The sequence below is a fragment of the Kitasatospora sp. NPDC091276 genome (assembly GCF_040684355.1).
GTDB lineage: Bacteria > Actinomycetota > Actinomycetes > Streptomycetales > Streptomycetaceae > Kitasatospora.
The window spans coordinates 112,243-169,368 of the sequence record NZ_JBFBFU010000003.1; the positions used below are offsets into that span (position 1 = coordinate 112,243).

General features: G+C 73.2%; 48 protein-coding genes and 1 pseudogene (1 of these 49 only partly in view). 23 read left to right on the forward strand and 26 right to left on the reverse strand.

The window, feature by feature from the left end; translation table 11 throughout:
• Both AB0O19_RS04460 and AB0O19_RS04465 read right to left on the reverse strand, forming a co-directional pair.
• A protein-coding gene (locus tag AB0O19_RS04460; protein WP_363617762.1) for a trypsin-like peptidase domain-containing protein crosses the window boundary here: on the reverse strand, window positions 1-69 show its 5' end (the start). 3,066 nt of this gene lie to the left of the window's left edge; 69 of the gene's 3,135 nt are visible here — the first part of the coding sequence; the start codon lies at window positions 67-69; the stop codon falls past the left edge of the window.
• Complete coding sequence (locus tag AB0O19_RS04465; protein WP_363617764.1) at window positions 66-938, reverse strand: hypothetical protein; 873 nt, start codon at window positions 936-938, stop codon at window positions 66-68. Before AB0O19_RS04465 ends, AB0O19_RS04460 begins: the two co-directional genes overlap by 4 nt.
• A gap of 202 nt (window positions 939-1,140) precedes the next feature.
• Between AB0O19_RS04465 and AB0O19_RS04470 the strand changes: the two genes are divergently transcribed.
• The 3 genes from AB0O19_RS04470 (at window position 1,141) to AB0O19_RS04480 (ending at window position 3,622) form a co-directional block, all read left to right on the forward strand.
• The gene (locus AB0O19_RS04470; RefSeq protein ID WP_363617766.1) at window positions 1,141-2,469 is read left to right on the forward strand and encodes an MFS transporter; all 1,329 of its coding nucleotides are present in this window, start codon (window positions 1,141-1,143) and stop codon (window positions 2,467-2,469) included.
• A 211-nt stretch (window positions 2,470-2,680) separates the two neighbouring features.
• Entirely contained in the window at window positions 2,681-2,914 is a 234-nt protein-coding gene (locus AB0O19_RS04475) for a hypothetical protein (protein WP_363582182.1), read from the forward strand.
• A 162-nt stretch (window positions 2,915-3,076) separates the two neighbouring features.
• Window positions 3,077-3,622: a methylated-DNA--[protein]-cysteine S-methyltransferase gene (locus AB0O19_RS04480; RefSeq protein ID WP_363617768.1), complete on the forward strand. Its 546-nt coding sequence runs from the start codon at window positions 3,077-3,079 to the stop codon at window positions 3,620-3,622.
• 83 nt (window positions 3,623-3,705) lie between these two features.
• Here the strand turns inward: AB0O19_RS04480 and AB0O19_RS04485 are convergent, their stop codons facing one another.
• Window positions 3,706-4,794, reverse strand: coding sequence for an ATP-grasp domain-containing protein (locus tag AB0O19_RS04485; protein WP_363617770.1), 1,089 nt, complete (start codon window positions 4,792-4,794; stop codon window positions 3,706-3,708).
• A 378-nt stretch (window positions 4,795-5,172) separates the two neighbouring features.
• On the opposite strand from AB0O19_RS04485, the gene AB0O19_RS04490 reads away from it, so the two are divergent.
• The 4 genes from AB0O19_RS04490 to AB0O19_RS04505 all read left to right on the forward strand — a co-directional run bounded on the left by AB0O19_RS04490 (window position 5,173) and on the right by AB0O19_RS04505 (window position 10,991).
• The gene (locus AB0O19_RS04490) at window positions 5,173-6,594 is read left to right on the forward strand and encodes a family 2B encapsulin nanocompartment shell protein (RefSeq protein WP_363617772.1); all 1,422 of its coding nucleotides are present in this window, start codon (window positions 5,173-5,175) and stop codon (window positions 6,592-6,594) included.
• Between the two features lie 287 nt (window positions 6,595-6,881).
• A complete protein-coding gene (locus AB0O19_RS04495; protein WP_363617774.1) occupies window positions 6,882-7,931 on the forward strand; it encodes a family 2 encapsulin nanocompartment cargo protein polyprenyl transferase in 1,050 nt (349 codons plus the stop codon).
• A 292-nt stretch (window positions 7,932-8,223) separates the two neighbouring features.
• The gene (locus tag AB0O19_RS04500; RefSeq protein WP_363617776.1) at window positions 8,224-9,573 is read left to right on the forward strand and encodes a DUF1254 domain-containing protein; all 1,350 of its coding nucleotides are present in this window, start codon (window positions 8,224-8,226) and stop codon (window positions 9,571-9,573) included.
• An 83-nt stretch (window positions 9,574-9,656) separates the two neighbouring features.
• Window positions 9,657-10,991: a DUF1254 domain-containing protein gene (locus AB0O19_RS04505; RefSeq protein WP_363582171.1), complete on the forward strand. Its 1,335-nt coding sequence runs from the start codon at window positions 9,657-9,659 to the stop codon at window positions 10,989-10,991.
• 45 nt (window positions 10,992-11,036) lie between these two features.
• On the opposite strand, the gene AB0O19_RS04510 is transcribed toward AB0O19_RS04505, so the two are convergent.
• A complete protein-coding gene (locus AB0O19_RS04510) occupies window positions 11,037-12,908 on the reverse strand; it encodes a hypothetical protein (protein ID WP_363617778.1) in 1,872 nt (623 codons plus the stop codon).
• A 150-nt stretch (window positions 12,909-13,058) separates the two neighbouring features.
• Between AB0O19_RS04510 and radA the strand changes: the two genes are divergently transcribed.
• Both radA and disA read left to right on the forward strand, forming a co-directional pair.
• Window positions 13,059-14,558 (forward strand): DNA repair protein RadA, encoded by a 1,500-nt coding sequence (radA, locus tag AB0O19_RS04515; RefSeq protein ID WP_363617780.1) that lies wholly within the window; start codon window positions 13,059-13,061, stop codon window positions 14,556-14,558.
• 201 nt (window positions 14,559-14,759) lie between these two features.
• Window positions 14,760-15,818 (forward strand): DNA integrity scanning diadenylate cyclase DisA, encoded by a 1,059-nt coding sequence (gene disA / locus AB0O19_RS04520; protein ID WP_063351299.1) that lies wholly within the window; start codon window positions 14,760-14,762, stop codon window positions 15,816-15,818.
• A gap of 186 nt (window positions 15,819-16,004) precedes the next feature.
• On the opposite strand, the gene AB0O19_RS04525 is transcribed toward disA, so the two are convergent.
• The gene (locus tag AB0O19_RS04525; protein ID WP_363617782.1) at window positions 16,005-16,892 is read right to left on the reverse strand and encodes a hypothetical protein; all 888 of its coding nucleotides are present in this window, start codon (window positions 16,890-16,892) and stop codon (window positions 16,005-16,007) included.
• Between the two features lie 266 nt (window positions 16,893-17,158).
• Between AB0O19_RS04525 and AB0O19_RS04530 the strand changes: the two genes are divergently transcribed.
• Window positions 17,159-18,034 carry an A/G-specific adenine glycosylase gene (locus AB0O19_RS04530; RefSeq protein ID WP_363618037.1) on the forward strand — a complete coding sequence of 292 codons (876 nt, stop codon included), beginning with the start codon at window positions 17,159-17,161 and terminating at the stop codon, window positions 18,032-18,034.
• A gap of 71 nt (window positions 18,035-18,105) precedes the next feature.
• On the opposite strand, the gene AB0O19_RS04535 is transcribed toward AB0O19_RS04530, so the two are convergent.
• Window positions 18,106-19,707 carry an MDR family MFS transporter gene (locus AB0O19_RS04535; protein WP_363617784.1) on the reverse strand — a complete coding sequence of 534 codons (1,602 nt, stop codon included), beginning with the start codon at window positions 19,705-19,707 and terminating at the stop codon, window positions 18,106-18,108.
• A gap of 219 nt (window positions 19,708-19,926) precedes the next feature.
• Between AB0O19_RS04535 and AB0O19_RS04540 the strand changes: the two genes are divergently transcribed.
• Window positions 19,927-20,562, forward strand: a complete 636-nt coding sequence (locus AB0O19_RS04540) for a helix-turn-helix domain-containing protein (protein ID WP_363589019.1) — start codon at window positions 19,927-19,929, stop codon at window positions 20,560-20,562.
• A 36-nt stretch (window positions 20,563-20,598) separates the two neighbouring features.
• On the opposite strand, the gene AB0O19_RS04545 is transcribed toward AB0O19_RS04540, so the two are convergent.
• Complete coding sequence (locus AB0O19_RS04545; RefSeq protein ID WP_363617786.1) at window positions 20,599-21,531, reverse strand: M23 family metallopeptidase; 933 nt, start codon at window positions 21,529-21,531, stop codon at window positions 20,599-20,601.
• Window positions 21,532-21,904: 373 nt separating this feature from the next.
• Between AB0O19_RS04545 and AB0O19_RS04550 the strand changes: the two genes are divergently transcribed.
• On the forward strand, window positions 21,905-23,098 hold the full coding sequence (locus AB0O19_RS04550) for a beta-eliminating lyase-related protein (protein ID WP_363617788.1): 1,194 nt from the start codon (window positions 21,905-21,907) through the stop codon (window positions 23,096-23,098).
• Window positions 23,099-23,197: 99 nt separating this feature from the next.
• On the opposite strand, the gene AB0O19_RS04555 is transcribed toward AB0O19_RS04550, so the two are convergent.
• From AB0O19_RS04555 to AB0O19_RS04625, 15 genes and pseudogenes are all read right to left on the reverse strand, one after another.
• On the reverse strand, window positions 23,198-25,555 hold the full coding sequence (locus tag AB0O19_RS04555) for an immune inhibitor A domain-containing protein (protein ID WP_363617790.1): 2,358 nt from the start codon (window positions 25,553-25,555) through the stop codon (window positions 23,198-23,200).
• A 341-nt stretch (window positions 25,556-25,896) separates the two neighbouring features.
• Window positions 25,897-28,416, reverse strand: a complete 2,520-nt coding sequence (locus tag AB0O19_RS04560) for an ATP-dependent Clp protease ATP-binding subunit (RefSeq protein WP_350878400.1) — start codon at window positions 28,414-28,416, stop codon at window positions 25,897-25,899.
• A 650-nt stretch (window positions 28,417-29,066) separates the two neighbouring features.
• Entirely contained in the window at window positions 29,067-29,417 is a 351-nt protein-coding gene (locus AB0O19_RS04565; RefSeq protein ID WP_350878401.1) for an Lsr2 family protein, read from the reverse strand.
• A 91-nt stretch (window positions 29,418-29,508) separates the two neighbouring features.
• Window positions 29,509-30,045, reverse strand: coding sequence for an amino-acid N-acetyltransferase (locus AB0O19_RS04570; protein WP_350878402.1), 537 nt, complete (start codon window positions 30,043-30,045; stop codon window positions 29,509-29,511).
• A gap of 10 nt (window positions 30,046-30,055) precedes the next feature.
• Entirely contained in the window at window positions 30,056-30,493 is a 438-nt protein-coding gene (locus AB0O19_RS04575) for a BlaI/MecI/CopY family transcriptional regulator (RefSeq protein WP_363589010.1), read from the reverse strand.
• Window positions 30,494-30,755: 262 nt separating this feature from the next.
• Window positions 30,756-32,291, reverse strand: a pseudogene (gene lysX / locus AB0O19_RS04580) (bifunctional lysylphosphatidylglycerol synthetase/lysine--tRNA ligase LysX); the annotation flags it as partial.
• Between the two features lie 115 nt (window positions 32,292-32,406).
• Window positions 32,407-33,147 (reverse strand): hypothetical protein, encoded by a 741-nt coding sequence (locus tag AB0O19_RS04585; RefSeq protein ID WP_363589008.1) that lies wholly within the window; start codon window positions 33,145-33,147, stop codon window positions 32,407-32,409.
• Between the two features lie 155 nt (window positions 33,148-33,302).
• On the reverse strand, window positions 33,303-34,088 hold the full coding sequence (locus tag AB0O19_RS04590; RefSeq protein ID WP_350878407.1) for a type III pantothenate kinase: 786 nt from the start codon (window positions 34,086-34,088) through the stop codon (window positions 33,303-33,305).
• A 30-nt stretch (window positions 34,089-34,118) separates the two neighbouring features.
• Entirely contained in the window at window positions 34,119-35,090 is a 972-nt protein-coding gene (nadC, locus tag AB0O19_RS04595; protein WP_063348830.1) for a carboxylating nicotinate-nucleotide diphosphorylase, read from the reverse strand.
• 4 nt (window positions 35,091-35,094) lie between these two features.
• Window positions 35,095-36,768 (reverse strand): L-aspartate oxidase, encoded by a 1,674-nt coding sequence (locus tag AB0O19_RS04600; protein ID WP_363617793.1) that lies wholly within the window; start codon window positions 36,766-36,768, stop codon window positions 35,095-35,097.
• A 16-nt stretch (window positions 36,769-36,784) separates the two neighbouring features.
• Window positions 36,785-37,234: an aspartate 1-decarboxylase gene (gene panD / locus AB0O19_RS04605; RefSeq protein WP_363587738.1), complete on the reverse strand. Its 450-nt coding sequence runs from the start codon at window positions 37,232-37,234 to the stop codon at window positions 36,785-36,787.
• Window positions 37,235-37,312: 78 nt separating this feature from the next.
• Complete coding sequence (panC, locus tag AB0O19_RS04610) at window positions 37,313-38,218, reverse strand: pantoate--beta-alanine ligase (protein ID WP_363587740.1); 906 nt, start codon at window positions 38,216-38,218, stop codon at window positions 37,313-37,315.
• Window positions 38,218-39,147 (reverse strand): DUF2520 domain-containing protein, encoded by a 930-nt coding sequence (locus AB0O19_RS04615; RefSeq protein WP_363618039.1) that lies wholly within the window; start codon window positions 39,145-39,147, stop codon window positions 38,218-38,220. Before AB0O19_RS04615 ends, panC begins: the two co-directional genes overlap by 1 nt.
• A 221-nt stretch (window positions 39,148-39,368) precedes the next feature.
• On the reverse strand, window positions 39,369-40,058 hold the full coding sequence (locus AB0O19_RS04620) for a response regulator transcription factor (protein WP_350878413.1): 690 nt from the start codon (window positions 40,056-40,058) through the stop codon (window positions 39,369-39,371).
• A gap of 37 nt (window positions 40,059-40,095) precedes the next feature.
• Window positions 40,096-41,322, reverse strand: coding sequence for a sensor histidine kinase (locus tag AB0O19_RS04625; protein WP_363587743.1), 1,227 nt, complete (start codon window positions 41,320-41,322; stop codon window positions 40,096-40,098).
• A gap of 128 nt (window positions 41,323-41,450) precedes the next feature.
• Here AB0O19_RS04625 and AB0O19_RS04630 point away from each other — a divergent pair, with 128 nt between their 5' ends.
• The gene (locus AB0O19_RS04630; protein WP_363617795.1) at window positions 41,451-42,467 is read left to right on the forward strand and encodes an SAM-dependent methyltransferase; all 1,017 of its coding nucleotides are present in this window, start codon (window positions 41,451-41,453) and stop codon (window positions 42,465-42,467) included.
• Window positions 42,464-43,633, forward strand: coding sequence for an NADH-quinone oxidoreductase subunit D (locus tag AB0O19_RS04635; RefSeq protein ID WP_363587747.1), 1,170 nt, complete (start codon window positions 42,464-42,466; stop codon window positions 43,631-43,633). Before AB0O19_RS04630 ends, AB0O19_RS04635 begins: the two co-directional genes overlap by 4 nt.
• Window positions 43,634-43,698: 65 nt before the next feature.
• Here AB0O19_RS04635 and AB0O19_RS04640 read toward each other — a convergent pair whose 3' ends face one another.
• Window positions 43,699-44,535, reverse strand: a complete 837-nt coding sequence (locus tag AB0O19_RS04640; RefSeq protein WP_363618041.1) for a hypothetical protein — start codon at window positions 44,533-44,535, stop codon at window positions 43,699-43,701.
• Between the two features lie 267 nt (window positions 44,536-44,802).
• On the opposite strand from AB0O19_RS04640, the gene AB0O19_RS04645 reads away from it, so the two are divergent.
• From AB0O19_RS04645 to AB0O19_RS04670, 6 genes are all read left to right on the forward strand, one after another.
• Complete coding sequence (locus AB0O19_RS04645; RefSeq protein ID WP_363587749.1) at window positions 44,803-45,654, forward strand: glycerophosphodiester phosphodiesterase; 852 nt, start codon at window positions 44,803-44,805, stop codon at window positions 45,652-45,654.
• A gap of 96 nt (window positions 45,655-45,750) precedes the next feature.
• Complete coding sequence (locus AB0O19_RS04650) at window positions 45,751-46,713, forward strand: Ppx/GppA phosphatase family protein (RefSeq protein WP_363617797.1); 963 nt, start codon at window positions 45,751-45,753, stop codon at window positions 46,711-46,713.
• 608 nt (window positions 46,714-47,321) lie between these two features.
• Window positions 47,322-48,149 (forward strand): sugar phosphate isomerase/epimerase, encoded by an 828-nt coding sequence (locus tag AB0O19_RS04655; protein ID WP_363587799.1) that lies wholly within the window; start codon window positions 47,322-47,324, stop codon window positions 48,147-48,149.
• Window positions 48,150-48,195: 46 nt separating this feature from the next.
• Window positions 48,196-48,963, forward strand: a complete 768-nt coding sequence (locus tag AB0O19_RS04660) for a class I SAM-dependent methyltransferase (protein WP_363617799.1) — start codon at window positions 48,196-48,198, stop codon at window positions 48,961-48,963.
• A gap of 164 nt (window positions 48,964-49,127) precedes the next feature.
• Window positions 49,128-50,972, forward strand: coding sequence for a dihydroxy-acid dehydratase (ilvD, locus tag AB0O19_RS04665; RefSeq protein WP_363617801.1), 1,845 nt, complete (start codon window positions 49,128-49,130; stop codon window positions 50,970-50,972).
• Between the two features lie 71 nt (window positions 50,973-51,043).
• Entirely contained in the window at window positions 51,044-51,574 is a 531-nt protein-coding gene (locus AB0O19_RS04670) for a hypothetical protein (protein WP_363587757.1), read from the forward strand.
• Between the two features lie 3 nt (window positions 51,575-51,577).
• Here AB0O19_RS04670 and AB0O19_RS04675 read toward each other — a convergent pair whose 3' ends face one another.
• Entirely contained in the window at window positions 51,578-52,942 is a 1,365-nt protein-coding gene (locus AB0O19_RS04675) for a hypothetical protein (RefSeq protein WP_363617803.1), read from the reverse strand.
• 132 nt (window positions 52,943-53,074) lie between these two features.
• The gene (locus tag AB0O19_RS04680) at window positions 53,075-53,524 is read right to left on the reverse strand and encodes a hypothetical protein (RefSeq protein ID WP_159398487.1); all 450 of its coding nucleotides are present in this window, start codon (window positions 53,522-53,524) and stop codon (window positions 53,075-53,077) included.
• Window positions 53,525-53,689: 165 nt separating this feature from the next.
• Here AB0O19_RS04680 and proC point away from each other — a divergent pair, with 165 nt between their 5' ends.
• The 3 genes from proC to AB0O19_RS04695 all read left to right on the forward strand — a co-directional run bounded on the left by proC (window position 53,690) and on the right by AB0O19_RS04695 (window position 56,523).
• A complete protein-coding gene (gene proC / locus AB0O19_RS04685; RefSeq protein ID WP_063348845.1) occupies window positions 53,690-54,517 on the forward strand; it encodes a pyrroline-5-carboxylate reductase in 828 nt (275 codons plus the stop codon).
• Between the two features lie 22 nt (window positions 54,518-54,539).
• Entirely contained in the window at window positions 54,540-55,190 is a 651-nt protein-coding gene (locus AB0O19_RS04690) for an HAD family hydrolase (RefSeq protein WP_363587761.1), read from the forward strand.
• Between the two features lie 136 nt (window positions 55,191-55,326).
• On the forward strand, window positions 55,327-56,523 hold the full coding sequence (locus AB0O19_RS04695) for an MFS transporter (RefSeq protein ID WP_363617805.1): 1,197 nt from the start codon (window positions 55,327-55,329) through the stop codon (window positions 56,521-56,523).
• Between the two features lie 24 nt (window positions 56,524-56,547).
• Here AB0O19_RS04695 and AB0O19_RS04700 read toward each other — a convergent pair whose 3' ends face one another.
• Window positions 56,548-57,063: a hypothetical protein gene (locus tag AB0O19_RS04700; protein WP_363587765.1), complete on the reverse strand. Its 516-nt coding sequence runs from the start codon at window positions 57,061-57,063 to the stop codon at window positions 56,548-56,550.
• Between the last annotated feature and the right edge of the window lie 63 nt (window positions 57,064-57,126).

The following is a 57,126-nucleotide window of genomic DNA, read 5'->3' on the forward strand; positions in this document are numbered from 1 at the left end:
CACCGCTTGTTCCGTGGCGAGTCGGCTGACGGCCTCCCGGCGCCGCCGGGTCTCGTTGTCGGGGATCACTCGGGGTCCCTTCGATCGGGGGTGCCAGGGTGTCGTGCCCGGCCGTCGGAATCCAGTGACGGAGGTGCGCCGGACCGTAGTTGACGCAGGGTCCAGCCGTGGGCGCCGGGGGTCAAGGGGGTGGTGTGGGCGGTGAGGAGTTCGGCGGCGCGGCGGTAGGAGAGGCGGGCGCGGCCGGTGTGGGGGCAGCGGTCGGGGGCGGGGGTGCCGGCGGGGGCGCGGCGGTCGGTGAGGAAGAGCGGGCCGGCGGTGCGGCCGGCGACGAGGAGGGGGAGCAGCCGGGCGGTGCCGCTCCGCCAGTGGACGGGGGTGCGGCCGGGCCGGTGGAGGGTGCGGTGCCGGGGCAGGTCGAGGTCGTCGGTGTCGAGGGCGAGGACGGTGTCGATGGCGGCGCCGGACTCGTGGAGCAGGTGCCAGAGCGACTGTTCGCGCAGGGGCGCGCGGAGGGTGAAGAGGGCACGCAGGTCGTCGGGTGCCAGGGGAGTGACGGTCGGTCCGGGCCGCGGGCCGGGGTGCAGGTCGGTGGTGGGGTCGTCGTCGAGCCAGCGCTGGGCCCGCCACCAGGCCACGGCGGCGCGCAGGGTGGAGAGTTCGCGGTTGAGCGTGCGCGGGTCGGTGTCGGCGCGGCGGCGGTCGGCGGCGGTGCGCAGGCGGCGGGCGGCGTCCGGGTGGTCGAGCAGGGCGAGCGGGAGGACGGGCGGCCGGGCGCGCCGCCGTTCGGGGCCGGTGGGGGCGGGGCGGTCGGCGAGGGCCCAGGCCCAGGTGTTCAGGGCGATCCGGTAGATCCGCCGGGAGCCTTCGGCGAGCCCGGAGGCGGCCAGGTAGCGCTCGACGGCGACGGCGTACTCGACCGGGGGGAGCTCTGCCATGGCTGGGCCTCTTCCGCAGTAAATCAACTCGGATCGGACCCCTGAAGGCTATCTTCGAAGCGCAGTAAATCGCAGGTGAACGGCCATTTTTGAGGCCGTTTACTGCGGCAGCTGGCAGAGCGTGAAATGTTGAGGCAAAAAGACTCAACTTTTCCCCGGAAACCCTTGAACGCCGTTCCCGTCCGGAGGCAGACTGCCGCCCATGGCAGTGGATGCGGAACGGATCCCGGCCCGCCGCCGGCGGCTGGGAGACCGGCTCGCCGTGCTGGGCGAGCGCGATTTCGCGTGGTTCTTCGTCGGCTACTCGACCTCCCTCCTCGGCTCCTCGATGGCGCCGGTGGCGGTGGCCTTCGCGGTGCTCGACGGCGGCGGCGGCGGAACCGACCTGGGGTGGGTGATGGCGGCCCGGATCCTGCCGGTGGTGCTGGTGCTGCTGGCCGGCGGGGTGATCGCGGACCGGTTCGGCAGCCGCCGGGTGATGCTGGGCTCGGACGTCCTGCGCGGGCTCGTCCAGGCGGTGTTCGCCGCGCTGCTGACGGCCGGGCGGGCGCCGGTCTGGGCGATGGTCGCGCTGGTGGCGGTGTGGGGGATCGGGGAGGGGCTGTTCCTGCCGGCGCTCGGGGCGATCGTGCCCGGCCTGGTGCGCCGGAAGGAGCTCCTGGCCGACGCGAACACCCTGCTGGGGCTGGCCCGTTCGGTGGCCACGGTGGCCGGGCCCGCGACGGCCGGCCTGGTGACGGCGACGCAGGGCCCGGCGGTGGTCCTGCTGGTCGACGCGGTGACGTACGGCGTCGGCGCGTTCGCCCTGGCCAGGCTCCGGCTGCCCGACCGGGCGGCGAACGCGGCCGGAGGCGAGCAGTCGATGCTCGCCGAACTGCGGGCCGGCTGGTCGGAGTTCGCCTCCCGGCCGTGGTTCTGGATCACCACCGTCCAGATGGGCCTGTTCAACCTGCTGGTCTGGGCGCCGTTCCTGGTGCTCGGCCCGCTCACCGCGCAGCGGGACCTCGGCGGCGCCCGGGCCTGGGGTCTGGTGATGGGGGTGTACGGCGTCGGCGCGGTGCTGGGCGGGCTGGTGATGCTCGGGCGCCGGCCCGAGCGGCCGCTCGCGGTGGCCACCGTGGCCACGCTGGCCTGGGCGCTGCCCTCCGCCGCGCTCGCGGCCGGTGCGCCGCTGCCGTGGGTGGTGGCCGGCGCGCTGGTGGCGGGGGTCGGCTCGGCGGTCAGCGGGACGCTGCTCAGCACGACGATGCAGAGCTGGGTGCCGCCGGAGGTGCTCGGCCGGGTCAACTCCTTCGGGGCGCTCGGCGCGTTCGTGCTGGGGCCGCTCGGGCTGGCGGCGGCCGGACCGGCGGCGGACCGGATCGGCGTGGACAAGGTGCTGCTGCTCGGTGCGGTCTGGCAACTTGCGGCCGGTACGGTGGTGTTGGCGGTGCCGGCGGTCCGGAACCGCCGGTGGGAGGAGAGCCGGCACGGCGAGGGCGGGCGTCAGGGCGGGGACGGGCGTCACGGCGACCAGGAGGGCGCGCCCTGACCCGCGCTGGTCCGACCTTCCCGGGATCCGCCGACCACCCGCCCCCGAACGGCTCCGGGGCGCACCCCCGGCCCCGGTGCGGCCCACCGCGCCCGGCCGGCTCCGGAGCGCGACCAGGTCCGGCCGCCGCACCCCCGCCGCCCGCGGCGGGCGCCGCGGCCGGGCCGGTCGTACCGTGGAGGGAGTGGGGGTGGACGGAGGAGGTTTGACCATGCCCGGTTCGCTCACCATCAGCCACCACGAGTCCGCGGCCACCCTGGACCGCACGGACGCCGATCGGCTCGCCACCGTACTGGCGGAGCTGGCGTACCTGCTGGAGATCCCGGGGCCGAACCGGATCAACGACGCGCAGCTCACCCTGCTGTGCGAGGGCCGGGCGCCGGACCGCGCCGAGCTGTCGCACTGGTCCCGGGCGCTCGCGGCCGAGCTGAAGGGGCGGCGCTGACGGCCCCGGTGCCCGCCGCAGCCGACGGTTCCGGTGCCCGCCGACGCCGGAGGCGCGCCGCCCCGCCCGCCGTACGATGGCGTGCGGGGCGGGCGGACGTCGTGCGCCCCGCGGGCGCCGGGGTGGCCGGCGGCCGGTCCGGCGGAGGGTGGGGGCCCGAGCGTGCCGCAGTCCTGGTCGATGTCCTGGCTGACCGTGGAGACGCCGCTGCCCAGCGGCCCGATGCACATCGCCGTGACGCCGCTGGGCGTGGCGGCGGCCGGGTACGGCGGGCGGGACGGCGAACTGCCGCCGTGCACCGACGCGTCGAAGACCGCCGCCGTCCGGGACCGGATCGGCGCCTATCTGGCGGGCCGCAGCCGTGAGTTGGGCCTGCCGATCGACTGGAGCCTGAGCTCCGGCCCGCACCGCACCGTGCTGCGCACGCTCTGGCGGGAGGTGCCGTACGGCCGGACCATCACCTACGGTGAACTGGCGGCCCTCAGCGGGGTGTTCGAGGACGTGGCCGAGCCCGGTCTGGCGGCGCGGACGGTCGGCCAGATGATGGCCGCCAATCCCGTCGCCCTGCTGGTGCCCTGCCACCGGGTGGTGGCGGCGGACGGGATCGGCGGCTTCGGCGGCGGCCGGGTGGGGATCGACGTGAAGCGCTGGCTGCTCACCCTGGAGGGCGTGCTGGAGCCGACGCTCGACTGGAACGGCCCGCTGTAGCACCGGGGTTGCCGCCGGTGCGGCCGCGTCGAGCCGCGTGTCGCGGGTGAGCCCCGCACGAGCCGCCCGCCGTCGCGTCCGGGCTACCGCTGCCGGACGAGGGAGACCGGGGCGGGCGCCCGGCGCTGTAGCACCGGCTGGATGCCGGAGACCAGCGTGTACTCGACGCCGTGCACGTCCGGATCCACCCCGGTGGGCTCCGGCCGTTCGCCGAGCGCCAGCCGGACGGCGTCCCAGGGCAGGTTGAGGCCGCACAGCCGCAGCTGGTGGAGCCCGGCGGCGGGCCGGGTGTTGACGTCGATCACCACCGGTCGCCCGGCCAGTTCGCGGAACTGGATGTTGGACAGGTACGCCATCCGGCTCGCCCCGACCAGGCGCCGGACCGGCTCCAGGTACCGCGGATCGGTGGTGAAGCCGCGGCGGCGGCCCGCCTTGGTGCGGCCGACCACGGTGAGCGGGTGGCCGTCCCGGTCGGCGAGGCAGTCCACCGAGACCTCCGGCCCGTCCAGGTAGGGCATCACCAGCAGGTCGACGGGCTCGTCCCCCGCGTCCTCCTCGCCCCCCGCGCCCGGTCGGGCGGACAGGGCGGCGGCCACCAGCTCGACCTGGACCCGGTGGTCCCAGCCGTGAAGCCGCCGCGGCCCGTACGGCTCCCGGGTGAGCACCCGGAAGCCCGCGCCGCCCGCGCCGGTGGTGGGTTTGAGGCAGGCGGTGTGCCCGGCGGCCTCGATCCGGTCGACGGCGTCGAGCAGTTCGTCGGCGGTGCGCACCCGCCACCAGGGCGGGGTGGGCAGTCCGGCGGCGGTGATCGCCCGGTAGCCGTCGGCCTTGCTGGTGTAGGTGGCGATGGCGGTGGCCGGCGGGCAGAGCAGGGTGGTGCCGATCGCCTCGAACTCCGGCCGGGCGAGGGCGATGGCGAGCTGGTGCAGCTGCGGGAGGAAGACGGTTATGGAATGCCGGGCGCAGTAGTCGAGCGCGTAGCCGACGTAGGCGTCGGCGGGCAGGTCGGCGGGTTCCAGGGTGCCGTGGTCGGCGGCGGCGAGCACCGGGGAGTCGGGGTCGGCGTGGGTCGCGTGCACCGCCACCGGGCGAGGGGCGGTGCGGAGTTGTTCGATGAAGAAGACGTTCTCGGCGTAGGTGCGGTTGAGCCAGACACGGACGGGGGCTGTCAAGACTGCCTCCCAGGGCATGGGGTGACGAAGGGTCAGGGCTCGTGGTCGGCCGTGCTCGTCAACTGGCCTGGCGGCCCTGTGAGGTGGCACCTTAGCGGCCGGCTCCCCGGGCCCGGACGGGAGGGGCGCCGTGTGTGCGGGCGTCAAGGGGTGGCGACGGAGGGGGTGCCGATGGGGGAAGATGGGAGGCGGTATTCCCGATAAGTTCGAATAATCTGTCGAACAGATATCGATCGAGTGATCCAGTCGTACTATTTGTTCGGTTATCCCGAACCACTCGAATGAGTGATTGCGGCATGCACCCGAATGGGCCCACCATGAAGCTGCAACATGAATGCGCAAGGCGACACTTCATCGGGCATGCGAAGGGCTCCCCCTATGTCGACCGAAACCAATGCCGGTGTTCCCGCGCCCAGCGCGCAACCGGAGATCCGGCAGCAGCAGAGTCTGAGCACGGCGGGTGCGCGGAACCTCGCCACGACCACCAAGTCCGCGCCGCAGATGCAGGGCATCAGCCCGCGCTGGCTGCTCAGGACGCTGCCCTGGGTGCAGGTGTCCGGCGGTACCTACCGGGTCAACCGCCGCCTGCGCTACTCGGTCGGCCGCGGTCGGGTGAGCTTCGTCAAGACCGGCTCCGAGGTGCGGATCGTCCCGCCGACGCTGGCCGAGGTGCCGGTGCTGCGCGGCTTCCAGGACGAGGCCGTCCTGACGGAGCTGGCCGGGCGCTTCGTCCAGCGGGAGTTCGCCGCCGGCGACGTACTGGTCTCCGCCGGTGCGACGATCAACGAGGTCTTCCTCATCGCGCACGGCAAGCTCGAACGGCTCGGCACCGGCAAGTACGGCGAGGAGACGGTGGTCGGCACCCTCGCCGACGGCGACCACCTCGGCGACGAGGCCCTCCAGCAGGAGGAGGGCACCTGGCCGTACACCGTCCGGGCCGCCACCTCCGGCACCGTGATGGCGCTCTCCTGGCCCGCCTTCCAGGAGCTCCACGACCGCTCCGAGGCCCTGCAACTGCAGGTCATCGAGTACCTGAACGGCTTCCAGCAGGCGCAGAACAAGCACGGCGAGGCCGCGATCGACCTCTCCGCCGGCCACCGGGGCGAGTACGAGCTGCCCGGGGCCTTCGTGGACTACGAGCTCAAGCCCCGCGAGTACGAGCTGAGCGTCGCGCAGACCATCCTCAAGGTGCACTCCCGCGTCGCGGACCTCTACAACCAGCCGATGAACCAGACCGAGCACCAGCTCCGGCTGACCATCGAGGCGCTGCGCGAGCGCCAGGAGCACGAGCTCGTCAACAACCCCGAGTTCGGCCTGCTGGAGAACGCCGCGTACGACCAGCGGATCCAGACCCACTCCGGCCCGCCCACCCCGGACGACATGGACGAGCTGCTCAGCCGCCGACGCGGCACCAAGATGTTCCTCGCCCACCCCAAGGCCATCGCCGCCTTCGGCCGCGAGTGCAACAAGCGCGGCCTCGTCCCCGGCACGGTCGAGGTCGAGGGCAAGCACGTCACGGCCTGGCGCGGGGTGCCGGTCTTCCCGTGCAACAAGATCCCGATCGTCGGCGGGCACACCAGCTCGATCATGGCGCTGCGCGTCGGCGAGGACAACCAGGGCGTCGTCGGCCTGCACCAGACCGGAATTCCGGACGAGTACCAGCCGAGCCTTTCGGTGCGGTTCATGGGAATCGACGACAAGGCCATCATTTCCTACCTGGTCAGCGCCTATTACTCCGCCGCGATTCTCGTCCCGGACGCGGTCGGCGTCCTGGAGAACGTGGACGTCGCGCAGCGCTAGGCGCTGTCCGGGGCGCGGCTCCGTCATTCCGGCCGGGCGCGCGATATCCGGGCACGCGCCCAGGCCCGGGGCCGGGCACCGACCGACCGGAGCCGGTCGGAATTCCACGCCGCCCGGCCGGGGCACCCACACCCCGGCCGGGCGGTGCGCCGCGGCACGTCCGGAAAGCGGGCCGGCCGCCGACTGGCCCGGCCGCCGACTGGCCCGGCCGCCGACCGGGTCGGCCGACCCACGACCGGCACCTCACACCAGGCCGCCTCACCGCAGGCCGACAGGGGGAGAAACCCATGACGAGCTCCACACTGGAGCGGGACCACAAAGAGGGGAACGAGGCGGCGGACGTCCTCGCCCGGGCCCGCAACCTGGTCGACCCGGTCCTGCGGGCCGCCGTCGACTCACTGCCCGGCGCGATGCGCAAGGTCGCCGGCTACCACTTCGGCTGGTGGGAGGCGGACGGCTCGCCCGTCGAGGCCCCCTCCGGCAAGGCGATCCGGCCCGCCATGGTCCTCGCCGCCGCCCAGGCGCTCGGCGGCACGGCCGCCGAGGCCACCGCCGCGGCCGCCGCCGTCGAGCTGGTGCACAACTTCACGCTGCTCCACGACGACGTCATCGACCGGGACGAGACGCGCCGCCACCGGCCCACCGCCTGGCGGGTGTTCGGCACCACCGAGGCCATCCTGGCCGGGGACGCCATGCACTCGCTGGCACTGCGCCTGCTCGCCGAGGACGCCCACCCGGCCGCCCGCAGTTCGGTCCGCCGGCTCACCGACTGCGTGGTCGAGCTGTGCGAGGGCCAGCAGATCGACTGCGCCTTCGAGCAGCGCAGCGACGTCTCGCTCGCCGAGTGCCTGGCGATGGCGGAGGCCAAGACCGGCGCCCTGCTCGGCGCCGCCTGCGCGATGGGCGCCCTGTACGGCAGCGGGTCGGAGGAGGCCGCGCAGGCGATGGACGGCTTCGGCCGGGAGATCGGCCTGGCGTTCCAGCTGATCGACGACCTGATCGGCATCTGGGGCGATCCGGCGGTGACCGGCAAACCGGTGGGCGCGGACCTGGTCGCCCGGAAGAAGTCGCTGCCGGTGGTCGCGGCGCTGGGCTCCGGGACCCCCGAGGGGGCCCGGCTCGCCGGGCTGTACGCCCTCGAACGCCAGCTCAGCGCTGAGGAGTTGGCACAGTGCGCGGCGTCCGTCGAAGGCGCCGGCGGCCGCGGCTGGGCGCAGGGCGAGTCCTGCGAGCGGATGGCGGCGGCGATGGCGCAGCTGGCCACGGCCGTCCCGGAGCCGTCGGCGGCCGACGAACTGCTGGTGCTGGCCGAACTGGTCACCCGCCGCAGCCACTGACCGGTCTCGTCCGACCGGTCTCGTCCGACGGGGCTGGTCCGACCGGGCTGGTCCGACCGGACTCGGCTGACCGGACTCGTCGGGAGCGGGAAGTCGGCCGGCCCGACTTCCCGCTCCGGGCCCGGAGCCGCAGCGCCGGTGGCCGGTGGCTGTCGGGCGCCCGGGAAGCGTCGGGCCACCCGACATGCTGACCCGCCCCGCCCCGCATAGCATCCCCTATGTACTCGTATGTCCAGAATTCCGGTGCGCGCCTGCGCCGCCGGCCTTCCGTGTACTGGGGAGAGCGACGAGCATGGCCAACCCGGCACTCGTGGACCCGGCCACGATCCGCGCGACCGCTGCCGAGGCCTGGATCCGTGGCTACCCGATCCTGCGGAACTACCGCACCCTGTACGCACAGGCACTGGACGACGCGGACCCGGGGTACGTCGGCGGCTTCGGCGTCTTCCGCCACCGCTCGCAGCCGTTCACCCCGGCCGACACCGACGTCGCCTCCCCCGACAACGACACACTGCACTCCTGGGCCTGGCTCGACCTGCGCGCCGAGCCGTGGGTGGTGTCCGTCCCGGCCACGGACCGCTACTACGTCCTCCCGCTGCACGAACTCGACACCGTGTACGCCGGGTTCGTCGGTGCCCGGAGCACCGGCCAGGAGGCCGGCGACTACCTGGTGGCCGGCCCCGACTGGCAGGGCGAGCCCCCGCCCGGCGTCCGGGGCGTGCTCCGCACCGCCACCCGCCTGGTCGGCATCCTCGGCCGAACCCACCTCACCGGCGACACCCCCGCGGACGTCGCCGACCTGAAGGCCGTCCAGCAGCAGTACCGGCTGCGCCCGCTGCACGAGTACGCCGGCACCCCGGCGCCCGCCCCCGCGTCGGAGCCGGTCTGGCCGGTCTGGCGCGAGGAGGTGCTGGACACCGTCGAGTTCCTCGGCTTCCTCGACTTCCTGCTCGGCTTCTTCCCGCTCCGCGGGCCCGTCGAGCTGCCGCCCGCCGAGGTCGACCTGCGCGGCCGCCTCACCGACCTCGGCGTCGACGGGCGCGGCGAGTTCGAGCCCGCCACGCTGCCGATCGAGGTCCGGGCCGAGATCGAGCGCGGCATCGCGGACGGCCGCGCACGGCTGGAGCGCGCCGCCGCCGAATCCGAACCCACCAGCCCGGCCGCGCTCTTCGGCACCCGTGAGCGGATCGGCGGGGACTTCCTCCGACAGGCCCTCGGCGCCAGGCTCGGCTGCTACGGGCTGCCCACCGAGGAGACCTGGTGCGGCGGTTGGGCGGCGGACAGCGCGGGCAACCGGCCGCCGAACGCCAGCGACCGCGACTACGTCGTCCGCTTCGGCCCGGACGACCTGCCGCCGGCCCGGTACTTCTGGTCCGCCACCATGTACGCGCTCCCGGACCGCCTGCTGGTCGACAACACCCTGGACCGCTACGCGATCGGCGACCGCACCCCCGGCCTGGTCCGCGACCCGGACGGCGGACTCACCCTCCACCTCCGGCACAAGCGGCCCGCCGACGCCCAGCACTCCGCCAACTGGCTGCCCGCCCCGGACGGCCCGTTCACGGTCGTCGTCCGGCTCCACGGCCCGGACCGGTCCGTCCTCGACGGCCGTTGGCACCTCCCGCCGCTCGACCCGAGCTGACCCGCAGTGCAGAAAAGCGCAGAAATCCGCACCGCAGAAATCCGCACCGCAGAGACCGCGCCGACCGGACGAAGGACACCCCGATGAACCACCCCGAGCTGGAGGCCCTGGCCGCCGACGCCTACGTCTACGGCTACCCGCTCGTCGCCGACCTCACCATGGTCGAGCGCTTCTCCAGGGGCGGCCTGGGCACCCTGCCGGCGGCGTCGTTCAACCACTTCAGCCACGCCACCCGGCTGGCCGGGCCCAAGGACCACTTCGTCTCGGTCAACAACGACACCCTCTACTCGATCGCCCAGCTCGACCTCTCCGAAGGCCCGCAGGTGCTGCGCGTCCCGGACACCGCGGGCGCCTACTACGTGCTGCAGGTCGTCGGCGCGTGGACGGACAACGTCGCCTACGTCGGCAGCCGCGCCACCGGCACCGGCGAGCAGACCTGGCTGATCGTCCCTCCCGGCTGGCACGGCACCCCGTCCGACCCGGCCCGGGTGATCGAGGCGCCGACCAGGGTGGCGACCGTCGTCGGCCGTTTCGCCTGCACCGGGCCGGACGACCTCCCCCGGGTCAAGGCCCTCCAGAAGGCCCTCACCCTGGAGCCGCTGGAGCCCGGCGGGCTGGTCGCCGGGCTGCCCGAGCCCGATCCGGAGGTGCCCGAGCGGCTGGCCTTCTTCGAGCGGCTTCGGGTCTGGATGCAGGCCTTCCCGCCGGCCGGTCCGGACGTCGAGTACCAGCAGCGCTTCGCCCCGCTCGGCCTGCTCGACGAGGGCACCTCGCCGTACCGAGCGGCCGCCGCGGACTGGACCCTCGCGCTGGCCAAGGGCCTGGCCGCCGGCCGCGAACGGGTCGAGGACGCCACCCGCCCGCCCGAGGACCACCCGCCCGGCGAGTGGCGCTCGGCGCTCCACCTGTTCGACTACAACATCGACCACCTGGGCCCCGGCACCCTCGACGACCCCGAGTGGCGCATCCCCGACCGCCGCGCCGGCTACCTCAGCCGGGCCGCCGCTGCCCGGGCCGGCCTCTGGGGCAACCACGCCTACGAGGCCTCGTTCGCGATGACCTACGACGACTCCGGCGGCCGCCCGCTCAGCGGCGCGCACCGCTACACACTGCGGTTCGACCAGCCCCCGCCCGCCGAGGCGTTCTGGTCCGTCACGATGTACGCGCTGCCGGACTACTACCTGGTGGACAACCCGATCGAGCGCTACGCGATCGGCGACCGCACCCCGGGCCTGGTGTACGGCGCGGACGGCTCGCTCACCCTGACGCTCCAGCACGAGCAGCCCGAGGACGAGGTGGAGGCGGCCAACTGGCTGCCCGCCCCGGTCGGCGAGTTCCGGCCGATCATCCGGCTCTACCAGCCGAAACCGGCCGTGCTGGACGGCAGTTACCGGGTGCCGCCGATCGACCGGAGCTGACCGCCGTCGCCGCCGGGCGCGGACGTCGAGGGGGACACCGGCCGCTCAGCGCGGAGCCGGGGTCGCGGTGCCCGTCGCGGTGCCCGTCGGGGTGCCCGAGGGCGGTGGCGAGGACGGGTGCGCGGACGCCGACGCCGACGCCGACGGCGAAGGCGACGCCGAGGACGACGCCGACGACGAGGGAGCGCCGGCCGACGGCGACCCCGACGGGGACGGAGCCGCCGTGGCCGTCACCGACGGCTGCGGGGAACTGCTCGGCGGCGGGTCCGCCGTGGCCGACGCCGACGCCCCCGGGGCGGCGGGGGAGGAGGCCGAGCCGCCCCGGTTGTGCGGTCCGCCCTCCAGGGTGACGACCGCCTGCGAGGGTGGCAGCGCGATCCGGGCGGTCCAGTGCGCCGCGGGCGCGAGGTCCTCGTCCACGGTGACGGTCACGGTGATCCGCTGGCCCGGTGCGAGGGTGCCGGAGTCGCGGCTGAGCCGTAGCCAGGCGGCGTCCGTCACGGCGTGCCAGTGGATCTCGGTGGTGCCGGAGTCGGTGAGGGTGAGGATGGTCCGGCTGCCGTACTCGGCGGCCTCGACGGTGAGGAGTCCGGCCGGGGCCGGTTCGGCTCCGCCCGGGCCGCCCCCGGTCGCGGGTCCCCGCCCGACGGCGGGGGCGGGGGCGGCGACCAGGGCCGGACTGCCGATCGGGGGCGCCCCGCGGGCCGGTACCGGGACCGCCGGGCCCTGGAGGGTCAGCCGTGGAAAGGCGAGGGGCAACGTTTCTGCACCGATCACCCCGGCACCCACCGCCCCCGCACCCGCCAGCTCCATCCCCGGCACCCCCGGCAGCCCCGTGCCCGCCGGTGCGCCCGCCGTCGGCCACGGCTTCGACGGCTGCTGCCCGCCCGTCCGCCCGGCCTCCTCGACCCGCACCGTGGACACCGCGGCCGCCGTCCCCGACCCGCTGCTCCGGTGCCCCGCCCACAGGGCGACCACCGGCGCCGCCAGGACGGCCGCGAGCACCCCGGTGGTCACGACCCGCCGACGCACCGCCAGCGCCCGGCCCGCGTCCGGCGCCCGGTGCCGGGGGAAGCCGCCCTGGTCGAACCGCAGCCCCGACTCGGCCGCAGGCACCGCCCCCGCCCGCCGCACCGCACCGACCGCCGACGGCAGGTGGCCGATCACCGACGGCAGGTAGGCCGCTCCGGCGCCCGGGGGTGCCGGAGCGGGAGCGGGAGCCGCCAGCAGCGGCAGTCCGGACATCCCCGCCGCGCCCTCCGTCGCCGCACCGGCCACCCGCCCCGCCGTCCCCCGGCAGGTCGGGCAGTCCACCACGTGCTGCACCAGCTCCCGGCGCAGCGCCGGGCCGAGCACCCAGTCCCGCCAGGACTCCGCCCCGGCCCCGCCGAGCCGGTCCAGCTCCGGGCAGCTGCCCACCCCGAGCACCAGCAACGCCGCCCTGGTCCTGGCCACCTCCGCCTCGGCGGCGGCGAGCAGCGCGCGGGTCCGCTCGAACGGCAGGCCCAATACCGCCGCCACCTCGTGCGGGGTCAGCCGGTGCCGGACGGACAGCTCCAGCGCCTCGCGCTGCTCCGGGTCGGTGCCGGCCGCCTCCGGCCAGGCGAGCGAGGCCAGCTCGCGCCGCCGCCGGGCCGCCTCGGCCTCGGTCGGCTCCGCCGTGGCGTCCCGTCCGGCGCCGCCCGCGAGCCGCCGCAGGCAGCAGTACCGGGCCAGCGAGAACAGCCAGGCCCGGACCAGCCCGGGCTCGGTCAGCCGGGCGCCGTGCCGCCGTGCCAGCTCGCGGGCCTCGCGCAGGGCGCCGGTGGCCGCGTCGTGCTCGCACAGCACCGAGAGGCAGTAGGTGAACAGGCCGTCCACCTGCCGGTCGTACGCCGCCAGCACGGCGGCCGGCGGCCCTTCAGTACGCGTTGTCACCCGTCCGACGGTAGAGACGGTGGGCGGCGCACCCCGGCCGTTCGCCGTGTATGTACTTCTTTCGGGTAACAACATCGCCCATCTGTGTGGGTTTGGGCCCGGCTCCGGTGGAGCAAGGCGTTGTCGGACCCAGGCGCTACGGTGGGCCGCATGGCTGCCCGTACCAAGACCACCGCCAAGCCGCGCCCGGCGTACCGCTGCACCGAGTGCGGCAACCAGCTGCCCAAGTGGGTCGGCCGCTGCCCGGAGTGCAACGCCTGGGGCACGGTCGAGGAGTACGGCGCGGTGCCGATCCGGACGACGGCCGCGGGCCCGGTCAGCTCGCCGGCCCGTCCGATCGGCCAGGTGGACGGCCAGGTCGCGACGGCCCGCTCGACGGGCGTGCCGGAGCTGGACAGGGTGCTCGGTGGCGGGCTGGTCCCCGGCGCGGTCGTCCTGCTGGCCGGCGAGCCCGGCGTCGGCAAGTCCACCCTGCTGCTGGACGTGGCGGCCAAGGCCGCCACCGACCGGCACCGCACGCTCTACGTCACCGGCGAGGAGTCGGCCGGTCAGGTCCGGCTGCGCGCCGACCGGATCAACGCGCTCTCCGAGCACCTCTACCTCGCCGCCGAGTCCGACCTCGGCGCGGTGCTCGGGCACATCGACGCGGTCAACCCCGGTCTGCTGATCCTGGACTCGGTGCAGACCATCGCCTCCGCCGAGCTGGACGGCGCCCCCGGCGGTCCGGCCCAGGTCCGCGAGGTGGCGGGCGCGCTGATCCGGGTGTCCAAGGAGCGCGGCATGGCGACGCTGCTGGTCGGCCACGTCACCAAGGACGGCCAGATCGCGGGCCCGCGCCTGCTGGAGCACCTGGTGGACGTGGTGCTCAGCTTCGAGGGGGACCGGCACGCCCGGCTGCGGCTCATCCGCGGGATCAAGAACCGCTACGGCGCCACCGACGAGGTGGGCTGCTTCGAGCTGCACGACGAGGGCATCGTCGGCCTGGCCGATCCGTCCGGCCTCTTCCTGACCAGGCGTGACAAGCCCGTCCCGGGCACCTGCCTCACCGTCACCCTGGAGGGCAAGCGCCCGCTGGTGGCGGAGGTGCAGGCGCTGATGGTGGATTCGCAGATCCCGTCCCCGCGGCGCACCACCTCGGGCCTGGAGTCGCCCCGGATCGCGATGATCCTGGCCGTGGTGGAGCGGCACGGCGGGGTGAAGCTCGGCAAGCAGGACATCTACACCGCGACGGTGGGCGGGGTGAAGCTGAGCGAGCCGTCCGCCGACCTCGCGATCGCGCTCGCGGTGGCCAGCTCCTCCTCGGACACCCCGCTGCCCAGCAACCTGGTGGCGATCGGCGAGGTCGGCCTGGCGGGCGAGGTACGGCGGGTGACGGGGGTGCAGCGGCGGCTGGCCGAGGCGCACCGGCTGGGCTTCACGCACGCCCTCGTCCCACCGGATCCGGGCAAGGTGCCGCCGGGCATGAAGGTGGTTGAGGTGGCCGACATCGGCGAGGCGCTGCGGGCCATCCCGGGCCGCCGCCGGGCCGCCGCCAAGCCGCGTGCTGAGGCACCGTCGGCGCCGCCGGCCCCGCGCGCGGCCCGGGTCGTCGCGCACCCGGAGGAGCTGATGGAGGGCTGGGAGCCGCTCGACTCCGACGAACTGCGCTGACCCAAGCCCTGTCGATGCCGCACGCAGTTAGACTTTCCCCAGTCTCATTGGCCAGAAGGCAGTACCGAGCGGTACTGAGCGACAGAGCAACAGACCGCGGACCGGCGCACGGCGCGAGGCGCGCGGCACGGGGTCGACCGGAGGAGTCACGTGGCAGCCAGCGACCGGGGGGCGGACAAGGCCTCCCGTGAGGAGGCCCTGCTGCGGGCCTCCCTCAGTGCCATCGCACCCGGCACGGGGCTGCGCGACGGCCTGGAGCGGGTGCTCCGGGCCAACACCGGCGGCCTGATCGTGCTCGGTTTCGACAAGACGGTCGAGTCGATCTGCACCGGCGGCTTCGTCCTGGACGTCGAGTTCACCGCGACCCGGCTGCGCGAGTTGTGCAAGCTGGACGGCGCGGTGGTGCTGGACAAGGACATCACCAAGATCGTCCGGGCCGGCGTGCACCTGATGCCGGACTCCACCATCCCCACCGACGAGACCGGCACCCGCCACCGCACCGCGGAGCGGGTCAACCGGCAGACCGGCTTCCCGGTGGTGGCGGTCTCGCACTCGATGCGGCTGATCGCGATGTACGTCAACGGCACCCGCCGGGTGCTGGAGGACTCCACCACCGTCCTGTCCCGCGCCAACCAGGCGCTGGCCACCCTGGAGCGCTACAAGCTGCGGCTGGACGAGGTGGCCGGCACGCTGTCCGCGCTGGAGATCGAGGACCTGGTGACGGTCCGGGACGTCACCGCCGTCGCCCAGCGGCTGGAGATGGTCCGGCTGATCGCCACCGAGATCGCCGGCTACGTGCTGGAGCTCGGCATCGACGGCCGGCTGCTCTCGCTCCAGCTGGACGAGCTGATCGCGGGCGTGGAGCCGGAGCGCGAACTGGTCGCCCGGGACTACTTCCCGGAGCGGGCCGCCAAGAAGGGCCGGACGGTCAACGAGGTGCTGGCCGACCTGGAGGCGCTCACCCACGCCGAGCTGCTGGACCTTCAGACGGTCGCCAAGGCGCTCGGCTACTCGGGCTCCCCGGAGTCGCTGGACTCGGCGGTCTCGCCGCGCGGCTACCGGCTGCTGGCGAAGATCCCGCGCCTGCCCAACACGGTGATAGAGCGCCTGGTCGAGCACTTCGGCGGCCTGCAGAAGCTGCTCGCCGCCAGCATCGACGACCTGCAGACGGTCGAGGGCGTCGGCGAGACCCGGGCCCGCTCGGTCCGCGAGGGCCTGTCCCGGCTCGCCGAGTCGTCCATCCTGGAGCGCTACGTCTGACCCGGCGCCACGTCCGGCCTGACGCACCGCCGTGCACGGCCCCCGGGGAACGCCCCGGGGGCCGTCGCGCACCCCGCCGAGCCATCCCCGGCCGGCGCACCCCGGCCGGCGCACCCGGGCTGGCCCGTGAGACGCCGAAGCCCCCGGCCGCGTCGGCCGGGGGCTTCGAGTCGAGTCGAGGGGGGCTCAGCTGTCCAGGCGGATCGAGGAGCGCGCCGAGACCTGGCCGCCGGAGAGCCCGGTGAGGTCGGCGACCACCAGGTAGGTGCCCGCCGCGGGGGGCGCCGGGTCGGCGGTGGCGCACTGCGGCTTGCTGCGGCTGCGGTCCCAGGTGAAGGTCTCGGTCAGGCCGTTGTTGGCCGGGATCTGCACCCAGCTGCTGCCGCGGTCGGACGGGCAGTCGCCGGAGGACCAGACCCGGTCGCCGTTGCTGGCGGTCACGGTGATCGCGGAGGCCGTCCGGCCCAGGTCCACCCGGCAGTTGGCGCCGGAGGCGTTCTTCACGGTGAGCGAGAGCCGCGGCTTGTCCTTGGGCTGGTACGAGTTCTGCGCGCTGGCCAGCTCCAGGGTGACCTGCGAGGAGACGCAGACCGGAAGCGCCATCACCTCGGGCGTGTTCACCACCGGGGCGCCGCCCGAGCCGCCCGAGCCGCCCGAGCCGCCGGAACCGCCGGCCGCGGCGCCGCCCGCCGCCGCACCGCCACCCGTGCCCCCGCCGGTGGCAGGAGCCGGGTTGGCGCCGCCGCCGGTGCCGCCGGTGCTGAGGCTGACCTCGCCGCCGCCGGAGCCGGCCACCGGGCCGCCGCTCGCGTTGCCGCCGCTGCCGCCGCCGGGGCGCGCCGCGGGGCCGCTCGGGGACGCGCCGGGCGTGATGGACTGGGCGGGGGTCTGGCTCTGGGACGGAACGGCCTGCGCGGCCTTGCTCGATGAGCCGCCGTCACCGCCCCCGTCCTGATCGATCATCAGCCAGGCGATCAGGGCGGCGACCGCCACGACGGCGACGAGCACGACGACGCGCCGACGCCAGTAGATCGAGGCCGGCAGCGGTCCCACGGGTTGACGCAGAGAGGGCACGCCCAAACTCTACGAGACTGTGTGTGCCGCTTGACGCACCAACACCGCACAGTCGCCCCTTCCTTCACATGATCCGCCATTTGCGCCGTTCGAGGGAGCTTCGAAGCGGTGGTTCTCCGGGAGATCCGCAGGGATATCCGGAGTTCTTTTCTCCGCTTCGGTCGCGCCCGTCGACATGGGAGGATCGAAGGGCCATGGCTGCCATCACCGTCACCCCCGCCCCCGTCCCCCCGGCAGGCGCCGCGCCGGACGCCGTCCGGCTTTCGATGCCCCTGCCGCTGCTGCACGCGACCGTCCTCGACTGGTACGAGGCCGACAAGCGCGACCTCCCCTGGCGGACGCCCGAGGCGACGCCCTGGGCGATCATGGTGAGCGAGTTCATGCTCCAGCAGACTCCGGTGAAGCGGGTGCTGCCCGCCTGGGAGGCGTGGCTGACCCGCTGGCCCACCCCGGCCGACCTCGCGGCCGAGGCGCCCGGCGAGGCGGTCCGGATGTGGGGCCGGCTCGGCTACCCGCGCCGCGCGCTGCGGCTGCACGCGGCCGCGGTGGCGATCACCGAGGAGCACGGCGGCGAGGTGCCGGACGACCACGCCACCCTGCTCTCGCTGCCCGGGGTGGGGGAGTACACGGCCGCCGCGGTCGCCTCCTTCGCCTTCCGCCAGCGGCACGTGGTGCTGGACACCAACGTCCGCCGGGTGTTCGCCCGCGCGGTGTCCGGCGTCGAGTACCCGGCCCAGACCACCACGGCCGCCGAGCGCCGGACGGCGACGGCGCTGCTGCCCGACGACGCCGAGACCGCGGCCACCTGGGCGGTCGGCGTGATGGAGCTGGGCGCGCTGGTCTGCACCGCGCGCGGCCCGGAGTGCGGGGGCTGCCCGCTGTTCGCCCACTGCGCCTGGCAGCGGGCCGGCCGCCCGCCGTACGAGGGCCCGGCCCGGCGCGGCCAGACCTACGAGGGGACGGACCGGCAGGTGCGCGGCAAGCTGCTCGCGGTGCTGCGGGAGTCGCACGGCTCGGTGCCGCAGGCCCGGCTGGACGCGGTCTGGCCGGACGCGGTGCAGCGGGCCCGGGCGCTGGACGGCCTGGTCGCGGACGGCCTGGTGGAGCCCGTCGAGCAGGGCGTCTACCGGCTTCCCCAGTAGCCGGCCACGAACGCGGGACGGCGCCCCCGGAGGAGTCCTCCGGGGGCGCCGTCGTGTCGGCGGGAGGGCGGTCAGACGGCCGCCGCCTCCAGCGAGGCCTCGGCGGACTTGTCCGCCTTGCCCGTGCCGGTGCCGCGCAGCGGCACCTCGCGCATGAACACCGCGGCGGCGATCGCGACCACGGCCAACCCGGCGCCCCACAGGAAGACGGTGTGAGTGCCGTTGGACACCGCGTGGTGGAAGGCGTCCTGGACGTGCTCCGGCAGCTTGCGCAGTTCGGCCGGGCTCATCTCGCCCGGGTCCTTGGCCCCGCCGCCGGCCGAGGCCTGCTCGCCCAGCCGCGCGGTCATGGTGTCCTTCACCCGGTTGTTGAACAGCGCGCCGAACAGCGCGACACCGAAGGAGCCGCCGATGGTGCGGAACAGGGTGGCGGTGGAGCTGGCCACGCCCATGTCCTTGAGCTCGACGCTGTTCTGGGCGACCAGCATGGTGATCTGCATCAGGAAGCCCATGCCGGCGCCGAGCACGACCATCCAGCAGGCCGAGGTGAAGCTGCTGGTCCCGACGCCCATGGTGGAGAGCAGGATCATGCCACCGGTCATCACGATGGTGCCGATGATCGGGTAGATCCGGTACTTCCCGGTCCTGGTGACGGCCTGGCCGACCACCAGCGAGACCACCAGCATGCCGAACATCAACGGCATCAGCAGCAGACCGGAGTTGGTCGCCGAGGCACCCTGGACGATCTGCTGGTAGAACGGCAGGAAGAAGGTCGAGCCGAACATCACGAAGCCGACGATGAAGCCGATGATCGAGACCAGGGTGAAGTTCAGGTTCTTGAACAGGGCCAGCGGCAGCATCGGCTCCTCGACGCGCTGCTCCACGTAGCAGAAGCCGATCAGCGAGGCGACGGAGAGCGCGATCAGGCCGAGGATCTCATTGGAGCCCCAGGCGTACTGCTGGCCGCCCCAGGTGGTCATCAGCACCAGCGAGGTGATGCCGGTGGTGAGCAATATCGCGCCCAGGTAGTCGATCCGGGCCGTGTTGCGGACCTTCGGCAGCTTCAGGGTGACGATGACCACGGCGAGCGCGACCACGCCGAGCGGCAGGTTGATGTAGAAGGTCCAGTGCCAGCTCAGGTGGTCGGTGATGAAGCCGCCGACCAGCGGGCCACCGACGGTGGCGAGGGCCATCACCGCGGCGAACATGCCCTGGTACTTGCCGCGGTCGCGCGGCGGGACGAGCGCGCCCATGATCGACATGACGCCGACCATCAGACCGCCGGCGCCCAGGCCCTGCACGGCGCGGAAGCCGATCAGCTCGGTCATGTTCTGCGACAGACCGGACAGAGCCGAGCCCACCAGGAAGATCACGATCGAGGTGAGGAAGCTGCCCTTGCGGCCGTACATGTCGCCGAGCTTGCCCCAGATCGGGGTGGAGGCGGCGGTGGTCAGGGTGTAGGCGGTGACCACCCAGGACCGGTGCTCGGCGCCGCCGAGGTCGCCGACGATGGTCGGCATCGCGGTGCCGACGATCAGGTTGTCGAGCATGGCCAGCAGCATGGTGACGACCAGGCCGACCATGACGAGGCGGATCTCGCGGGGTGACCGCGGCTGCTCCTCCTCGGCTGACTTCTCCTCCGGTACCGGGCCGGTGGTCTTGGACTGTGACATGAGGTGGTGTCTCCCGGAGGGGTGTTTCGGACGGGCGGAGGCCGCGCAGTGATTCACTTACTTGACGCCCGGCTAGTTTGTGGACCGTCGGCACGGTAAGTTGTTTACTAGCCGGTCGTCAAGCCAGTTTCCCGCCCGGCTGCCTGGGCAGGGAGAATGGGCCCGGGGCGGACGCCACCGGGGTCCGCAGCAGTCACCGACGCACTCATGAGGCAGGCCATGGGCACTCCGCACAGCCCCCGCAGCGACACGCGGTCCCGCATCATCGAGGTGTCCCTGGAGCTCTTCTCCGAGCAGGGCTACGAGCAGACCTCGCTGCGCGAGATCGCCGACCGCCTCGGTGTCACCAAGGCCGCGCTCTACTACCACTTCAAGACCAAGGACGACATCGTCCTGGGCATCGTGGAGCGGATGGCCGCGCCGATCGACGAGACCATCGCGTGGGGCCGGCAGCAGTCCTGGAGCCCGGAGATGCGCGACGAGCTGATCCGCCGCTTCGCCGACGGGATGGCCGAGCGGGCCCCGCTGCTGCGCTTCTTCCACGAGAACCAGCCCGCGCTGCGCGAGTCCGCGGCCGGGCTGGCGTTCAAGGACCGCATGATCACGATGATCCAGCTGGTGCACGGGCCGGACGCCGACTTCCGGGAGCGGCTGCGCGCCACGATGTCGCTGTTCACCGTCCACTCGGCGATGTTCCTGCTCAAGCAGGACGCCGCGGACTGCGACCACGGCGACAACGTGTGGGGCGAGTCCTCGCCGCCGGCGGCCACCCTGGAGGAGGCGATCGGGGCGGCCCGGGAGGTCGCGCTGGAGATCGGCGGCCGGATCGGCCACCCGGCCCCCGCCCACTCCTGAGCGGACGGGCGGGCGGACCGGTGGCTGGGGCCGGGCTCAGAACGCGGTGACGCCGTGCCCCGCGAGGTACGCGATCGGGTTCACCACCGCGCCGTAGCGGTTGCTGGTGCGGATCTCGAAGTGCAGGTGGGGCCCGGTCGAGTTGCCGGTGCTCCCGGACCGCCCGATCTGCTCGCCCGCCGACACCCGCTCCCCCGGCGAGACCCCGAGCGAGGACAGGTGCGCGTACTGCGCGTAGTGCCCGTCCTCCAGCCGCAGCACGACCTCCTTGCCGTACGAGCCGTCCCAGCCGGCCGACACCACGGTCGCGTTCCCGACCGCCAGCAGCGGCGTGCCCGGGTCGACCGCGAAGTCCACCCCGGTGTGGTACCCGGCGGCGTACTCGGAGTTGGCCACCCCGTACGGGTTGCTGGTCGGCGCGTCCGGCACCGGGGCCGACCACTCCGGAGCCGGAGCCGGGGCCGGAGCGGGCTCCGCTGCGGGCGCGGCCTCGGGCTCCGGCGCGGCGGCCTCGGCCGGCGCGTCGGCGACGGGCGGCTCCACCGGCAGCAGGTTGGCGGCCACCGCCACGAACTCCTGCGCCGAGTCGCCGTCGTTCGGCAGCCGGTACGGGCTCGGCCCGGCCACCTGGACCAGCCCCGGGCTGGGCACGGCGGCCTGCGGCGCGGTGAAGGCCGAGCTGCCGGGCGTGGTGGGCCGGACGGTCTGCGCCGAGGCGCTGCCGGGCGCGGCCACCAGCAGTGCGCCGGCGAGCAGCACCGCGGCCGCCCCGGCGGCGACCACCGCGCGCTCCCGTTCGGCCTGCGGGTGCCCGCCGGGCAGCGGGTGCCGGGGCGCGGCGAGCGCGAGCAGCGGCGCGGCATGGGTGCGGGCGGCATGGCCGAGCCGGGGCTGCCAGGCCGCCGCCTGGGCCGCCGTTCGGGCGGCGAGCCGGCGCAGGACCGGCCCCACGGGCGGGACAGAGGACATCGGTAGCCGTACCTCACGGTGGACGAGGGCAGCACGAAGTGCCCGTTCGGGCGCGTGCTGAGCGGGGGACCACTCAGGTGTAACGGTCACCGAGCGGAGTCCCAAACGGCGTGACGTACTACGGCGTGTAGTCAGCGTTGCGCCGGAGATTCAAGCTGACGGAGTAATGATCATGAGATCCGATCGTCTACCACCGGCCTGCGGTGCGTCGCCCGCGTCCGCGGCCGGACTACTACCGCCGGTCGTACCTCGCCCGACGGGAGCCCGGCCGGTGTGACCAGCGCCATGCCCGTCCGGGGTTTGGGTCGGCCGCGCACCCCTTTCCGCCGTCCGCCCCGCTGACCTGGCGGGCCCGCTGGGGGACCATCGACGCATGTATGGCAACAGGAGCGAAGACCTCGACGGCAATGACCGCCCGAGCCTGCCGGGCCGCCGCTTCGCCGCCCTGCGCGGCTGCGAGCGGATCCTGTCCGGCGACCGGCCGCAGAGCATGCGCGAACGCCTCGCCGCCCTCGCGGGGGAGGGCGGCGGCCACGACCTGGACAACCGCCCGGACCAGTACGGCGACGGCGTGGTCCGCACCCTCGAACGCACGGTCGCCGACCTGCTCGGCACCGAGGACGCGGCCTTCTTCCCCACCGGCACCATGGCCCAGCAGGTCGCCCTGCGGATCCACGCCGAGGCGGCCGGGCTGCGCACCGTCGCGACCCACCCGCTGGCCCACACCGACCAGCACGAGCGGCACGCGCTCGGCGTGCTGACCGGCCTGCGCAGCGTCTGGCCGACCATGGCCCCGCGCCAGCCCACCGTCGAGGAACTGCGCTCCTTCGACGAGCCGTACGCCGCGCTCAGCCTGGAGCTGCCGCTGCGCGAGGCCGGCTTCGTGCTGCCCGACTGGGCGGAGCTGGCGGCGCTGGCCGGGGTCGTCCGGGAGGAGTGCGGCGCGGCCCTGCACCTGGACGGTGCCCGGATCTGGGAGTCGGTGTTCCACCTCGGGCACCCGCTGCCGGAGGTCGTCGCGCTGGCCGACTCGGTCTACGTGTCCTTCTACAAGACGCTCGGCGGCATCAGCGGCGCCGCGCTGGCCGGTTCGCGGGGCTTCGTCCGCACCGCCAGGGCCTGGCGGCACCGGTACGGCGGCCAGCTCTACCAGCAGTGGCCGGCGGCTCTCGCCGCGCTGGCCGGGCTGGACGCCCGGCTCCCGCTGCTGGAGCGGTACGTGACGCACGCCAAGGTGGTCGCCGAGGCGCTGGACGCCGCCTTCGCGGCGGTCCCCGGCGCCCGGGTGCACCCGGCCCCGCCGCACACCCACCAGTTCCAGCTCTGGCTGCCGTACGCGGCCGGGGAGTTGGACGAGGCCGGGCTGGGGCTGGCCGAGGAGACCGGGGTCGCCCTGTTCGGCGGTTGGCGCGAGCGGGACCTGCCGGGCCTGGCGATGACCGAGGTCACGGTGTCGGCGTCCGCGCTCGACTGGACGGCGGCGGACGTCGCCGAGGCGGCCGCCGCCTTCCTGGACCGGCTGCCGGCCCGGGGCGCCGGGGCCGGCGGGAGCCGCGGCGGGGCCTGACCGGAAAGCGTCCGGCCCGCCCCCGCGCGATGCGGGGACGGGCCGGACGTGGTGGGTCAGAACCGCCTGGTCACAGGCTGATCGCTACTGCTCGACCGATCAGTTGTCGACCGGGCGGACCCGGATCCAGGTCTCCAGGTAGTTCGAGGACTCGTTCTCGACCTCGATGCTGGTACCGGTCTTCGGGACGTCCACGCCGCTGTACGGGTTGTCCTTGGACCACCACGACTTCAGGTCCGAGAACTCGTCGACACCCTTGGCCTTCGGGACGATCGTCTCGACGCCGTTCTTGTGCAGGGTCAGCTGGCTGGTCTTGCGCGAGCCGAAGGTCGAGTCGTAACCCTGCATGCGCGGACGCAGCAGCGCGCCGTCGCTCCACTTGAGCGGGGTCGGGTGCGAGTCGATCGGCAGGATCAGACCGTGGCCCGGGTGGGCGCTGACGTTGTTGTTGGGCTGCGACTCGTCCCAGAACCAGATCAGCAGACCGGGCTGGTACGGGTAGTACTCGACCCACTTCGGCCGGCTGTTGCCCCAGCCGAAGTTGTACGGGCCGGTCTTCAGGGTCTGGTCGAAGGAGACGTACTGGCGGTTCTCCGCGATGTAGTACTGCCCGTAGTCCTTGGTGTAGCTGCCGGCGAAGCGGGTGAAGCCCTTGGCCACCCAGCCGTTGTCACCGTTCTCGACGTCGTCGCTGAAGATCGTCGAACCGTCGGCGGTCACCGAGATGTCGTCGACGGCGAAGCCGCGGTAGTGCAGGCCACCGTCGGTGGTGTTGTGGAAGCGGACCTTGACGGCCTTGCCGGCGTAGGCGTCCAGCGAGAAGGACACGTCGCCCCAGGCGGCGGTGAGGCCGGTCAGGGCCGCGCGGCCGCCGGCGTCCTTCGTGATCGGCTTGCCGTTCCAGGTGCCGTCCAGGGCGGTCCAGTTGGTGCCGCCGTCGGTGGAGACCTCGGCGAAGGCGTAGTCGAAGTTCGCCTCCAGCTCGTACCAGGCCTTGGCGTTCAGGCTGGCCTTGGTCTTGCCGGTCAGGTCGATGTCACGGGTGAGCGTGACGTTCAGGTTGTCGTCGCTGCCGCTCCACCACTCGCTCTTGCCCGAAGCGGGCTTGTTGATGTCGGTGGGGATGGTCTTCTTCGGCAGCTCGACGACCAGGGCCTGCGGGAGGTTGCTGTTGTACTCGACCGGGCCGATGTGGTGGGTCGACTCGGTGCCGGCCTTGGCCTTGTCGAACTTCAGCCAGCCGAGCTTGAGCTTGCTCCAGGCGTCGAGGTCGTTCGGCATGTCGCCGATGGCGCCCTTGCCCTCGCCGAGCCAGGAACCGGAGGACATCAGCGACCAGAAGCCGACCGAGTTGTCGATGCCGGTGCCGGCGGTGTCGTAGAGGTCCGGCAGACCGAGGTCGTGGCCGTACTCGTGGGCGAAGACGCCGAGGCCGCCGTTCTCCGGCTGCATCGTGTAGTCGCCGATCCAGAAGCCGGAGTCGCCGACCTGGACGCCGCCGAGCTTGTTGTCGGCCGGGCCCGCCTGGCCGTTCAGGTTGCCGTAGGCGTACGCGCGGTGGGCCCACAGGGCCTTGCTGCCCTGCTTGCCGCCGCCGGCCGACTTGTCCTCACCGGCGTGCACGATCTGGAAGTGGTCGATGTACCCGTCGGGCTGGTTGAAGTTCCCGTCGTTGTGGGAGCCGTAGCGGTCCCACTGGTCGTACGACGCCAGGGTGGCCTTGAGCTGCTCCTTGGTCTGCCCCTTGGCCAACTGGTCCTTGTACCAGATGTCCACGGCGTCGCGGATCAGGTCCTGGGCGCTGTCGCAGACGTTGGAGCCGCAGTAGTCCGAGCCGTACCGGGCCTCGTTCCACGGCACCCGCACCCAGTCCGAGACCACGCCGTCGACTGAGTAGCGGCCCGAGGACTGCTTCTCGTAGAAGGTCTTCAGCGAGGGCTTGTCCTTGGAGAAGTACAGCTCCTGGAAGTGCTGCTGGTTGTAGTCGGCCTGCCAGGCGGTCGAGTTGTCGTTGGCGCGGTCCGGCTTCTCGATCTCGTTGTGCTTCGGGCCGGGCTCACCGCCGTACATGACCTTGCCGTCCGCGGTCTTGGTGGTGTTGTCCACCTGGTCGCCGAAGTCGACCAGGATGGTGAAGATCTTGTCCGTGCGCTCGCGACCGAGCTCCACGTACTTGTCCTTGCCCAGCTTGATGCTGCTGCTGCCGTTGTGCTGCTCGACCTGGGCGGTGCCCGCGATCAGCTGCTCGGTGGCGGCCTTCTGCTCGGCCTCGACCTTCTCGGTCAGCGGGCCCGGCAGGTTGTGCTCGATGTTGGCGGACTGGACGGCGTCGGCCGGGTCCCTGGGTGCGGGAGCCGAGCCTGCGGCGACGGCGGTGGCCGGGAACAGGCCCGCGCCGAGCGTGACTATGACCGCTGCGGCCGTGGCAGCCGCAGCGGATCTCCTGATGTTCTTCAACGTTCTGACGTCCTCCCCGACCGGGGCCAGCTCTTGGCCAAAGCCCGGCAAACCAAAATGAAAGACAGGTGGACGTCATTTGATACAAGCGTGGACAGAAAAGATAGCCCTTGACCATGACATGGCCACGGCGCTATCCTGCGCAACTTCCGATCAGCTGACCATATGTCAACCGTATGTCCGTTAAAGCTTACTGAGAAATCGGACGCACCCGCACCAGCCCGCCGCGAGGCCATCCGCCCTCGTCCACGGGCGCCCCCGGTCCGGCCGGCCGGAACGCGCCGAGCCCCCGGCGCGGACGCCGGGGGCTCGGTAGCTGTGAAGTTGTCTGTTAAATGTTGCTACTTCGTCAGGTCCGGGCCGGACGAGGCGACCGCGGCCGGGGTGTCCGCGACGGCCGACTTCTCCTCACCGCGGAAGGTGAACTTGGCCTCCTTGCCCTCACCCTCGACACCGACGACCACGATGTGGCCGGCCCGCAGCTCGCCGAAGAGGATCTTCTCGGAGAGGTGGTCCTCGATCTCGCGCTGGATGGTGCGGCGCAGCGGCCGGGCGCCCAGGATCGGGTCGTAGCCGCGCTTGGCCAGCAGCTTCTTGGCCTCGACGCTGAGCTCCAGGCCCATGTCCTTGTCCTTGAGGCGGCCGTCCACCTTCTCGATCATCAGGTCGACGATCTGGATGATGTCTTCCTCGGACAGCTGGTGGAACACCACGATGTCGTCGACGCGGTTCAGGAACTCGGGGCGGAAGTGCTGCTTGAGCTCCTCGCCGACCTTCGCCTTCATCCGCTCGTACCCGGTCGTGGAGTCACCCGTGGCCGCGAAGCCCAGGTTGAAGCCCTTGGAGATGTCCCGGGTGCCGAGGTTGGTCGTCATGATGATGACGGTGTTCTTGAAGTCGACCACGCGGCCCTGGGAGTCGGTCAGGCGACCATCCTCCAGGATCTGCAGCAGCGAGTTGAAGATGTCCGGGTGGGCCTTCTCGACCTCGTCGAAGAGGACGACGGAGAACGGCTTGCGGCGGACCTTCTCGGTCAGCTGGCCGCCCTCCTCGTAGCCCACGTACCCGGGGGGCGAACCGAAGAGCCGGGAGACGGTGTGCTTCTCGGAGAACTCGGACATGTCGAGCGCGATCAGCGCGTCCTCGTCGCCGAAGAGGAACTCGGCGAGCGTCTTGGACAGCTCGGTCTTACCGACGCCGGACGGGCCGGCGAAGATGAACGAGCCGCCGGGGCGCTTCGGGTCCTTGAGGCCCGCACGGGTGCGCCGGATGGCCTGGGAGAGCGCCTTGATGGCGTCCTTCTGGCCGATGACGCGCTTGTGCAGCTCGTCCTCCATGCGCAGCAGCCGCGAGGTCTCCTCCTCGGTCAGCTTGAAGACCGGGATGCCGGTGGCGGTGGCCAGGACCTCGGCGATGAGCTCCTCGTTGACCTCCGCGACGACGTCCATGTCGCCGGCCTTCCACTCCTTCTCGCGCTTGGCCTTGGCCTGGAGGAGCTGCTTCTCGTCGTCGCGCAGGGACGCGGCCTTCTCGAAGTCCTGCGCGTCGATCGCGCTCTCCTTCTCGCGGCGCACGTCGGCGATCTTCTCGTCGAACTCGCGCAGGTCCGGCGGCGCGGTCATCCGGCGGATGCGCATTCGGGAGCCGGCCTCGTCGATCAGGTCGATCGCCTTGTCCGGCAGGAAGCGGTCCGAGATGTAGCGGTCGGCCAGGGTGGCGGCGGCGACCAGCGCGGAGTCCGTGATGGAGACCCGGTGGTGGGCCTCGTAGCGGTCGCGCAGACCCTTGAGGATCTCGATGGTGTGCGGCAGCGACGGCTCGGCGACCTGGATCGGCTGGAAGCGGCGCTCCAGCGCGGCGTCCTTCTCCAGGTGCTTGCGGTACTCGTCCAGGGTGGTGGCACCGATGGTCTGCAGCTCGCCGCGGGCCAGCATCGGCTTGAGGATGCTGGCGGCGTCGATGGCGCCCTCGGCGGCGCCCGCGCCGACCAGGGTGTGCAGCTCGTCGATGAACAGGATGATGTCGCCGCGGGTGCGGATCTCCTTGAGCACCTTCTTCAGGCGCTCCTCGAAGTCACCGCGGTAGCGCGAGCCGGCCACCAGGGCGCCCAGGTCCAGCGTGTAGAGCTGCTTGTCCTTGAGCGTCTCCGGGACCTCGCCCTTGACGATCGCCTGCGCCAGGCCCTCGACCACGGCGGTCTTGCCCACGCCGGGCTCGCCGATCAGGACCGGGTTGTTCTTGGTGCGGCGGGACAGCACCTGCATGACCCGCTCGATCTCCTTCTCGCGCCCGATGACCGGGTCGAGCTTGGCCTCGCGGGCGGCCTGGGTGAGGTTGCGGCCGAACTGGTCCAGGACCAGCGAGGTCGACGGGGTGCCCTCGGCGGGCCCGCCGGCCGTGGCCGACTCCTTGCCGCCGCCGGTCTGGTAGCCGGAGAGCAGCTGGATGACCTGCTGGCGCACCCGGTTGAGGTCGGCGCCCAGCTTGACCAGGACCTGGGCGGCGACGCCCTCGCCCTCGCGGATCAGACCGAGCAGGATGTGCTCGGTGCCGATGTAGTTGTGGCCGAGCTGCAGTGCCTCCCGGAGCGACAGCTCCAGGACCTTCTTCGCCCGCGGGGTGAAGGGAATGTGGCCGGACGGGGCCTGCTGCCCCTGGCCGATGATCTCCTCGACCTGCTGGCGCACGGCCTCAAGGGAAATCCCGAGGCTCTCCAGGGCCTTGGCGGCGACGCCCTCGCCCTCGTGGATCAGACCCAGGAGGATGTGCTCGGTGCCGATGTAGTTGTGGTTGAGCATCCGGGCTTCTTCCTGAGCCAGGACGACAACCCGCCGCGCGCGGTCGGTGAACCTCTCGAACATCGTTTATCGCTCCTCAGAGCGGTCGGGCAGTTCGGGGTCGGTCCCCGCCCTGTCCTTCCGCATGCTAGTCCCGCTCAGCGGCGCGGCCCACGGATTCACTCCCCGGTACGGGAGCGAGATGCTGCGCGACCAGCCGACACCAATCCCAACCTGATGCTGGGAAACGGTGTTCCCACAGGTGGCCCGGATGCACCGGATACCGCTACGCCATCGGCGAACAAGAGCCGCCGGGGCGGAGCCGGGCCGTCTCCGGCCGGTCACGCATACTGCCCCTGGACGGGTCGAAGAACCCGTCCACCTGCATTCATACCCGGTATCGGGGCGCTTCTCGCGCAGTTTCCGCGGTGGCGGTGTTCGCCTGGCGAGAAGTCGCGTCGCGGCGACGGCGGTTCGGCACGGCCGGTGCGGCAGGTACGCCGCCCGGTGGTGCCGGCGTTACCGCTTCGCCCTTACAGCGTTGCACAGCTCGTGATTGTTCCGCCGCCCGAGCCCGCGCCCCGGACGCCCCCCGGTACCGGTGGCCCTGCGGCCCCCGGGGTGCGCGCCGCGGGGCGCGGAGGAGAGTCCTCCGCGCCCCGCGCGTGTGTCGTCGGCGCCGTGTGCGGCCGCCGGGGCCCCGCATCCGCTCCGGCGTTCCGGCGGCGCCGGGGTCAGGACGCGTTGGCCTTGTCGTAGGCCTCGCGGACGGTGCTCGGCACCCGGCCGCGGTCGTTGACCTCCATGCCCTGCTCCTTGGCCCACGCGCGGATCTTCGCGGTGTCCGGCGCGCTGCCGGAGGGGCGCGGCGCGGTGCCGCGACCCGGGCGCCGCGGGCCGGCGAGCCGGCCGCTCTGCTTGCGGCCCTTCTCCACGTACGGCGCCAGCAGACCGCGCAGCTTGTCCGCGTTGACGCTCTTCAGGTCGATCTCGTAGGCAACGCCGTCGAGCGCGAACGTCACCGTCTCGTCCGCCGAACCACCGTCGAGATCGTCTTCAAGAATGACCTGCACCCTCTGTGCCACGGGCTTCCCTTTCCGCTAAACGACCCATTGCCTAAGGAAAGGAAAGCGCCTTTCTCCGGAAAACACAAACCCTTGACCGGCGCGGAGCCGCTCAGAGGTGCAGCAGCATGCGCGAGTTGCCCAGTGTGTTGGGCTTCACCCGCTCCAGGTCAAGGAACTCCGCGACACCTTCATCGTACGAGCGGAGAAGTTCTTCATAGACATCCGTAGCGATCGCCGCCGGGTCTGTCGTACCATCATCGGTTTCCTGAAGCTCTCCGATCTCGACGAAACCGTGTTTCGCGAAGAACGGAACCTCGAACGTCAAGCAGAAAATCCGACGGACGCCGAGCCAGCGCGCGGTCTGCAGCAGCTTCTCCAGCAGCAGGTGTCCGACCCCGAAGCCCCGGCAGGACGGATCGACGGCGAGCGTGCGGACCTCGGCCAGGTCCTCCCACATCACGTGCAGGGCGCCGCAGGCCACCACCGCACCGGTGTCGTCGCGTTCGGCGACCCAGAACTCCTGGACGGATTCGAACAGTGTGACTGTGGGCTTGTCGAGCAGAATGCCGTCGCGCGAGTAGGCGTCGATGAGCCCGCGTACGGTCCGCACGTCCGTGGTCCGCGCACGGCGGATGGTGACCTCCATGGCCGGGACGTTATCGTGTCGCGCCCGGCGGGGTCTCCCCGGTATCCGGTCCCGGCTCCGCGGATTCGGCGGGGGGCGGATCCGGCGGGAACAGAGCGGTGACCCGCAAGGCGTCCCGCAGCGCCTCGCGCTGCCCGGGCGACATCAGGCCGAAGAAGTGCACCAGGGCCGCGGCCGGATTGTCACTGGTGGCCCACGCGTCGTTCATCAGCGCGGCGGTGTACGCCTCACGGGACGAGACCGGTTCATATCGATAGGCCCGGCCGACCCGCTCGCGGCGCAGCCAGCCCTTTCTGTGGAGCTTGTCCAGGACGGTCATCACCGTGGTGTACGCGATTTCGCGTTCCGACTGCAGATCCAGGAGAACCTCGCGAACCGTCACCGGCCGGTTCCACTGCCACACCCGGGTCATGATGGCGTTCTCAAGTTCACCGAGTTGCCGGACCATAGTGCGGCCAGGATAGGGAGTGAATGGGGCAAATCTTGTGAAGTGCGCCAAACCGGCGCGCCGCCACCCCCGGAATCGGGAATGGCGGCGCGTCGGTGGTTCGGCGGCTGACGGTGTCAGTCGCGGGTTCGCTCGCGGGTCAGTCGAGGTCTTCCTTGGCCTTCTGGGCTCCGCCCTGGCTGCGGATGATGGCCCGCACCAGGAATCCGAAGCCGATCGCCATGACCAGCGGCGGCACGATCGCGCTGACGTAGTCCATCAGTCACTCCTCCTCGGTCTTCTCCGCCGTCGCGGCGGAAGCCTTCGCCTCCGGCTTCACCAACGGGAAGAGCACGGTCTCCCGGATGTTCTTGCCGGTCAGCAGCATGATCAGGCGGTCCACCCCGAGGCCGAGGCCGCCGGTCGGCGGCATCGCGTACTCCAGGGCCCGCAGGAAGTCCTCGTCGATCTGCATCGCCTCGACGTCGCCGCCGGCCGCCAGCAGGGACTGCGCGGTCAGGCGGGCGCGCTGCTCGACCGGGTCGACCAGCTCGGAGTAGGCGGTGCCGATCTCGGTACCGAAGATCACCAGGTCCCACTTCTCGGCCACGCCCGGCACCGAGCGGTGCTGGCGGGTCAGCGGGGAGACCTCGGTCGGGTAGTCCTTGATGAAGGTCGGCCGGACGGCGTTCTCCTCCAGCAGGCGCTCGACCATCTCCAGCACGATCTGACCGTGGCCCCAGTCCTTGTCGAACGGGATGCCGTGGTCGAAGGCCAGCTTGCGCAGCTCCTCGACGCCGGTCTCCGGGGTGACCTCGACGCCCAGCCGGGCGGAGATGCCCGGGTAGACGGAGACCTCCTCCCACGGCTCGGCCAGGTCGATCTCGTGCTCCACGCCGTGCGCGTCCAGGCCCTTGATCACCGTGGTGCCCAGCGCGTCCCGGGCCGCGTTGACGATCGTCTCGCGGATCAGCTCGGCCTGGGTGTCGTAGTCGCCGTACGCCTCGTACGACTCCAGCGAGGTGAACTCCGGGTTGTGGGTGGAGTCCGCGCCCTCGTTGCGGAAGTTGCGGTTGATCTCGAAGACCTTCTCGGCGCCGCCGACCACCAGCCGCTTGAGGTACAGCTCGGGGGCGATGCGCATGTAGAGGTCGATGTCGTACGCGTTGATGTGCGTCTTGAACGGGCGGGCGTTGGCGCCGCCGTGCACCGGCTGCAGCATCGGGGTCTCGACCTCGATGTAGCCGCGGTCCTCGTAGGTGCGGCGGATCGAGCGGACCACCTTGCTGCGCAGGTGCAGGATCTCGCGGGCCTCGGGGTTGACGATCAGGTCGACGTACCGCTGGCGGACCCGGGCCTCCGGGTCGGTCAGGCCCTTGTGCTTGTCCGGCAGCGGGCGCAGGCACTTGGCGGTGAGCTCCCAGCGGTCCACCATCACGGACAGCTCGCCGCGCTTGGAGGTGATCACCTCGCCCTCGACGCCGACCTGGTCGCCCAGGTCGATGTCCGTCTTCCAGGCCGCCAGCCGCTCCGCTCCCAGCTTGTCCAGGGAGAACATCACCTGGAGGTCGCCGGTGCCGTCGCGCAGCGTGGCGAAGCAGAGCTTGCCGCCGGTGCGGGAGAGGATCACCCGGCCGGTGACGCCGGCCCGCTCACCGGTCGCGGTGTCGGGTTCCAGGTCCGGGTGCTTGGCGCGCAGGTCCGCGATGGTGCTGGTGCGGGGGAAGCCGACCGGGTAGGGGTCGACACCGGCCGCCCGGAGCCGGTCCAGCTTCTCGCGCCGGACGCGCATCTGCTCGGGAAGGTCGTCGGTCGCGGGGATGGGGCTCTGATCGCTCACCCCACAAGGGTAGCCAGCCACACACCGTGCTCCGCCACGGGATAACGCAGGAGGGGGGCCGCGTCGGCGGTCCCCCTCCTCGGGTGCGGGCGGCTCAGCCGGTGCCGGTGGCGAGTTCGATCTCGTCCGGGTCCGGCGCGGCCGGGGGCGCGGGGTGGGCGGGGGGCTTGGGGCGGCGCCCGAAGAGTTCGGCCGGGGTGGGCATCCGGTGCGGGCGGGGCGGGTTCTGGGGGGCGGTGGGCCGCTCGGCGGGGGAGTCGGTGCTGCTCATCGTGATCCGTCCTCCAACAGGGGTGGGGAGACTGCTCGGGGGTGCGGCGGGGCTCGGTACGACGACGAGGTGGCGGGGCTGCCCGGTGGTGAGGGCGAGCCGCTCGCGGACGGCGGCCTCGGCCAGCGCGTGGCAGCGGCCGGCCAGCCGGGAGCGGCGGGCGCGTTCGCCGTGGCCGCACGGCTGGCGGGTCAGCCCGCGCAGCGCGGTGAGGTCCTCCGGGCCGGGCAGGTAGCCGTCGGTCACGGCTTCCTCCAGGCGTTCCAGGTAGCCGGGGGCGCTGCCGGGCAGGGCCGCCCGGTAGCGCCCGAGGTCGGCGAGCAGGAAGGCGCGCAGCCGGCCGCCCTCCTGGACGGCCTCGTCGATCGCCTCGGTCAGACGCAGCGCGTCCTGGACGTCCTCCGCCCACAGCTCGGCGCCCGGGCCGGCGAACACCGGACGGTCGGGGAGCTGGAGGTGGACGGGGACGGCGGGGTGCAGGGCTTGGGCGAGGGCGCGGCGCAGCACGCGGACTTCGTCGGCGCTGAAGGCCATGCCGCCGCGCGATCCGTGTGGCGTAGGCATGGGCTGACACTACGTGAGGAATATCCGATTTGTCGGTAGCGTCGCGCCGACGCCCCACGTTCGGCCCGGCGGAATCGGCCGCGGGAGTGGGGGAGGACGCGCGTCGGCGCCCCCCGGACGGACCGGGGGGCGCCGACGGGGGCCCCGGGGGCCGGTCAGGCCGGGCGGTTGCGCTCGAAGACCAGGCGCAGGCCGATCAGGGTGAGCCAGGGCTCGTGGACGTCGATGGTGGAGGCCTCGCCGAGGACCAGGGGGGCCAGCCCGCCGGTGGCGATCACCTGGACGTCGTCCGGGTCCTTGGACAGCTCCTTGGCCATCCGGTCGACCAGGCCGTCGACCTGGCCCGCGAAGCCGTACAGGATGCCGGACTGCATGCCCTCGACGGTGTTCTTGCCGATCACGTTGCGGGGCCGGGCCAGCTCGATCTTGCGCAGCTGGGCGCCGCGGACACCGAGCGCCTCCACCGAGATCTCGATGCCGGGGGCGATCGCGCCGCCCACGTAGTCGCCGCGGGCGTTGACGGCGTCGAAGGTGGTGGCGGTGCCGAAGTCGACCACGATGCACGGGCCGCCGTACAGGTGGTTGGCGGCCAGGGCGTTGACGATCCGGTCGGCGCCGACCTCCTTGGGGTTGTCCATCAGGACGTGCACCCCGGTCTTCACGCCGGGCTCCACGATCACCGCGGGGACGTCGCCGTAGTAGCGGCGGGTCACCTCGCGGAGCTCGTGGAGCACGGCGGGAACGGACGAGCAGATCGCCAGGCCCTCCACCGCGGCCTCCCGGACCGCGGTGTGGTTGCCCATCAACCCCTGTAGCAGCACTGCCAGTTCATCGGCCGTGCGGCGCGAATCGGTCGAGATCCGCCAATGTTCCACCACGTCCTCGCCGTCGAACAGGCCGAGCGTGGTCTGGGTGTTGCCGACGTCGATGGTGAGGAGCATGGGGCGCTTTCTGCGAGTCGGGACGGGAGGTCAGGCGCGCAGGTCGAGGCCGATGTCCAGGATCGGCGAGGAGTGGGTGAGCGCGCCCACCGCCAGGTAGTCGACACCAGTCTGGGCGACCTCGCGCGCGGTGGCCAGGGTCAGGCCGCCGGAGGCCTCCAGCTTCGCCCGGCCGGCCACCAGCTCGACGGCCTCCTTCAGCTGCGGGACGGTGAAGTTGTCCAGCAGGATCAGGTCGGCCCCGGCCGCCAGCACCGGCGGGATCTGCTCCAGGGTGTCGACCTCGATCTCGACCGGCAGGTCGGGGTAGGCGGCCTTGACGGCCCGGAAGGCCTCGGCGACGCCGCCGGCCGCGACCACGTGGTTGTCCTTGACCAGGGCGGCGTCGGACAGGGCCATCCGGTGGTTGGCGCCGCCGCCGCAGCGCACCGCGAACTTCTCCAGCGCGCGCAGGCCCGGGGTGGTCTTGCGGGTGTCCCGGACGACGGCGCCGGTGCCCTCCAGGGCGTCGGCCCAGGCGCGGGTCGCGGTGGCGATGCCGGACAGGTGGCAGAGCAGGTTGAGCGCGCTGCGCTCGGCGGTGAGCAGGTCGCGGGTGCGGGAGCGGACCGACAGCAGGACCTGGCCGGCCTCGACCCGGTCGCCGTCCTGGACGTGCCGCTCGACCTCGAACTCCTCCTCGCAGATCAGCGAGACGACCGCCTCGGCGATCCGCAGGCCGGCCACCACGCCGGCCTGGCGGGCGGTGAAGTCGGCGGTGGCTACGGCCTCGGCGGGCACGGTGGCCACCGAGGTGACGTCCTCGCCGCCGGCCAGGTCCTCGGCCAGTGCCAGGGTGGCGATGTCCTCGACCTCGATCGGGTCCAGCCCGGCCTGCTCCAGCAGCTCGGCCAGCTGCGGGTCCAGGCCGGTCTCGTAGCCCTCGCCGTCCCCGCAGGCGCAGCCGTCGCCGCAGCCGCCCTGGGCGTCGGCCAGGGGGAGTTCCTCGTGGGAGTGGGTCATGGTTCTACTGCTCCTCAGGGGTGCTGACGGGGCCGCCGGAGGCGGTGAGGGTGGTGATCAGGTGGCGCCGCCAGTGGGCGTCGTCGCGCTCGGGGAAGTCCTCGCGCCAGTGGCAGCCGCGGGTCTCCTCGCGCTGCGCGGCGGCCGCGACCAGCGCGGTGGCGACCAGCAGCAGGTTGGCGGCCTCCCAGGTCTCCACCCGCGGGTCGGCGGGCTTCTCCTCGGCGACGTGCGCGTGGGCCTGCTCGGTGAGCAGGGCCAGCCCGGCGGCGGTGCCGGCCATCGTGGCGGCCGAGCGCAGCACGCCCGCGCCGCGCGACATCAGCCGCTGGATCTCGGCGCGCGACTCGGGGGCGGGCAGCGGCACCGGCCGTGCGGCGCGGGCGGCGGCGACGTCCACGGCGCGCTCGGGCAGTGCGCCGCGGCGGTGCCGGTCGGCGAGGTCGGCGGCGATCCGCTCGGCGAAGACCAGGCCCTCCAGCAGCGAGTTGGAGGCCAGCCGGTTGGCGCCGTGCACCCCGGTGCAGGCGACCTCGCCGCAGGCGTACAGGCCGGGGACGCTGGTGCGGCCGTGCCGGTCGGTGCGGATGCCGCCGGAGGCGTAGTGCGCGGCCGGGGCGACCGGGATCGGCTCGGTGACCGGGTCGATGCCGTGCGCGCGGCAGGAGGCGAAGATGGTCGGGAAGCGCTGCTGCCACATCTCGGCGCCGAAGTGCCGCCCGTCCAGGTACATGTGCTCGGCGCCCTGCTCCTGCATGCGCCGGGTGATCGCCTTGGCGACGATGTCGCGCGGGGCCAGTTCGGCCAGCTCGTGCTGCCCGAGCATGAAGCGGGTGCCGTGCGCGTCCACCAGGTGGGCGCCCTCGCCGCGGACCGCCTCGGAGACCAGCGGCTGCTGGCCCTCGGCCTCCGGGCCGAGCCAGAGCACGGTCGGGTGGAACTGGACGAACTCCAGGTCGGTGACGGCGGCGCCGGCCCGCAGGGCGAGCGCCACGCCGTCACCGGTGGAGACCGCCGGGTTGGTGGTGGCGGAGAAGACCTGGCCCATGCCGCCGGTGGCGAGGACCACCGCGCGGGCCCGGACGGCGCCGACGCCGTCGCGCTGGCCCTCGCCCATCACGTGCAGGGTGAGGCCGGCGGCGTGCCCGTCGGCGTCGGTGAGCAGGTCGAGGACGAGGGCGTGCTCGATCAGCTCGACGCCGGGGTCGTTGCGGACGGCTTCCACCAGGGCGCGCGATATCTCGGCGCCGGTGGCGTCCCCGCCGGCGTGCGCGATCCGGCGGCGGTGGTGGCCGCCCTCGCGGGTGAGCAGGATCTCGCCGTCGGCGCCGCGGTCGAAGGCGGCGCCGACGGCGATCAGCCGGCGGACGGCGTCCGGGCCCTCGGTGACCAGGGTGCGCACGGCCTCCTCGTCACAGATCCCGGCGCCGGCCACCAGGGTGTCGTCCAGGTGCTGCTCGGGGGTGTCGCCCTCGCCCAGGGCGGCCGCGATGCCGCCCTGGGCCCAGCGGGTGGAGCCGTCGTCCAGCATCGCCTTGGTGACCACCATGGTCCGCAGGCCGGCCTTGCGGGCGTTGAGGGCGACGGTGAGGCCGGCCACCCCGGAGCCGACCACGACCACGTCGGTGGTGGCGGTCCAGCCGGGGGCCGGGGCGGTGAGGCGGTGCGTGGCGGACATGGCGTCAGTGGCTCCTTCAGCGCGCGGCGGTCGGGGCCGCGCCGTTGCCGTCACCGTACGCCCCGTCGCCGCGGAGCAGTCCGGTGCCCTCCGGGGCCTCGGCGGGGTCGCCGCCCAGGCCGGTGATCCGGTTCCGCTCGTCCACGAAGACGATGCTCGGTTCGTAGCCCTTGGCCTCGGCCGTGTCCATCTGCCCGTAGGCGATGAGTATGACCAGGTCGCCGGGGTGGACCAGGCGGGCGGCGGCGCCGTTGATGCCGATCACGCCGGAGCCGCGCGGGCCGGCGATGGTGTAGGTCTCCAGCCGGGCCCCGTTGTCGATGTCGACGATGTGGACCAGCTCGCCGGGGAGCAGGTCGGCGGCGTCGAGCAGGTCCTCGTCCACCGTGACGGAGCCGACGTAGTGCAGGTCGGCCTGGGTCACGGTGGCCCGGTGGATCTTGGACTTGAGCATGGTGCGGAGCATTGCGGGTCACGCCTCCTGTGAGTGCATGCCTGAAAGGGGAGCTCTTGCCGAACGGTTCCGTGCCGGGTGGCCGGTTGCCTAGCGGCAGATGACGTGGACGTTGTCGATCAGGCGGGTGGAACCCACCTTCGCGGCGACGGCCAGCACCGCCGCGCCCTGGAAGTCGTCCGCCGCTTCGCTGAAGTCGTGCGGGTCGATCAGGGCGAGGTAGTCGAGGGTGATGCCTTCGGCCGCGTCCAGGACGGCCGAGGCGGCCTCGCGGACGGCCTTCGGGCCCTGGGCGGCGGCGTCCCGGCCGGCGAACAGCGCCTTGGAGAGGGCGAGGGCCTGCTCGCGCTCGTCGGTGGAGAGGTAGCGGTTGCGCGAGGAGCGCGCCAGCCCGTCCTCCTCGCGGGCGGTCGGCACCCCGACCACCTCGACGTCGAAGTCCAGGTCGGCGACCATCCGCTGGATGATCGCGAGCTGCTGCGCGTCCTTCTCGCCGAAGAACGCGAAGTCCGGGTCGGTGATGTGCAGCAGCTTGGCGACGACGGTCAGCACGCCGTCGAAGTGGCCGGGGCGGGTGGCGCCCTCGAAGCGCTCGCCCATCGGGCCGGCCGACAGGCGCACCTGCGGCCGGCCGTTCGGGTACACCTCGTCGACGGAGGGCGCGAACACCACGTCGGCGCCGTTCTCCTCGGCCAGCTTCACGTCCTCGTCCAGGCTGCGCGGGTAGCGCTCCAGGTCCTCGGCCGGGCCGAACTGCAGCGGGTTGACGAAGACCGTCACCGCCACCCGGCCCTCCTGGCCGACCTGCTTGCGGGCGGCCCGGATCAGCGCGGCGTGGCCCTCGTGCAGCGCGCCCATGGTCATCACGACGGCGTTGTCGACCGGGCGCTCGTCCGGCCAGAACGCGGCCTCGAAGTCGTCCACGGTGCGGGTGACGACGGCCCGGTGGACCTTCGGCGCCCGCTGGGTCCTGACCGGCTGCTTTCCGCGTGCCATTAGCGATTCTCCTCGTTCAGTACGTCCAGCAGCGCCGCCGCCGACGCTTCGTCGATCGTCCCGTTGGCGAGCGCCCGCTGCGCGGTGGCGCGGGCCATCGCCCGGTAGGCCGCCGGGATGTCCGGGGACACCGTACTGAGCTGCGCCAGGTGGCGCCGTACGGTGCCCGCGTCGCCCCGGGCGACCGGGCCGGTGAGGGCCGCGTCGCCGGAGCGCAGGCTGTTGTCCAGGGCGGCGCCGAGCAGCGGGCCGAGCAGCCGGCCGGGCTCGGCGACGCCGGCCGTGCGCAGCAGGTCCATCGCCTGCGCGACCAGGGTGACCAGGTGGTTCGCGCCGTGCGCGAGGGCCGTGTGGTAGAGCGGGCGGACCTGCTCCGGCACCCACTCCGGCTCGCCGCCCATCTCCACCACCAGCGCCTCGGCGACCGGCCGCAGCTCTTCGGGGGCGGTCACCCCGAACGGGCAGCCGGCCAGCCGGTCCAGGTCGACGGAGGTGCCGGTGAAGGTCATCGCCGGGTGCAGCGCCAGCGGCAGCGCCCCGGCCAGGGTGGCGGGCTCCAGGATGCCGACGCCGTGCGCGCCGGAGGTGTGCACCAGCAGCTGCCCGGGGCGGACGGCGCCGGTCGCGACGAGGCCGGTCACCAGGTCGGCCAGCGTGTCGTCCGGCACGGTGAGCAGCACCAGGTCGGCGGCGGCCAGCACCTGCGGCGGGGTGACGATCCGCACCCCCGGCAGCAGCGCCTCGGCGCGGCGGCGGGAGGTGGCGGACACCCCGGAGGCGGCGACCACGGTGTGCCCGGCGAGCTGCAGGGCGGCGCCCAGCGCCGGGCCGACCCGGCCGGTGCCGACCACGCCGACGGCCAGCCGGGCCGGGCGGTTGCCGGGGTCGGTCGGGTCGTCGGCGTAGCCCGGGTGGCTCGGGTCGTTCAGGTGGCTCGGATCGCCGAAGCCGTCGGCGAGCGGGGCGAACCCGCCGTCGGCGGCGTGGTCGGCACTGTCGGACGTGTTCACGGCCCGGCCCTCGTCCTTAGCTCCTCGTTCCGGTCCTCTTCGGGTACCGGACGTACCGGCCCATTCTACGGGCGCTCAGCCGGTCCTCCACGGGGTGCTCCACGGGATGCCCGGGGATACCCGGGGATGCCCGGGGGCGCTCAGTCCGTCGCCCCGGCCCGGATCAGCCCGGCCTCGTAGGCGAGCACCACGGCCTGGACCCGGTCGCGCAGGCCGAGCTTGGCGAGGATCCGGCCGACGTGGGTCTTCACGGTGGCCTCGGAGAGCACCAGCCGGGCCGCGATCTCGCCGTTCGACAGCCCCTGGGCGACCAGCAGGAACACCTCCCGCTCCCGCTCGGTCAGCGGCCCGAGGGCGTCCGCGCCGGGCGCGCTCTGCGGAGTCGGCAGCACCTCGGCGAAGCGGTCGATCATGCGGCGGGTGGTGGTCGGCGCGACCACCGCGTCCCCGCCGTGCACCGCGCGGATCGCGGCCACCAGCTCGGTCGGCGGGACGTCCTTGAGCAGGAAGCCGCTGGCGCCGGCCTTGAGCGCGGCGAAGGCGTACTCGTCCAGGTCGAAGGTGGTCAGGATGAGCACGTGCGGGGCGTTGGGCACGGGGCTGCCGTCCTCGGCCAGGCAGATCCGGCGGGTGGTCTGCACCCCGTCCAGGCGCGGCATCCGCACGTCCATCAGGATCACGTCCACCTCGGTGTGCCGCAGCTGCTCCAGGGCCCGGGCGCCGTCGCCGGCCTCGGCGACGATCTCGATGTCGCCCTGCGACTGCAGGATCATCCGGAAACCGGTGCGCAGCAGTTCCTGGTCGTCGACGAGCATCACGCGGATGGTCAAGGTGGCTCCTTCAGGGGGCGTCGGGGGGACCGGGGGGTTAGTGGGCCGCCTTGAGCGGCAGGATGGCGCGGATCCGGAAGCCGCCGCCGGGGCGGGGGCCCACGTCGAGGCTGCCGCTGACCATGCCGACCCGCTCGCGCATGCCGATCAGGCCGTGACCGAGGCCGTCCGTGCCGCCGGTGGCCAGTTGCTCGTCGGTGCTGCCGCGGCCGTCGTCCTCGACCAGGACGGCCAGCTCGCGCTCGCCGAAGTCGACCGCGACCCGGGCGTGCACGTCGGGGCCGCCGTGCTTGCGGACGTTGGTCAGCGCCTCCTGGACGATCCGGTAGACCGTCAGCTCGACGCCGCGCGGCAGCTCGCGCGGATGCCCGGAGGTCGCGTAGTCCACCTGAAGCCCGGCCGTGCGGACCTGCTCCAGCAGCTCCGGCAGTTCCTCGACGCCCGGCTGCGGCACGTACTCCTCGGCGGTGTCGGCGGTGCGCAGCACGCCCAGCAGGCGGCGCATCTCGACCAGCGCCTGCCGGCCGGTGGACGCGATCGTGCCGAGCGCCTCCTTCGCCTGCTGCGGCGAGTTGTCGAGCACGTACGCGGCGCCGTCGGCCTGGACGATCATCACCGAGACGTTGTGCGCGACCACGTCGTGCAGCTCGCGGGCGATCCGGGCGCGCTCGGCGGCCACCGCCACCTTGGACTGGGCGTCCCGCTCGCGCTCCAGCCGGGCGGCGCGGTCCTCCAGCTCGGTCAGGTAGGCCCGGCGCACCCTGGTCAGCCGCCCCCACGCCCAGCACAGGATGAACGGGGTGCTCATCAGCAGCGTGATCAGCGCCGCCTCGCCGAAGGAGTACGGGCGGGTGTGGAAGTCCCCGGCGCCGTTGGAGACCGTCTTCAGCGGGTGGAGCTGCCAGAACACCAGTGGCCCGGCGGCCAGCCCGGCGACCAGCGCCAGCCGGGACGTCCACTTCTGGCCGAAGGCGGCGCCGGTGTACGCGAACACCAGGTAGGCGATGGAGGAGGCGGCCGGGAGGACGTCGGCGGCCACCTGGCCGAGGCCCAGGCCGGTGGCGGCGGCCACGGTGACGTCGGGGAAGCGTCGGCGGAAGACCATGAGCGCGGGCAGCAGCACCGCGATCAGGATCTGTGCGTCGAAGCGCCAGCCGTCGCTGGAACTGTCGTTCGGCAGCAGGCTGGCGAAGAGCACCATCGCAGCCCAGGCGGCGTCGACCACCACGGGGTGACGGCGGAGCCAGGCGTTGAGTCGATGCACGTCTCCAGCCTAGGCAGTCACCTGGCGTGTTCAGGTCCGCCGGTAGGGCGATCCGTCCTACTCCGTAGGTCGGAGACGCACCGTACCGGTGGGGAGGGCGCGCCCGGCTCCGGGTAGCGTCCCGCGCTATGACTTGGATGCGGTGGGCGCCCGCCATGGAGCAGGCCCTGTACGACCCGGACGGCGGCTTCTACCGCAGGCCGGAGGGCCCCGCCGGGCACTTCCGCACCTCGGTGCACGCCTCGCCGAGGTTCGCCCGCGCGGTGGCCCGGCTGCTACTGGAGGTTGACGCCGCCCTGGGCCGTCCGGAGGAGCTGGCCCTCGTCGACGTCGGGGCCGGACGCGGCGAACTGCTCACCGGGGTGCTGGCCGAACTGCCCGGCGAGGTGCTGGCGCGGCTGCGCCCGTACGGCGTGGAGATCGCGCGGCGCCCGGCGGGCCTGCCGTCCACAGCCCTGTGGACGGACGAGGTGCCGCGGGGCCTCACCGGGCTGTTGTTCGCCAACGAATGGCTGGACAACGTGCCGCTGGACGTCGGCGAGGTCGACGAGGACGGGGTGCTGCGCTACCGGGAGGTGGACACCGCGACCGGCGGGGAACGGCTCGGCGGGCCCGCCTCGGCGGCCGACGCGGCCTGGGCCGAGCGCTGGTGGCCGGTCGGGCACCCCGGGGACTTCGTGGAGTTCGGCGGCCCCCGGGACGCCGCCTGGGCGCGGGCCGTCGCCGGGCTGGAGCGCGGCCTGGCCGTCGCGGTCGACTACGGGCACACCGCCGACCGGCGCCCGCTGTTCGGCACCCTCACCGGCTTCCGGGGCGGCCGCGAGGTGTCGCCGGTGCCGGACGGCTCCTGCGACGTCACCGCGCACGTCGCCCTGGACTCCGCGGCGGCGCCCGGCCTCCACAGCCTGTGGACAACCCAGCGGGACGCCCTGCGCGCCCTCGGCGTGAGCGGCGCCCGGCCGCCGCTCGCGCTCGCCTCCACCGACCCGGCCGGCTACCTGCGGGCGCTCGGCGGGGCCGGCGAGGGCGCCGAACTGACCGACCCGGCCGGGCTCGGCGCCTTCGGCTGGCTCGCCCAGGCCGTCCGCATGCCGGTACCGGAGGCCCTGGCCGCCCTGCCGGGGTGGCAGACTCTGACCTCATGAGGGAGACCACGGTCGGCATCGGGGCGGGAGCCGAGAACTTCACCGGCGAGGCGGGCACCACCGACATGGTGCTCAACATCGGCCCGCAGCACCCCGCCACGCACGGCGTGCTGCGACTGCGGCTGGTGCTCGACGGCGAGCGGATCATCACCGCCGAGCCGGTGATCGGCTACATGCACCGGGGCGCGGAGAAGCTGTTCGAGGCCCGCGACTACCGGCAGATCATCATGCTGGCCAACCGGCACGACTGGCTCTCCGCCTTCGGCAACGAGCTCGGCGTCGTCCTCGGCGTCGAGCGGATGCTCGGCATGGAGGTGCCCGAGCGGGCGGTGTGGATCCGCACCCTGCTCGCCGAACTCAACCGGGTGCTCAACCACCTGATGTTCCTCGGCTCGTACCCGCTGGAACTCGGCGGCATCACCCCGATCTTCCACGCCTTCACCGCCCGCGAGGACCTCCAGCACGTCCTGGAGGAGGCCTCCGGCGGGCGCATGCACTACATGTTCAACCGGGTCGGCGGCCTCAAGGAGGACATCCCGGCCGGCTGGCTCGGCCGCGTCCGCACCGCCGTCGCCACCGTCCGCTCCCAGCTGCCGGTCTTCGAGGACCTCGTCCTCGGCAACGAGATCTTCCGTGCCCGCACCGCCGGCGTCGGCGCCCTCACCCGGGCCCAGGCCGAGGCGTACGGCGTCAGCGGGCCGATCGCCCGCGCCAGCGGCCTCGATTTCGACCTGCGCCGCGACGAGCCCTACCTCGCGTACGGCTCCGACGAACTGCGGCAGGTGCTCACCGTGGTCACCCGCGAGGAGGGCGACTGCCTGGCCCGGTTCGAGTGCCTGCTGGAGCAGACCCTCAACTCGCTGGACCTCGCCGACGCCTGCCTCGACAAGATCGCCACCCTGCCGCCCGGCCCGGTCAACCAGCGGCTGCCCAAGGTGCTCAAGGCCCCCGAGGGCAGCACCTACTCCTGGACCGAGAACCCGCTCGGCATCAACGGCTACTACCTGGTCTCGCGCGGTGACAAGACGCCGTGGCGGCTCAAGCTGCGCTCGGCGTCCTTCAACAACGTCCAGGCGCTGACCGAGCTGCTGCCCGGGACGCTGGTCGCGGACATGGTGGCGATCCTCGGGTCGATGTTCTTCGTCGTCGGGGACATCGACAAGTAGGGCCCGGCCCTTTGCGGGCCGGGCCTGCGCAGGGCCGGTGTTTCCCGGGCCGGTGCTTCCCGGGCTCAGCCCTTCTTCGGCCGCTTGGCCGGGTCGGCCGGGTGCGGGGCCACCTTGCGGTCGCCCTTGGTGGCGATCCGCTCCGCGCACAGGCCGGCCAGCACGTCGTACGCCGCCTTGCCCATCAGCTCGGTCAGCTCGGGGCGGTAGCTGACGTACACCGGGTCCGGCCCCTGGTGCGCCGCCGGGCTGCCCGTGCACCACCAGTGCAGGTCGTGGCCGCCCGGGCCCCAGCCGCGGCGGTCGTACTCGCCGATCGAGACCTGGAGGTAGCGGGTGTCGTCCGGCCGGTCGATCCAGTCGTAGGTGCGGCGGACCGGCAGCTGCCAGCAGACGTCCGGCTTCGTCTCCAGCGGCTCCCGGCCCTCCTTGAGCGCCAGCGCGTGCAGCGCGCAGCCGGCGCCGCCCGCGAAGCCGGGGCTGTTCACGAAGATGCAGGCCCCGTTCACCCGGCGGGTCTGGCGGTCGCCGTCCTCGTCGAGCATGGTGACGCCGCCGTCGGACGTGATCCGGCCCGCGGCGTCGGTGCCGTGCGCGAAGTTCTCCCACAGCTCGGGCGTCAGCCGCTTCGCGTGGCCGAGGACGCGCTTCTCGTCGTCCTCGTCCGAGTAGTGCGCGCCCAGCGTGCAGCAGCCGTCCGACTCGCCGCGGCCCTCGCGGATGCCGTGGCAGCCCTGGCCGAAGACGCAACCCCAGCGGGAGGTCAGCCAGGTGAGGTCACAGCGGAACACCTGCTCCTCGTCGTCGGGGTCGGCGAACTCGACCCAGGCGCGCGGGAAGTCGAGCGGGACCTCGTCACGGGGGATCCCGCCGAGCGGCGTCTCGCCGCGCAGGGTCGGCATCGCCAGGTCGACGGGGGCGGGGGAGGCCTTGGACTTCTTCTTGGACGTTTCTGCTGGTGCCACCCGGCAAGGGTAGAGCCTTCGGGGCGGCCTGCCCGGACCCGTCCGGGTGATCCGGGGTGCGCCGCCGCGCCGGTGGTGGCCGGCCGACCGCAGGCTGGAGGGAACCGGGCGGCACTGTCGGGTTGTCAGATCAGTTTGATGATCTCGCGTTGACCCGTATTGGATGCCCTGGAACACCCCGGATCACCACTGGAGCACCGAGCCGTGACCGCCTCGCCCCGCGCCGCCCAGACGGCCGTCCTCGCCGCCCTCGCGGTCCTGGCCGCCGGGTGCGCCTCCGCGCCCGCGCTGCGGGCCCGGTCGGCCGCCGCCGCTCCGCTGTGCGACGCCCCGGTGGTGATCGGCCACCGGGGCGCCCCGCGCAACGCCCCCGAGAACACCATGGCCTCCTTCGAGACCGCCCTCGACCAGGGCGCCGACTGGCTGGAGACCGACGTCCAGACCACCAGGGACGGCGTCCCGGTGCTGATGCACGACCCCACGGTGGACCGCACCACCAACGGCAAGGGTGCCATCGCCGACCTGACCGCCGCCCAGATCGCCGCCCTGCGGGTGACCGTCGGCCCCGGCCCCACCGAGCCCGTCCCCACCCTCCAGGAACTGCTCAAGCGCCTCTCCGACAGCAACGCCACCCTGCTGATGGAGATCAAGTGGCAGCGCGCCGAGGACGTCACCCGGATCGCCCGGATCGCCGCAGCCAGCGGTGCCCGGGTCGTCCTCTACTCGTTCTCGGCGGAGCACCTGCGCCAGGCCCACGCCGCCGCGCCCGCCCTGCCGGTCGTGCTGATCCAGGGCTCCGCCATCGCCGAGGACCCGGGTGACCTGCCGCTGCGCGGCATCGCCCTGGACGCGGCGCTGGCCAGCGCCTCCCGGATCGCCGCCGAGCGCAAGGCGGGCCGCGAGGTGTACGTCTGGACGCTCGACGACGAGGAGTCCTGGCAGCTGATGTCGGCCCGGGACGCCGACGGCCTGATCACCGACACCCCGGGCCGGGCCCGCCGCTGGGTGGACACCAACTGCCGCCCCGAGCGCCGGGCCGGACCGCGCGGCCACTGACGCGTCCGGTCGCCGGCGGCGGGGTACGGCCGGGACCGGTGTGAAGACGGTCGAGACCGGTTTCGCCCGGGGCCGGATCGCGTAGCGTGGAGAGTTATGCGACTCGGTGTACTCGACGTAGGTTCCAACACCGTCCACTTCCTCGTGGTGGACGCCCATCCGGGTGCCGCCCCGCTGCCCGCGTACTCGCACAAGGCCGAACTGCGGCTGGCCGAACTGCTCGACGGCGACGGCGCGATAAGCGAGGCAGGCGTCGAGCGGCTGGTCGGCCACATCGCCTCGTCGCTGCGGGTCGCGGAGGACAAGGGGGTCGTCGACATCCTGCCGTTCGCCACCTCCGCCGTCCGGGAGGCCGCCAACGGCGAGGAGGTGCTGCGCCGGGTCGCCACGGAGACCGGGGTGGAGCTGCGGGTGCTGTCCGGGCAGGACGAGGCCCGGCTCACGTTCCTGGCCGTCCGGCGCTGGTTCGGCTGGTCCTCGGGCCGACTGCTCAACCTGGACATCGGCGGCGGCTCGCTGGAGATCGCTTGCGGCCTGGACGAGCAGCCCGACGTCGCCTGCTCGCTGCCGCTGGGCGCCGGCCGGCTCACCGCCCGCTGGCTGCCCGGCAACGTCGCCGACCCGGACGGGCTGCGCGGGCTGAGACGCCACATCCGGGCCGAGATGGCCACCGTCGTGGGCGAGGTCGCCCGGCTCGGCGCGCCGCAGCACGCCGTCGCCACCTCCAAGACCTTCAAGCAGCTGGCCCGGATGACCGGCGCCGCCCCCGCCGACGCCGGCCCGTACACCGACCGCCGGCTCACCCGCAGCGGGTTGTCCGCCTGGCTGCCGCGACTGTCCTCGATGACCGTCGAGGAGCGGGCACGGATCCCCGGCGTCTCCGAGGGCCGCGCCAAGCAGCTGCTGGCCGGGGCGCTGGTCGCGGACGCCGCGATGGACCTGTTCGGCCTCGACGAGCTGGACGTCTGCCCGTGGGCGCTGCGCGAGGGCATCATCCTGCGCCGCCTGGACGCCATGGACGGCTCCGCCGACCGCCGCCGCCCGGCCCTCACCCCGTAGGGCCCCCGCGCCGCAGGGCTCCACACCGTCGGCCCCGTGGCCCGTCCGGCGGCTCCCGCCGGGGCCGGCCGGGGATCCGGTCCCGTTCGGAGCGCGGTCCGCTTACGCTGTCTCCCGTGGCGCAACCAGCGGGCGAGGACCGGACGCGGGAGGGCCGCGCTCCCGGGGACGGGCAGCCGCGGCCGGACGGCCCGCGCCGCAAACTCGGCAAGGCCGTCAAGGGTGCCACCGGGGCGCAGGCCGCGAAGGCCGTCGAGGCGGCCCGGCGCACCGGGCGCAGGAGCGCCGCGCGCAAGGCCGCCGAGCAGCCGTCCGTGCCCGAGGCGAAGCAGCCCGCGGGAGGCGCGTCCGAGGCGAAGACGCCCGCCGGGACGAAGCCTGTCGGGACGAAGTCCGAAACGAGCAAGCCCGCGGGGACGAAGCCCGCGGGGACGAAGCCCGAAGCGAGGAAGTCCGGAACGCGGAAGGCCGCCGCGACCGCCGCCCCCCGGGAGACCCGCACCGCCCGGGCCGCCGGCGCCGCCAAGGCCGCCGTCCAGTCGGTGCGCTCGGTCAAGGCTGCCCGCCGCGACGCCGCCCGCCCGCCGCTGCTGCGCACCACCGACCGGCTGGTGCTGCCCTCGCACCCGGCCCTGCACATCCCCGACACCAAGGTGGTCCTGTCCACCGCGTCGGTGTACCCGGCGGGCACCGCCGTCGCCTTCGAGCTGGCCGCCAAGCTCGGCTACGACGGGGTCGAGGTGATGGTCTGGAACGACCCGGTCAGCCAGGACATCGAGGCCCTGCGCCGCCTCTCCGACGCCCACCAGCTGCCGATCCTGGCCGTGCACGCGCCGTGCCTGCTGATCACCCAGCGGGTGTGGACCACCGACCCGTGGACCAAGCTGGTCCGGGCCCGGGCGGCGGCCGAGAAGCTCGGTGCGAGCGCCGTCGTGGTCCACCCGCCGTTCCGCTGGCAGCGCCAGTACGCCCGGGACTTCGTGACGGGCATCAACCGGATGGCGGGCGAGACCGACGTCCGCTTCGCGGTGGAGAACATGTACCCGTGGCGCTACCGCGACCGCGAGGTGCTGGCCTACGCCCCGGGCTGGGACGTCACCGACGAGGAGTACCGGCACTTCACCATCGACCTCTCGCACGTCGCCACCTCCCGGATCGACGCGTTCGCCATGGTCGAGCGGATGGGCGACCGGCTCGCCCACATCCACCTCGCCGACGGCAGCGGCTCCGGCAAGGACGAGCACCTGATCCCGGGCCGCGGCAAGCAGCCCTGCGCCGAACTGCTGGAGCACCTGGCCCGTACCGGTTTCGACGGCCACGTGGTGCTGGAGGTCAACACCCGCCGCTCCGCGTCCCCCGCCGAACGCGAGGCCGACCTGGCCGAGGCGCTCGCCTTCACCCGCTTGCACCTGGCCACCCCCTCGCGCGTACGCTGAGGAACCGCGCCCGGCTGGGTGCGAACTTCCTTGCTTAAGGGGAGAGATGACGGACCAACAGGACTTCCGGGAGATCGCCGAGAGCTTCGGCGGGGTCGCCGCCGAGTACGACCGGGCCCGCCCCGGCTACCCGGACGGGCTGTTCGAGGCGCTGGAGCGGTTGTCCGGTCGCCGCCTCAAGGGGGCCCGGGTGCTGGACGTCGGCGCCGGCACCGGCATCGCCACCCGGCTGCTGGCCGCGCGCGGCGCCGACGTCGTCGCGGTGGAGCCCAACGCGGGCATGGCCGCCCAGTTCCTGGCCTCCTCGGCGGGCCTGCCGCTGGTCAGGGCCGGCGGTGACGAACTGCCGTTCCACGACGACTCCGCGGATCTGATCAGCTACGCCCAGTCCTTCCACTGGACCCGCACCGAACGGGCCATCCCCGAGGCGATCCGGGTGCTGCGGCCCGGCGGCGCCCTCGCCGTCTGGTGGAACGTGCACGACGAGACCGTGCCCTGGGTCCGGGCCCGGGTGGAGCGGCTGAGCGCCGCGCTGCCCAGCTACCACGGCTACGGCCGGATCGCCGAGTTCACCGCCCTGCTGGCCCCGGCCGGGCTGAGGGTCGAACGCGCGGTGCTGCGCTGGGAGCGTCGGATCACCGTCGACCACGTGCTCGACGACCTGGTCTCCCGCTCGTTCATGGCCTCGCTCTCCCCCGCCGAGCGCGAACCGGTGCTGGCCGTCGAGCGGCAGGCGATGATCGCCGAGTTCCCGGACGGCCGGGTGGTCGAGCCCTACGTCCTGGAACTGGCGGTGGGGATCACCCCGGCCTGACCTGCACCTCGGCCCGACCCGCGCCCGGACGGCCCGCCCGCGTGACCGCATCGCGGACGGACCGTCCGCCGCCTGGACGGCGGGCGTAGGCTCGGTAGCCACAGCGGCCCCCGCATCCTCCTACCGGCGGGGCGCCGGCGAGAGCCCCGAAGGAGTGGAGCACAGTGCCCGAGCTGAGGTCCCGTACGGTCACCCACGGTCGCAACATGGCAGGCGCCCGGGCGCTTCTCCGGGCCGCCGGCGTAGCCCGCGAGGACTTCGGCAAGCCGATCATCGCGGTCGCCAACTCCTTCACCGAGTTCGTCCCGGGCCACACCCACCTCCAGCCGGTCGGCCGGATCGTCTCCGAGGCGATCAAGCAGGCGGGCGGCATCCCGCGCGAGTTCAACACCATCGCCGTGGACGACGGCATCGCGATGGGCCACGGCGGCATGCTCTACTCGCTGCCCTCGCGCGACCTGATCGCCGACTCGGTCGAGTACATGGTCAACGCGCACTGCGCCGACGCGCTGATCTGCATCTCCAACTGCGACAAGATCACCCCGGGCATGCTGATGGCCGCGCTGCGCCTGAACATCCCGACCGTCTTCGTCTCCGGCGGCCCGATGGAGGCCGGCAAGGCCACCCTCGTCGACGGCACCGTGCGCAGGCTCGACCTGATCGACGCGATCTCCCAGGCGGCCAACGAGAACGTCTCCGACGAGGACATCGCGATCATCGAGGAGAACGCCTGCCCCACCTGCGGCTCGTGCTCCGGCATGTTCACCGCCAACTCGATGAACTGCCTCACCGAGGCCATCGGCCTCTCGCTGCCCGGCAACGGCTCCGTCCTCGCCACCCACACCGCCCGCAAGGCCCTGTACGAGCGGGCCGGGCGGACGGTCGTCGAGATCGCCGACCGCCACTACGGCCAGGACGACGCCTCGGTGCTGCCCCGCGCGATCGCCACCCGCGCCGCCTTCGAGAACGCCATGGCCCTGGACATCGCCATGGGCGGCTCGACCAACACCATCCTGCACCTGCTCGCCGCCGCCCAGGAGGCCGAGCTGGACTTCGACCTGCGGGCCATCGACGCCGTCTCCCGCCGGGTCCCCTGCCTGTCCAAGGTCGCGCCCAACGGCTCGTACTACATGGAGGACGTGCACCGGGCCGGCGGCATCCCCGCCATCCTCGGCGAGCTGTACCGGGGCGGAATGCTCAACGAGGACGTCCACACCGTCCACTCCGACTCCCTCGCCGAGTGGCTCAAGACCTGGGACGTGCGCGGCGGTTCGCCCTCCGCCGAGGCCGTCGAACTGTGGCACGCCGCCCCCGGCTGCGTCCGCTCCGCCGAGGCCTTCTCCCAGTCGGAGCGCTGGGAGTCGCTGGACACGGACGCCGCCGGGGGCTGCATCCGCAGCGTCGAGCACGCCTACTCGGTCGAGGGCGGCCTCGCCGTCCTGCACGGCAACCTCGCCGAGGACGGCTGCATCGTGAAGACCGCCGGCGTCGACGAGTCGATCTGGACCTTCAGCGGCCCGGCCGTGGTCGTCGAGTCCCAGGACGACGCCGTCGAGGCGATCCTCGCCAAGCGGGTCAAGGAGGGCGACGTCGTCGTCATCCGCTACGAGGGCCCCAAGGGCGGCCCGGGCATGCAGGAGATGCTCTACCCGACGTCCTTCCTCAAGGGCCGCGGCCTCGGCAAGGCCTGCGCGCTGGTCACCGACGGCCGCTTCTCCGGCGGCACCTCCGGCCTGTCCATCGGCCACGCCTCCCCGGAGGCCGCCTCCGGCGGCACCATCGCCCTGGTCGAGGACGGCGACACCATCGCCATCGACATCCCGGGCCGGAGCATCTCCCTGGAGGTGCCCGACGAGGTCCTGGCCGAGCGCCGCCGCGCCCTGGAGGCCGCGGGCGGCTACCGCCCGAAGAACCGCGACCGCCAGGTCAGCCAGGCCCTGCGCGCGTACGCCGCGATGGCCACCTCCGCCGACAAGGGCGCCGTCCGCGACGTCACCAAGCTCGGCTGAGTCCCGCAGCACCGCAGGAGCCGTTCCGCAGGCCGGGGCGGCTCCTCGCGCGTTGGGTGATAATCGACCCCGTGAGCGAGCAGCCCCCCACCCCCGCACCCAAGCCCGCAGGCGCCCCCGAGCCGGAGCCGATCCGCTGGTTCGGCACCAGCTGGGTGAACCGGGACAACGGCTACTGGCTGCGCCGCGTCGCCGTGTCGGCCGGCGCGCTGGTCACGACCGCCGCCGCCGTCCTGCTGCTGCGCTTCGGCGTCGAGGGCGTCGCCCTCTCCGACGGTGGCGGCTTCCTGAACGGGCTGCTGACGGCCGCGATCGCGGTCTGCTCGATGATGTGCGTCATGCGCACCTGGAAGGTCCTCACCGAGGGCAAGGACCAGTTGAGCGGCTGGATGGCCGAGGACAAGTCGCTCGGCGCGGTCTGGCTCATCGGCGGCGCCGGCAGCCTGGCCGCCTACTTCGCCCGCAGCCTGGTCGAGGCCCCCGGCGAGGCGGTCAGGCGCTCCTCGTACGAGCGGGCCGTCGCCCAGTACGAGAAGCGCCAGGCGGGCCGCAGCGGCCGGCCCGGCGCCAAGGCGCCGGGCCGGGGCAAGCGCCGGGGCTGAGCCTCAGAGGCGGCTGGCCGCGCCGCACTCGTCGGCGGTCGACAGGTCCTTGCGGCGGTCGTACGGGTCCGTCGTGGGGCCGGTCGGACGGCTGCCCGGGGCGTCCGGCGACTGCGCCGCGAACTGGTCGAACTGCGGGTGGTAGTAGCCGTCGTAGACGTCGCAGGACGAGTTGGCGGACTCCGAACCGCCGCCCTCGCCGAACACGAGCTTCTTCGGGTTGGTCCGGTAGCGGGCCGGGTCGTAGAAGCGGAAGTTCTCGACCCGGCGCACGATCGTGCGCGTGGTCCAGGTGTCCCCGGTCACGTCGGCCGCCGGCACCAGCAGGCCCACCGGCCTGGCCGTGCCGTCCTTCGGCGCGGCCGGCTTCGTGGGCGGCTGTCCGCCCGTCGGCGGCTGGGGTGACGCGGCGCGCTTGGCGGCGTCCGGGCCGGGGCGCATCGCGTACACGTAGCTGAAGTCGGCGTGGACGAGGAGGCCCTTGTCCCCGTCGCCCTCGAAGGTGATCCGGCCCTGCACCTTGACCGTGTCGCCCACCTGGACGGCCTCGCGCTGGTCGAAGCGGCTGAACCAGGTGGTCGGGTCGGTGTCCTTGGAGGGGTTCGCCAGCGCGTCGATCGCGCGGTCCCGGTCCTCCCGGTCCAGCAGCGCCAGGGCGGCTTCCGGCCGGCCGCCCGCGATCACCTGCGGGTCCAGGTTGGCGGCGGTCAGGTAGTCCTTGACCAACTGCAGCTGGGCGCCCACCTGTTCGGCGGAGAACACGCCGGTGGCCCGGGCGTCGGGCAGGACGAAGGCCTCGGCGCCGTTCGGCCAGCCCTCGGCGATGGAACCGGCCCACGGGTGGTCCACGGTCGGCTGCTGCTCGTCGACCTTCGGCGGTGCGGCGGTCGGCTTGGCCGTCTCCGGGGCGACGGTGGGCACGGGGGTGCGGGCCGTCGAGGAGTCGCCGCCGTAGTGGTCGGAGTACCAGCTGCGCAGCCCGTCGAGGTTCAGGGCCGCGAGCAGCACCGCGATGGTCAGCACGACGTACAGCGGCGCGCGCCAGTCCAGCCGGCGGCGGCGCGGGCGCGGGTTGCCCCACGGGTCGGTCACCGGGGGCTTCGGCGTGCGACCGAACCGGCGGCCTGCCTTGGCCGGGCCGTCGTTGACCGAGCGGCGGCCGCCCGGGTCGACCGGCGGGGTGTGCTTCCACCGGGCGGCCAGCATCCGGGTGCGCCCGGACTGCTCGGTGACGGCGGCCCCCTTGACGAACTCCTCGTCCAGGACGAGGTCTGCGAACGGGTCCTTCCCGCCCGCTCCGGACGGGTCGGACCCGCCCGGCTCACGGCCCTCGGCGGGGCGCGGTTGTGGATCTTCGGCTATCGGCATCGCGCCAGTATGCCGACGGGGTGTGACGATTCGTCGGTCGGGGGCACACCTTGTGGTGAACTCGTGTGCGGGCGCGGTGATCCGGCCCGGTCTGTTCCGTTCCGGCCGTGTCCGGTGCGCTCTGCGGGGGCGTCAGTCCTTGGTGCGGGCCTGCTTCACCGATCCCACGATCCCGGCGACGGCCAGCAGGATGCCGGCCGGCAGCAGCGCCAGGAAGAACGCGCCGAACAGGCCCGCGTCCCCGAGCAGCAGTTGCGCCAGCATGTCCAGCACCAGCAGCCCGCCGGCCGCCGGGAGGGCCGACTGCCACGGGTGGTCGTTCGCCCAGCGGCGCAGCCGCCGTTCGGAGGTGTCGCGGCGCAGCTGCCCGCCGACGGTGCCGACCAGGAAGAAGAAGAACAGGGCCCAGCCGGCCGGCCCGGCCAGCATGCCCAGGGACCAGTGCCCGGAGATCGCGTCGATCCCCAGGGCGGTCGCACCCACCACCGCACCGACCCCCGCGGCCGTCCGCCACGGTCCCACGGTCGCCGAGGCGACGGCGAGTTGCCGGTTCTCACGTCGGGACATTTCGTCGTGTGCCATGACTCCACGGTGCTCCCGTGCGGCGCCGGAGGCCATAGGGGAAACCCCCGAGATTCTCCCTAGGGACGAGGCGGGGCAACCCGTCGCCGACCACGGGCTGGACGGTCCCTGCGGGTGCCCCCGTGCGGTGCGAGGATGGCCGCAGTACCGAGGTAAGGAGCGGCCATGGGCGCCAGCGCAGCACACGGACAGAAGATCGCCTTCCTGGGCACGGGCAAGATCGGCGAGGCCCTGCTCTCCGGCCTGCTGCGGGCCGGCAAGGACCCGGCGGACGTCCTGGTGACCGCCCGCCGCCCCGAGCGCGCCGCCGAACTCGCCGCCCGCTACGGCGTGGTGGCCGCCTCCAACGCCGAGGCCGCCAAACTCGCCGACACCCTGATCCTCGCCGTCAAGCCGCAGGACATGGGCACCCTGCTGGAGGAGCTGGCCCCGCACGTCGGCGCGGACCGGCTGGTGATCTCGGCCGCGGCCGGCATCCCCACCGCCTGGTTCGAGGAGCGGCTGGCGGCCGGCACCCCGGTGGTCCGGGTGATGCCCAACACGCCGGTCCTGGTGGACGAGGGGATGAGCGTCATCTCCGGCGGCTCGCACGCCACCGAGGAGCACCTGGAACGGGCCGAGGAGATCTTCAGCTCGGTCGGCAAGGCGCTGCGGCTGCCCGAGGCCCAGCAGGACGCGGCCACCGCGCTCTCCGGCTCCGGCCCGGCCTACTTCTACTTCCTGGTCGAGGCGATGACGGACGCGGGCATCCTGCTCGGCCTGCCCCGGCAGGTGGCGCACGACCTGATCGTGCAGTCCGCGATCGGCGCCTCGGTGATGCTGCGCGACTCCGGCGAGCACCCGGTGAAACTGCGCGAGGCCGTCACCTCCCCGGCCGGCACCACCATCGCGGCCATCCGCGAGCTGGAGAACCACGGGGTGCGGGCCGCGCTGCTGGGCGCCCTGGAGGCGGCGCGGGACCGCTCCCGGGAGCTCGCCTCCGGGGGGAAGTAGCCGGCTGGGTAGGCTCGACGGCATGGCCTACGACCTGGTGATCTTCGACAACGACGGTGTCCTGGTGGACAGCGAGCCGCTCTCCAACCGGGTGCTGGCCGCGTACCTGACCGAACTCGGCTACCCGACCACGGTCGAGGACTCCTACCGGGACTTCATGGGCTGCGCGGCCCACCGCATCCACGACGTGATCGCCGAGCGGTACGACGGCGCGACGCTGCCGGAGGGCTTCGACGAGCTGTTCCACGGCCGGGTCTTCGACGCGTTCGGCACCGAGCTGACGGCCGTCCGGGGTGCGGAGCAGCTGCTGAAGGAACTGCGGCAGCGCTCCGTCCCCTACTGCCTGGCCTCCTCGGCGCACCACGTGTGGATCCGCACCGCGCTGGACGTCACCGGCCTGCGCGGGTACGTCGCCGAGGAGCGGATCTTCAGCGCCCAGGACGTCGGCGTGGGCAAGCCCGCGCCGGACCTCTTCCTGCACGCCGCCCGCACCCTCGGCGTCGACCCGGCCCGCTGCCTGGTCGTCGAGGACAGCCCCAACGGCGTGCTGGCGGCCCGGGCCGCGGGCATGGACGTGTACGGCTACACCGCGCTCACCGACCCGGCGAAGCTGACCGCCGCCGGGGCCACCGGGCTGATCGCCGACCTCTCCGAGGTCACCGCCCTGCTCTGACCCGCCCTGCTCCGACCGGTTCCGCCCGGCCCTTCCGTCCGGCTGCGGAAAGTCCCTGCGCGACCCCTCCCGCAATCGCGGTCCACCGCCTACGCTCTCGCCAACATCGTCGTACCGGCCAGTAGCGAGGTTCGCCATGAGTGCCGCGTCACCCGCGATCCCGCCCGGCCTGCGCGCCGGGCGGGCCGCGCTCGCCGTCAGCTTCCTGCTCCAGGGCACCACCTTCGCGCTGCTGGTCACCTGCATTCCGGAGATCCAGCACCGGTACGGGCTGAGCGACGCGCTGCTGCCGCTGTTCCTGGCCGCGGTGCCGATCCTCGCCGGGGTCGGCTCGATCACCTCCGAACAGCTGGTGAAGCGCACCGGCGCGCGGGCCGTGCTGCGGGTCGTCCAGCCGCTGGTCTGCCTCAGCCTCGCGGGCGCCGGCCTCGGCGACACGCTCTGGCAACTCGCCGTCGCGCTCGGGGCGTTCGGCCTGCTGGTGGGCGCGCTCGATGCCAGCATGAACATGCTGGGGGTGGGCCTGCAACACCGCTACGGCCGCTCGATCATGATCGGCTTCCACGCCGCGTTCAGCCTCGGCGGCATCCTCGGGGCGGCCCTCGCCGGCCTCGGCTCGCACTACGGCCTAGGCCTGCCGGTGCTGTTCGGCACGGTCGCGGCGGTGATCGCCCCGCTGGCCCTGCTGACCGGCACCCGATTCGCCGGACCGGCCGAACTCGGGGACGCCGTCCGGGAGGCCGCCGAGGCCGCCGCGCGGTCCATCCCCTGGCGGCCGCTGCTGCCGCTGTGCCTGGCGATGGCCTTCGCGTACATCGCGGACGCCTCGGTCTCCAACTACAGCGTCAAGTACCTCACCGACGGCCTGGGCAGCGCCGCGGACGTCGCCAAGCTGTCCTACCTCGGCTACATGGTCGCGATGCTGCTGGGCCGCGCGCTGGGCGACCGCGCGGTGCAGCGCTGGGGCGCCGTCCCGGTGGTCCGGGCCGGTGCCGGGCTGGCCGCGCTCGGCTTCGCGCTGGCCGCCGCCGCGCCCGCCGCCTGGGTGGGGATCGCCGGGTTCACCGTGCTCGGCTTCGGCATCTGCGCCATCATCCCGCAGGTGTTCGCGGCCGGTGGCCGGCTGTTCCCGGCCGACTCGGACGCCGCGGTGGCCCGGCTGAACCTCTTCAACTACGTGGGCTTCCTGATCGGTTCGCCGCTGGTCGGGACGATCGCCGACGCGAGTTCGTACCGCTGGGCGCTGCTCGCCCCGATGCTGCTGGTGCTCGCCGTCCTGCCGCTGGCCGAGCGCTTCGCCCCGGCCCCGGCGCTCGCCCCCGCCACGGTGTGACGGGGGCGGGGGCGGGAAGGGAGGTCAGCCGATCACGGTGGCCAGCTCGGGCAGGCCGTTGGCCCACAGCTGGTCCTTGATGCCACCGCCCGACTGGTAGTACTCGTAGTAGACGTACGGTGCCCAGTTCAGGGTGTACGGCCCGGTCCAGGTCGGGGCCGAGGTGATCTGGACGGTGACCGCGACGGTGCGGGTCTCGCCCGGGGCGATCGGCGCCCGGAAGTGGAAGTTCGCGTTGTTCCCGTTGACGGCGCAGTCGGTGGAGTCACCGGAACACCCGGTGACCGTGAACGCGCCGGCCTCCTGGTTGGCCGGCCAGATCGGCTGGATGAACTCGTAGGCGAAGTAGATGTCGGTGGTCTCGGTGTTGGTGAGCGAGAGCGTCAGGGTCAGCTGGTCGCCCGCCGCCGCCGTCTTCTTGTCGACGGCGAACGAGCTGCCGCTGACCGCGGCGGAGGCCGGCTGGGCGGCAAAGAGCAGGCCAAGTCCCAGTAATGCAGCGAGAATTACCCCAAGGCGTTGCGCGCTGAATGGCTTCATGGCGGAGAGGATATGAAGTCGTGAAGGTTTTGTCTGTAGGGCCTCCGCGGGGGCCCTGAGCCC

Coding starts and splice junctions, on each gene's coding strand:
- panD (WP_363587738.1), bottom strand. CDS start 37,234: ATGCTCCGCACCATGCTCAAGTCCAAGATCCACCGGGCCACCGTGACC.
- AB0O19_RS04680 (WP_159398487.1), bottom strand. CDS start 53,524: ATGGCACACGACGAAATGTCCCGACGTGAGAACCGGCAACTCGCCGTC.
- AB0O19_RS04695 (WP_363617805.1), top strand. CDS start 55,327: ATGAGTGCCGCGTCACCCGCGATCCCGCCCGGCCTGCGCGCCGGGCGG.
- AB0O19_RS04600 (WP_363617793.1), bottom strand. CDS start 36,768: ATGTCCGCCACGCACCGCCTCACCGCCCCGGCCCCCGGCTGGACCGCC.
- AB0O19_RS04560 (WP_350878400.1), bottom strand. CDS start 28,416: ATGTTCGAGAGGTTCACCGACCGCGCGCGGCGGGTTGTCGTCCTGGCT.
- AB0O19_RS04475 (WP_363582182.1), top strand. CDS start 2,681: ATGCCCGGTTCGCTCACCATCAGCCACCACGAGTCCGCGGCCACCCTG.
- panC (WP_363587740.1), bottom strand. CDS start 38,218: ATGGCACGCGGAAAGCAGCCGGTCAGGACCCAGCGGGCGCCGAAGGTC.
- proC (WP_063348845.1), top strand. CDS start 53,690: ATGGGCGCCAGCGCAGCACACGGACAGAAGATCGCCTTCCTGGGCACG.
- AB0O19_RS04530 (WP_363618037.1), top strand. CDS start 17,159: ATGCCCCTGCCGCTGCTGCACGCGACCGTCCTCGACTGGTACGAGGCC.
- AB0O19_RS04585 (WP_363589008.1), bottom strand. CDS start 33,147: ATGCCTACGCCACACGGATCGCGCGGCGGCATGGCCTTCAGCGCCGAC.
- AB0O19_RS04630 (WP_363617795.1), top strand. CDS start 41,451: ATGACTTGGATGCGGTGGGCGCCCGCCATGGAGCAGGCCCTGTACGAC.
- AB0O19_RS04490 (WP_363617772.1), top strand. CDS start 5,173: ATGTCGACCGAAACCAATGCCGGTGTTCCCGCGCCCAGCGCGCAACCG.
- AB0O19_RS04495 (WP_363617774.1), top strand. CDS start 6,882: ATGACGAGCTCCACACTGGAGCGGGACCACAAAGAGGGGAACGAGGCG.
- AB0O19_RS04470 (WP_363617766.1), top strand. CDS start 1,141: ATGGCAGTGGATGCGGAACGGATCCCGGCCCGCCGCCGGCGGCTGGGA.
- AB0O19_RS04575 (WP_363589010.1), bottom strand. CDS start 30,493: ATGGTCCGGCAACTCGGTGAACTTGAGAACGCCATCATGACCCGGGTG.
- AB0O19_RS04540 (WP_363589019.1), top strand. CDS start 19,927: ATGGGCACTCCGCACAGCCCCCGCAGCGACACGCGGTCCCGCATCATC.
- AB0O19_RS04465 (WP_363617764.1), bottom strand. CDS start 938: ATGGCAGAGCTCCCCCCGGTCGAGTACGCCGTCGCCGTCGAGCGCTAC.
- AB0O19_RS04635 (WP_363587747.1), top strand. CDS start 42,464: ATGAGGGAGACCACGGTCGGCATCGGGGCGGGAGCCGAGAACTTCACC.
- AB0O19_RS04700 (WP_363587765.1), bottom strand. CDS start 57,063: ATGAAGCCATTCAGCGCGCAACGCCTTGGGGTAATTCTCGCTGCATTA.
- nadC (WP_063348830.1), bottom strand. CDS start 35,090: ATGACCCACTCCCACGAGGAACTCCCCCTGGCCGACGCCCAGGGCGGC.
- AB0O19_RS04550 (WP_363617788.1), top strand. CDS start 21,905: ATGTATGGCAACAGGAGCGAAGACCTCGACGGCAATGACCGCCCGAGC.
- AB0O19_RS04535 (WP_363617784.1), bottom strand. CDS start 19,707: ATGTCACAGTCCAAGACCACCGGCCCGGTACCGGAGGAGAAGTCAGCC.
- radA (WP_363617780.1), top strand. CDS start 13,059: ATGGCTGCCCGTACCAAGACCACCGCCAAGCCGCGCCCGGCGTACCGC.
- AB0O19_RS04590 (WP_350878407.1), bottom strand. CDS start 34,088: ATGCTCCTCACCATCGACGTCGGCAACACCCAGACCACGCTCGGCCTG.
- AB0O19_RS04505 (WP_363582171.1), top strand. CDS start 9,657: ATGAACCACCCCGAGCTGGAGGCCCTGGCCGCCGACGCCTACGTCTAC.
- AB0O19_RS04650 (WP_363617797.1), top strand. CDS start 45,751: ATGCGACTCGGTGTACTCGACGTAGGTTCCAACACCGTCCACTTCCTC.
- AB0O19_RS04640 (WP_363618041.1), bottom strand. CDS start 44,535: ATGCCGACCCTGCGCGGCGAGACGCCGCTCGGCGGGATCCCCCGTGAC.
- AB0O19_RS04500 (WP_363617776.1), top strand. CDS start 8,224: ATGGCCAACCCGGCACTCGTGGACCCGGCCACGATCCGCGCGACCGCT.
- AB0O19_RS04660 (WP_363617799.1), top strand. CDS start 48,196: ATGACGGACCAACAGGACTTCCGGGAGATCGCCGAGAGCTTCGGCGGG.
- AB0O19_RS04690 (WP_363587761.1), top strand. CDS start 54,540: ATGGCCTACGACCTGGTGATCTTCGACAACGACGGTGTCCTGGTGGAC.
- AB0O19_RS04545 (WP_363617786.1), bottom strand. CDS start 21,531: ATGTCCTCTGTCCCGCCCGTGGGGCCGGTCCTGCGCCGGCTCGCCGCC.
- AB0O19_RS04675 (WP_363617803.1), bottom strand. CDS start 52,942: ATGCCGATAGCCGAAGATCCACAACCGCGCCCCGCCGAGGGCCGTGAG.
- AB0O19_RS04570 (WP_350878402.1), bottom strand. CDS start 30,045: ATGGAGGTCACCATCCGCCGTGCGCGGACCACGGACGTGCGGACCGTA.